Source organism: Arenicella sp. 4NH20-0111 (assembly GCF_040366405.1).
GTDB lineage: Bacteria > Pseudomonadota > Gammaproteobacteria > Arenicellales > Arenicellaceae > Arenicella.
The window spans coordinates 57,672-115,342 of the sequence record NZ_BAABWF010000010.1 but is presented as its reverse complement, the minus strand read 5'-3'; the positions used below and the strand labels follow the sequence as shown (position 1 = coordinate 115,342).

Sequence of the window (57,671 nt, the reverse complement as noted above, 5' to 3'; positions counted from 1 at the left end):
CTACTTAGACCTGCTTAGTAGTGTGGGCGCAAATTCCCTTGTTGCATGCAATTTTCAATTTGCAGCTTAATTTTCATAAACAATACAATTAGATCTGGGTTTTCGGTGATCGATGAGTATTTAAAAACGCGCCTTACTAAGTCGGGGTCCTGCATCTTTAAATCCGCGCCATCCCGTAACCTAGCCAACCGAACAAATTGAGTTAGCAGAATTACGGCTTTAGAATTGAGCTCCATCACTTTTATGTCGCTTAGTTTGACTTTCATTTCCACCCCAACGTAAATCAATAGACTTCAATCTACCAGAATTTGACGCCCCCCTTGGTCTCAAATGCATGCGACCTTAGTCGAAAAATTGACTTATCAGTCCTTCAAGTCAGCTTTTCACTCAAGATTAACGCCCCCCTCACCAACTCCATGACCGAACCGATGAGTGAAAATGGGTGAATTACCTATGTTTTTTTCGAAAAAAAAGCGCTGAAGAGCACAAACATGCTCAAACAGCGCCTTTTCCCCGAATATCAAGCATACGCCTGACCGCCAAGTCCCCTCGGCTTACCTAATGATTGCTATAATTGATGGAAAGCGCTGACCCGCACTATCGGCTCATTGAGCTCAAACACACGTTCTTTCCTTTTCAACCTTTCAGATCTATAGTCATGGTTCAAGAATACTCCTTATATCCCCTTCCTTGTGTAAACAAATGCAAACCCTAAATCGTAGAGGCTTCATGCTGGGCGCTCTCCCTTCAGACTCTGAGAATGACTCAGACAAACTGAAAAACTGGCGACTCGGAAAACCCATCTTATTAAAGCAAGCTTGTTTAAACCTGATGGACGTGCACACCGACAACATACAGGCCACAGAATCATTTGTTCTGGCGGTATTGGAAGGGGAAGAATGTGAAGCACTTCTTGACAACCCTCCCTATTCAGATCGACTTAAAGGCTCATTTGAATCAATGGGCGCGGCGCTTAACGAAGGTGACGATCAAGAAATTGAAGCCGTCATGTTCGACGCAAAGTCTAACGACATGCTGGTGGCAGAAGACTTGTGGATGAAGGTGTCGTGGTTGTCTTTTTTTGATGAGGACGCGTCGATCAGATTTCGCTTTTCATTTGGCGTTGACCTTGAAGAAGATGTGTCAGCAGACCCAATTCGTCAACGGGCCGCCGCTGAGCTCGCGGAGACCATCTTCCCAGAATCCTCACTCATCACCCGAAACGAGGCACTGATCGACAATATCTGCTCGGCCAGTGGCATCGAAAACCCTGAATTCGTAGAGCGAATTCTCTACTTCAACGCGCCCCATGGTGGAGCCTATTTTCATCATGACCTTGAACGCGGCCATGCAGGGGTAGTCTACTGTCAGGTCAGTGGAAGCACATATTGGTTGGCACTCCCGCACGCGGAGCTAGCTCAAGAAATTAGTTTCTTTGTGCTACACAAACCGTTGCCAACCAGCCTGTCGGATGAGCAAAAGGCCGAACTTCAACAACTCGCACAAAGCGAACATTCGATAAGCAAAGCATTAAACACGTTCGCCAATGATGCGTTAATCCACTTAATTAATGAAACCCAGGAATTCCGACAATACTTATCCAACAACGGGCACGGCCGGTTACTAAACAAGGGGGATGCAATATTGCTTCCTCAGGGAGATACAGCCACTTGTTGCTGGCACACGGTATTTTGCGTTGGCGACGAAGTCGGACAAGCCCTGTCTTTCGCAATAACTTAGCTCAATCTCATCCAACTAATCGCCCCACAGCCTCCCCAATTGTTTATCAACTAGCCAGTCGATAAACATACGCACTCTTGCCGCTGGCTGGCGATTATGAGGGTACAAGGCATACACTCCTCTTAAAGGAATGGTTTCTGCCTCAGGTAAGACTCGAATAAGATCACCGTTTCGTAAGTGGTTATGCGCTGCAAAGGCGGGCAGCAATGCCACCCCCACCCCGGCCATGCAGGCCTCTAACTGCATTTCTGCGGTGTTGGCTGAAAGAACACGATTTAGCTTAACGCTGGTTTCTTTATTATTCTGCCGACAATGCCAGGACTCGCTCACCCCATGCTTGGAGTACGTCACAGCAGGATATGACTTTAGCTGTTCGACCGACGTTACTTCTCCCTCTCGCTCTAGACATAGAGGTGCCACACACAACCATATTGGACAGTCAGCTAACTTGCGAGAAATAAGTGTTGAGTCTTCGAGAACACCAATCCTAATAACCACATCAAACCCTTCACCGACGACATCAACCCAACGATCATCAAACTCCACGTCGAGTTGAACTCTAGGGAATTGGGCGGCAAATGAGCCAATTATTTTCGCCAAATACTGGTTTCCAAATGAACTCGGAGCGTTCACCTTAAGCCTGCCTGTTGGAATCTCTCGCATTTCGTGTAGCTGATTTTCCACCTCAGTCAAATCTGCTAAAACACGATCAGCAACTCTGAAGTAGATAACACCCTCTTCGGTTAGCGACACGTGTCGTGTCGTCCGATTCAAAAGCTTCGTGGCTAAATCTGACTCTAAATTTTGTATCTGCTTACTGACAGCAGCTCCCGTCATTCCCAACCTGCGAGCTGCTCCAGCGAAACTGCGTTGCTTTGCAACCTCAGCAAAAATTTGTATCCGCGCTGTCTTATCCATACTACCAACTAAATGGAACTAATGATTAAATTAATATTAGCATTATCAAATTTGAATAAACAAATAAAATGTCGCTTCGATATTCATAAAACATCAGGAACTTAAAAATGAAACATTCAAAATCTGATTTAGCGTCACTTATTATTAGAGCAAGCCTTGGTACAATTCTTCTCTCTCATGGCCTACTTAAATTACTTATCTTTACTCCTGCTGGCACAGTCGCCTTTTTTGAAAGCCTCGGCTTACCATCGATAATTGCGTACCTTACAATTTCGGGGGAGGTCGCATTGGGCGTCGCGCTAATTTTAGGAATATTAACCCGTATAAGCGCGGCACTGAGTCTGCCTATTTTGTTCGGTGCAAGCTGGGTTCACGCCAGCAATGGTTGGCTATTTAGCAATCAGGGCGGAGGCTGGGAATTCCCTGTTCTGTTGATCGTTTTAGCGGTATCGGTGATCGTGCGCGGCAACGACGACTTCAATATAAAAACGGTTCTAAAGAACGGCCTGACATTGTAAAAATAGATAGAAAAATAGGAGACACCGCATGATAAATCCCATCTATTTCACAGAGCTCGGTCATGCCAATTTTGGTTGGTTAAACGCGCGTCATCACTTTAGTTTTGGTAGCTACCAAAATCCGAATAGACGGGGTTTTGGTAAGCTTCGAGTGGTCAATGATGACGTAATTTCAGCCGGAACAGGGTTTGAGATGCACCCTCACGAAAACATGGAAATAATCACATTTGTCCGTGGCGGCGCAATCACACACAAAGATGACCAAGGTAATCAAGGCAAAACAACCGCCGGAAACATTCAAGTCATGACGGCGGGCACTGGAATTCGCCATTCGGAGCACAATCATGGCACTACGAGCACGACTCTATATCAAATTTGGATAGAGCCAAACAAAAAAAATATCACGCCTCACTGGGAAAACCGCGCATTCCCAACGGACGCAAAAACCGATCAGTTAGAACTATTGGTTTCCGGCACAGATTCTTCGGCCATGCACATTCATGCTGACGCCGATATCTACGCAGGAAAGCTGCTTGCAGGCCAAAGTGTCACTCAAAAAGTGGACAAGCTTGGATACCTGCTCGTATCACAAGGCCAATTAAGCATCGCTGGCGTAACACTGAATAAAGGCGACGCAGCGGAGATCACGGATGAGATCGAAGTGACGATTGAAGCCACAACAGATGCTGAAGTACTACTCATTGATGTGGCTCCATAAATGCCGATTAATTGCGTGGTACCGCACAAGAAAAAAAGCGAAACACGCATTGGCAAAGACTCTACAACAGCTTGGAAATGTCTTTGCCGATTGCCTCAGGCTTATCTACAGACCCATAGCGCTTAATTACATTTCCATCCCGATCCACCAAAAATTTTGTGAAATTCCACTTTATCGTTTTCGAACCAAGCGCGCCTTTTGCCTCACTTTTTAGGTAATCGAACAGCGGATGAGCATCGTTTCCATTAACATCAATTTTTGAAAACATGGGAAATGAGACGCCATAATTTAACTGACAAAACTCTTCGATTTTGCCTTCTCCTTCCGGATCTTGTCCACCAAATTGATTACAAGGAAATCCTAGGACGACCAACCCCTTAGACTCCATTTCTTTGTGCAAATTTTCCAAGCCTTCAAACTGCGGGGTGAACCCGCATTTGCTGGCGGTATTGACAACCAACAAAACCTTGCCTTTGTAGTCTGCTAGATTGACGACTTGACCTCGGATGTCAGTCGCGGAAAATTCATATATGGACATAATATTAGTACCTATTAAGTTCAGGGGAAGCAATCCCAGGAGGTTGTGTTTAGGCCGACAACACCGGTAACGACTGGGTTGTTCATAAAGAGCCAGGAGCTAAAATTTCCTCAGCTCTCGAATGCCGTAACTTATGTAATGTTCAATTGCAGCAGATTCTGAATTAATTCCAGCCTCTCTCAAATCAGCATGCAGAGACAGATAACGTTGCCAGTCAAACCCTTCAGGAGCCTCAATCTTAAAGGCTCTAAGATGCTCTTCAAATCGCCCAAATTCCAAGAAGTGACGCACCGCTCCTCGCTCATTGTAAATTTCATCGGCTGGCAAGTCGGGGTTCAAGCGAATGTACATTTTCCAATCGAAATCTTCGGGCACAAGCTCGATTTCCTTCGACTTCGGCTTAACTGGAATGTCTCCCTCGGTGTAAGCAAAATTGAGAAAATCGTGTTGGTAGATTTGATTAACAAGTTGAACCACTTTCTCAGACCGATAGAAGTCTTGGGGCTTAGGAGCAAAAACCAACTCGTCCAGTTCGGACACCGTCAGTTGCGCCGCATCATTGAAGTCCGCGGAGCCATAAAACGAAGAGTTATGCTTTTTTAACTGCTCGAGCGCTGCAAGCGCTTGCTTCAACTTATTCTGATCGCTTTTAAAAATACGACGATAGACTTTAATCATATGTTCGTTAAAGTCACCAATGTCACCAAAAAAATCAATCGCGAAAGCCCCCTCAGGTCTAATTCCAAAATAACGAAACTTCTTATTTTGCTTAGTGATCATATGAGGAGCGAACCCGCAACATGATTGGGATTGAAAGTGCGAGTCACGACATTCATCTGGAATATCCTTAAGAGTATCCAAAAACTCCACAAAATTATTAGGTCTGGCTCCGTTGGCAAACTCGTCAAACATGCGTTCTACAGCCTCACTGCGGGCGTAGACGTATTGATCAAGATACGCACTCACGATTCTTGGGTATGGGTTTCGAGTAATAATGTATGAGAAATAATCACTGTAGTCCCGACCAAATTCAGCTGGCTGAATTTCATTGATATTATGATAGCGGTCAAGCTTTTGCTGTTGCTCAGAGGTCAATTCGTCAAAATGCAGCGCGAGATAGAGCTGCCTCAAAGACGTACACCCAACTTTTGCAGAGTACAAAAACAAGTACTTATATTGGTGGTTTACAACGGGTGTCATGTTAACCTCCGGTCGCGCTCATGTGTCGAGTGATGGTGATGTCGCGCGGATCAAACTCATGCTTTTGAGGCTTACGCTGCATTGAATTAACTATCTCGCTCTTCAAGTCCTCCGGACGGCTTCTGAGCACCTCCCTGAGATCCAAGGAGTGTTCATTTCCCAAACACAGCAGTAAACGGCCTTCGGCTGTGACACGAACTCGGTTACAACTAGCACAAAAGTTATCCGTCATCGGCGAAATGAACCCAACCTTAGTGTTTGCCCCCACAACTTGCATATAGCGTGAAGGCCCCGATGCGAGATCAACAAACGTTGACTGTGTCAGACCAAACTCACGATCCACCAATTCTTTAATCGACAGGTTAGCCATTGCGGTTTCTGTTCGTTCATGGCTGTCTATTTCACCTAAAGGCATTTCCTCAATAAACGATATGTCTAATTCTCGATCAATGGCGAACTGCACAAGGTCTAGAACTTCGTCGTCATTAATGCCTTTTAGAACAACGGCATTTAGTTTAATTTTTTCGAACCCTACTTTTCGAGCAGCGTCGATACCACGTATGACATCATCTACAACCCCAAAACGCGTTAGCTCCTTAAAACGGTCAGCTCGCAAGCTGTCTATGCTAATATTTAACCGCCGCACGCCCGCGTCTCTTAATGGGCGCGCATACTCATCCAACAAGACACCGTTTGTCGTCATAACCAGCTCACGGAGTCCGTCTATTTGCCCTAATCGACACGCCAAGTCGACCACGCCTTTTCTGACCAAGGGCTCACCGCCGGTCAAACGAATTTTCTCCACACCCAAGGCTACGAAGGCCCGCCCTACCGCCTCCATTTCCTCTAGACTAAGCACACGTGATTTAGGCAGAAAAGTCATATCCTCGGCCATGCAGTAGGTACAACGCAAATTGCACCTATCGGTCACAGACAGGCGCAAATAGCGAACTTGCCGGCCAAATTTATCTATTAAAAAGGTATCCTGCGAGTTAGACGTCATAACATTGACCGAGTCATTGGTAGATAGGCCACCTTCATGCCACGCTCTATTTTTTCTCCAATCTCATGTCGAACGAGTCCGTCAGCCCAAGAGAGCGAAGACAGAATCCCACTGCTTAGATTTTTAAAGCGATCCGCGACCAATTCACCATCAGCGCGTCGAACTAATTTAACTCGTATGTACTCTTCTCGACTCGTGACTTTTTTATCGAATCCCGCTTCGACCATGTAGGTCAATGGTTGTGATTGGTTCTGTTTCTGCAAGGTTTGCATTAACGGTACACCTAAGAGTTGAAAAACAACAAATGATGAAACCGGATTTCCTGGAAGACCCAAAAAGCGTGTCCCTTCAATAGAACCATAGGCAACGGGTTTTCCGGGCTTCATCTGCACCCGCCACATATCCAATGAGCCTAATTCCTCTATAGCTGGCTTAATATAGTCTTCTTCGCCTACCGATACGCCTCCACTACTGAGTATTAGGTGCGCGCACTTAGCTGCGTTCGATAGCGCTGACTTCGTCTCTTCAAGCGTATCCTTAACTATACCGCAGTCAATAACTTCATAACCAAGCTCACGACACAATCCGGTAAGTAGAGCGCGATTGGAATTGTAGATCTGCCCTTCTTGTAAAGGCTCTCCTGGCTCGACCAGTTCATCACCCGTCGAAAAAATAGCAACTTTTAGACGCTCATAGACCGGCACTTCAGCAACACCGATTGAGGCCAAAAGGCTGAGATCCACAGAATTAAGGCGCTGGCCTTTGTTAATAACCACCGCCCCAATTTGAATATCCTGACCGAGGGGGCGAACATTACTGCCTGGCTCCGCCGAACGATTAATTTTCACCGTATTTTCAGTGTAATCACAATGTTCTTGTATCACCACAGCATCAGCGCCGTCAGGCATGTTCGCTCCGGTAAAGATGCGAGCCACCGTTCCTTCTTCCAAGGGTGTGGGCGCCTGACCGGCCGCAATACGTTGGGAAATTGAATACTCACTTCCTTCGCGCATCTCTGCTGCGTTGACGGCGAATCCATCCATCGCAGAATTATCGGCAGGAGGAATTGCAATCAACGATTTTATATCGCAGGCAGCTACTCGCCCCAAAGCTGCCAGAAGCCCCACATCTTCTATCTCCAAGTCAGATGGTCGAGCTTGCCTTAAACGTTTCTGAGCGTCATGAAGAATCATTGTTCAATCTGCCTCAACAGCATCAGTGTGAGACACAAAATTACAAGGACGATAACGACTGTCGAGTTGCTCCTTCAGAATACCGTTCCAACCAGTTTTACAAGCGCCAGTTGATCCAGGGAGACAAAACACCACGGTTTTATTTGCCATTCCACCAACAGCCCGAGATTGGACGGTGGAAGTACCAATATCCTGCAGAGAGATATGACGAAACAGCTCTCCGAACCCATCTATTTCTTTATCAAAAAGAGGAATCAACGCTTCGGGGGTACTGTCTCTTCCTGTAAACCCAGTGCCACCTGTTGTTATCACGGCATGTATAGAGCTGTCTGCAATCCAGGTTGAGACTTGAGCGCGCAATAGGTAAACGTCATCGATCACGATCTCCCTTGCACAGACAGTATGCCCTGCGATCTGAAGTTGGTCCGCCAAATATTGGCCTGACGTGTCGGTATCCATGGTTCTGCTATCAGAGACCGTCAGAACCGCGACATTTAAGGGGATAAATTTTCTCTCTTTACTCATTGTTTATACGTCTTCCAAATATGAATGTCACAATGTCAATCCCATCGCTTTACGGCGATTTCGTCTTTGTCTTTAACACCTAGCCATTGAGCGCCGAGAGTACCGACTTCCTTTTTCCAAAAGGTGGCTCTGGTTTTTAAGTGGTCCATAACAAATTGTGCCGCCAAAAATGCTCCTTCACGATGCTGACTGGCAACCGCCACCATCACGATTTGTTCGCTCGAATAAAGCTTGCCGACACGATGTATTAGCCTCACGTGCTCGAAACTATAACGTTGATGCGCATCATGTACGATTTCTTCGCACAAAGACTCCGTCATTACCGGGTAGTGTTGCAACTCCAGATACTCTACTGAATCCTGGTTGTCTCGACCTGAATACATATCTCGCACCAATCCAACGAAAAACACGACAGCACCCGAGTGAGGTGCCGCCTCACATGCGGCTTTATATTGCTCGGCGATGTCGAAATCAGATTCACAAATATAAATGTGGCTTGTATAAGGTTGGTTCATTGTTCAAAGCACCTGTTATCCACCGGACACAGGAGGCAAGAGCCCAACCTCATCACCATCATTGAGCGTGGCATCCCAGCCGGCGTACTTTTGATTAACAGAAACCATCACCGTTTCGCCTTCGAGCGCATCACCTAATGCCGACGGCAATTCATCAAGCATCTTTTTGACGAGGTCTCTGACATCAGCGATACCGTCTGCACAAGTCGTAAAATCATCGGTTCCTGCAGCGTCGCGAAGGCTTGCAAAAAACAGTACTTTAATCATGTTCTCTAACCCACGAGCCGGATTTCCCGCCTTGCTTTTCCATTAACCTGATCTTACTAATTACGATTGCTTTATCAACCGCTTTACACATGTCGTAGATCGTCAATGCCGCGATCGAAGCGGCCGTGAGCGCTTCCATTTCAACCCCTGTCTTGCCTGTCGTTTTACACAGAGCCTGAACACGTAGGCCCACTTCATCGCCATCGTGATACTCATCAATTTCGATGGTCACTTTCGAAAGCGGTAACGGGTGGCAGAGCGGTATAAGGTCAGCGCATTTTTTCGCTGCCTGTATCCCCGCAATTCGGGCTGTCGCTAGCAAATCGCCTTTAGCGATGGTGTGTTCACGAATTTTTTGCAAGATATCGCTACTAAGGGATAGTTCCGCCTGAGCAACTGCCGTGCGTTGAGTGCTTTCTTTATCAGAAACATCAACCATATTGGCTTCGCCTGACGCGTTCAAATGGGAAAATTCAGTCATACTCAGATGCTACTTAATTCAAGGTACTCACACAACCTTAGCATTAGCTCTAATCACCGCCCTTAGTGAATTATCCGCCATTACTCATTAACAACTGATTGATTTCGAACGCTTTTGCTGTGGCGAGGACAGCTTATAAATATTCTTATATAAGATATAGCAAAGTGTTCTAAGAATATCGCAGGATAATGTGGACAAAGCCACACCAACGCTATAATCTTTCGCCCAGTTTAATCGGCAAGTTGCGAACCTAATTTTCGGCAACTGCCTATTTGGATTTGCAACGGCAAGAGAAGTTATCATGGCATCAAAATTTCGTGAAGTAGAAGTCTTAACTGTCCATCATTGGAACGAGACACTATTCAGTTTCACCACAACTCGCGACCCCGGCTTTCGCTTCCAAAACGGTCAGTTCATCATGATTGGCCTGATGGTTGACGACAAACCTCTGATGAGAGCCTACAGCATCGCCAGCGCAAACTATGAAGAACACATGGAGTTTTTTAGCATCAAAGTGCAAGACGGGCCATTGACATCGCGCTTACAAAAAATAAAACCTGGCGACACTCTGTTAACCAGTACTAAACCAACTGGCACTTTACTTGCCGATGCGCTTAAGCCCGCGAAGCACTTATACCTACTTTCCACGGGCACAGGCTTGGCTCCGTTTATGAGCGTCATAAAGGACCCTGAAGTCTACGAACGATTTGATAAGGTCATATTAACGCACGGAGTTCGTGAAGTATCAGAACTCGCCTATCAGGATGTTATCAATGAATTGCCTGAGAATGAGTATTTTGGCGAAATGGTGAAAGGCAATCTGCTTTACTACCCTACCGTGACACGAGAAGACTTTCATACTCAAGGACGCCTGACCGATGCTCTCACGTCAGGAGACATGCAGAAAAAATTAGGACTCCCACCCATTAACGTAGAGGACGATCGCTTCATGATTTGTGGTTCGCCTTCGATGCTCAAAGATTTTTGTGAAATTCTTGATGAGCGCGGATTTCAGGAGACCATTCGAGGCAAAGTTGCTGAGTACGTAATAGAAAGAGCGTTTGTGGAAAGTTAGCCCCTCATCTCGTTCATAGGAAGCCATGTGTCTCACCCAGGCTTCCTATGGGTGTATTTTCGGTCGCCTCTATTCACCTAAAGCGGCGACATGAGTTCGTTTTAGCGAAAGCTCAAGTTCAACTAACTCCAGCCTGCGCTGCTCAATCGAAATTCGCTGCTCCTCGATTAACATTTGTTCGGCCAGCAATTCTCGCTTTCTGATATTTGTTTTTAGAACCGCTCTTTGATCATTGAGCGATACTGCCCTCTCATCTGACTGATTTTCTTCTGCCGCCAGAGAACCGAGTTCACCACCAGAACTGGCACATAATTCGCGCGCCAGAGCATACTTACTTTTATCGCAGCTTCCAGCTTCATCGATAGAGCACCATTTTGCGCCATGCTTGGTGCTTTTGCGAATTCGAGTTACTTCGTTACCATCAGAGCAAGTAACCGTCACCTCTAGATACCTCTGCACACCGGCGACTTTCTCTCGTTCTAATGACAGGCCGCCGACCTCCGCCGACGCAACGCCAAGAAACATTAACCCCACAAACACGATCACTCCAATGAATGTAATTCTACCTTTCATACTTAGACCCCAAAAATGTAATAAAATTACAATATATCTTATGAAAAAGAAGAATGAGTAGCACTATTGCAATGAATAGGTATGCAAACCCCAAAATCAGCATTACGACCGTTAAGGCCTATTAAGAAACTTAATACGCGAACACCTACGCGGTATCTTCAAGGAATCAACCCGCGCACTCACGCCTACCATGAATGAAGCGATTAGAGCAATAAACCAAATAGAACGCTCGCTAAGAGGTTTTACTAAAAGCCGAGTTGATCCGTCAACTGACCTGCCGGCTATCAAGCGAATGCCAAAACGGGAGAAGGCTAAGGGCCAGCAAGGGGCGTCGGAGTAACTTACATGCTTATATGGGCGCCTGAGTTATGGCCAAGCAAAGTAATCGTACAAGCACTGTAAAAAACACTTCGTCGAATCCAATCTATTCATCGACGGTGTGGGTGAATATGGCCGAACTTATAATGCGAGAGAATATTCATGGGGCGATGTCGGTTCAGGCCCGTTTATTGCAGAAAAAGGGGGTGCAGCAAGTGCTTTTGGACTGGCTGCGACGCGAGCGAATGGCCGACTGGGATCTGCTTACACTCTAACCGCACAAGCAAATTTTGCAGCGTGGCCAATGGCAAACAATAGGCTACTCGTTCCGTCGCTACACTCAGATCTTTCTGATGCGCCGTAACTAGGAGAGACCGCGTTGATCTTTACTTTGACGAAGCCCATAAAGACAAACCATAGTGACAAGCAAGAACCAGAATGGCAATAAGACGCTCAAAATAGCCGTAAAATAAGTTTCACACCAAAAAACGAACGATCTCATATTGCGAAAACCCTCATTAGCAACCCACCGCGACAAGCTGTCCGCGACGGGCTGTCCGCAACTAATTAGAGGAGCTTTGTTGCTGCAGTAATCGCTTTTGATTTTCTATTTCAGCGAGCTTAACTTGTATCTCTTCTCGCCTAGAGTCGATTTCAGCCAACTCCTTGTTATAAGCATTTCTTCGTTCTAGCTCTAAAGCGGCAACACGCTCTGCCTCTGCCGCTTTCGCCTCAGCTTCTTTTGCTATTTGTTCCGCTTTTTTGGTATCTGGAGCATCAGCCAAAATCTTAGATGAACATGCGCTACGGGCGGCCAGCCGAACATCACTAAAACACGGTGATGAAACGTTAACTCCACACCACGCCGTCTCACTTTCAGTCTTACGCAATACGCGTCTGGATTTACCGCCACAATTCACGGATCTAGTAGTAACTTGCTCACCATTCTCGGTAACTCGAACCGGCTTACCTATTGCCGCAACCTTACCGGCAAACGCGGCATCAACAGCCAAGACACTGATCGCGACAGTGGTGATTACCCCTGCTAATTTTCTTTTATCTAACATAATAATATTTTATCGAAATCACCTTCCCCCAATGGTCGGCTATTCGATTTTAAAGATATCTAGAGAATAAGGGTAGCAGATAGGTCGCCAAATCATTGTCGATTATTCCTTTTAAAGCCCGCAGAATATGCTGAGCAGCGAAAAATCCGACCTGACACGCCCAATAAAGGCCACGCAAAAAAAGCCCGCAACGTGTGCGGGCTTTCTTGCTTGATGATTTAAACCAAAGGTTTAAACAAAAACGAAATGCTCTTCGTCTAAGGCCATCATTGAATCCATGCCATTTTTAATGGCCGCTTCATGAGCCAAAACTCTTGGCATGATGCGCTGGAAATAAAAATCAGCGGTGGCAATCTTAGCTTTATAAAACTCAGGCTCTGCAGCTCCTTCGCTGATTGCTTGCTCAGCAGCAACAGCCGCTTTTGCCCAGAAATAAGCAACGGTCACGTAGCCAGCCATCATTAAATAATCAACCGCCGCCGCGTTGACTTCGTCTGTATTGCGCATCGCAGACATTCCAATCGAACGCGTCAAACTTTCCCACGTTCCCATAAATGGTTTTAACTGTTTAGCAAACTTATTGCGACGATTCTCTTTGATGAACGCTTCAACTTCTTTGACAAGTGGTTTTAGTACTTTACCACGTGAGCCAAGTATCTTACGGCCCAGCAGGTCTAGGCCTTGAATCCCTGTCGTACCTTCATAAAGCTGAGAAATACGAGCGTCTCTTACCTCTTGCTCCATTCCCCACTCTTTAACGAAACCATGACCACCTAACACTTGGATGCCGTAGTTAGTTGCTTCCAATGAGCTTTCAGATAAAAACCCTTTTGCTATCGGCGTCAAAACGGCCAGCAACGTTTCGGCACGCTCGTGCTCAGCTTCAGAAAAGTCAGGCGACTGTTCAATATCAACTAACTGCCCGCAGAACATATTCAACATACGTCCACCCTCTGCGAAGGCTTTTTGGGTCAAGAGCATTCGGCGAACATCTGGATGACCAATAATAGGATCAGCCGGTTTGCTCTCATCTTTTCGCGGCTTCGTTCTGAATTGAACTCGATCCTTAGCGTACGCCAATGCCTTCTGGAAAGACACTTCAGAGTGCGCCTGGCCGTGCATCGCTACGCCTAAGCGTGATTCATTAATGAACGTGAACATCGCACGCATACCCTTGTGAGGCTCACTGATCAAATAACCTTTCGCGCCGTCAAAGTTCATGACACACGTCGAATTACCATGAATCCCCATTTTCTCTTCAATAGAGCCACACGTTACTGCGTTTCGATCGCCCAAAGAACCATCGTCGTTAACATTGAACTTAGGGACCAAAAATAGCGATATCCCTTTAATCCCTTCCGGAGCACCCGGAAGCCGCGCAAGCACGATGTGGATGATGTTGTCCGCCATATCGTGTTCACCAGAAGAAATAAAGATCTTGCTTCCAGTGATGTTGTAAACACCATCGCCGTCAGCGTCTTCGGCAAATGTCTTTAATAAGCCAAGATCTGAACCACAATGCGGCTCCGTCAAGCACATTGTGCCCGTCCATTTACCGGCGACCATCGGTGGCATGAAACGATCTTTTAAATCCTTTGAAGCATGTGTATAAACCGTTTTAATCGCACCTGAGCTCAAGCCTGGATACATCGACCAACTGTGGTTCGTGGCGATCATCATTTCCATCATCACTAACCCTACTGACTCCGGCATACCTTGGCCTTCGTATTCAACCGGCCCCGTCAACCCTGGCCAGCCGTTTTCGACAAAACTGTCATAGGCCGCTTTAAATCCAGTGGGTGTAGTCACCTCACCGTTATCAAACTTACAACCCTCTTCATCACCGACTTTATTCAAGGGTGCGATTTCGTTTTCACAAAACTTAGCCGCTTCTTGAAATATAGCTTCCAGTGTTTCAGGGTCCGTATTTTGGCCTTTCGTAAATTTAGTATAGTGAGTCGGCATGTCTAACACGCGCTCTGCTACGAATTTAATGTCTTTCAATGGGACTTTATAATTCATCTTTCTGTCTCGTATGGATAAATCAAATTGGGTTGGCGGATTACCCGAAGGTTCAACCCTTCGCCAACAGCTTTCTCACCAGTTCAATAATAGACTGGTTGTAATTATTAATTTTGCTTTCAACTTCATTCAGTTGCAGCTCATATCGACCCTCGTCGTTTATCTCAAGGGACTTTGTTTTCCAAGGCTTGAGGTACCAGTCCTCCAGCAATACCACGATAGTATTCGCCACCATCCTCGGATCGTTAGTGTGGAATTCGCCCGCATCTACGCCAGCCAGAATCAAGCGTTCAAAACTGTCGATCGCGTCCCATTCCATTTGTTTGGACTCTTCCTGCTGCATCTGGGACAAACTGCGTGTCTCAAAATACAGGAAAAAGTACCATGGCTGAAGCAACGTACTCGCATACAAGTGATAACGAATACTCTGCTCAAAGGACTCCCATATGGAGCTTGCTCGCATCGCGTGTTGCTGAGTTAATTCGCTGCTCAAGCGCACGATGTCGGCGACCATCAGTGCGATATCTTCTTTCTTGCTGATGCAAGAATATATCGCTCCCATGCTCATTCCGGTCTGCCGTGACAGATCTCGTAATGACATTCTGTCAAATCCAGAGACAGCAGAAACCTCGAACGTCGCCGTCAAAATTTTCTCTAAATTTGCCACTGCAAATCTGGCTTTCTGAGTTTGAATCATTTCCGCATGCCGGTCGAAAACCGTTCGATACAATTGCTCACCCTGAAGCGGAAAGCTTTCAAGAAACGAAGCAAAAGAATTCAATTGAACCGGCCCAGACGCAAACGCAGTTTTAGAATCTAATTTGTCTTGAGATAGGTCGATCGCGGAAGTCATGGCGAGAGACTAGCACAATAAATGGAGCGAGCGTTCGTTTTATTTGAATTTAACGCATATTTTTACATTCTATTACTTAAATCCACGCGCTTTTGATCGTCCAATAATGGCTTACGAGACATTTGTTTGGTTTCATTGACCTTCTTGTTAAATACCCCAGCACGCACCTCGAGAAACAGTGAAGAGTTGAAATCAACGCTGGTTCTTATCTCTACAACCTTTTAGACTTTGCAGCAGACGGTGGCCTGCATTATCGATCAGCTCCCCTAGGGTATGTATTGTCCCACCGAAAATTGAACAATTGAGCGAAGAGCACCATGAGTTTTTTAAACCGTTTCGTATCTGTTAAGCCGAATGAAGCAAAAGCGCTAATAGCATCATGCGCGTATTTCTTTCTGATACTCTGCGCCTATTACATCATTCGCCCCATCCGTGACGAAATGGCCATAGCCAACGGAGTCGCTAATATCCAGTGGATATTATTGGCAACGGTCATCACTTTATTGGCACTCACTCCAGTCTTTGGTTGGGTGACAACGCGCTTTAGAACCAAGCAATTCCTATCCTACTGCACGTTCTTCTTTTCTAGCCATTTAGTCGTGTTCTTTTTTCTTTTCAATGTGGAAGAACGCCCGGCAATCGTAACTCAGGCGTTTTATGTCTGGGTAAACGTATTTAATATGTTCATCGTTTCTCTCTTTTGGAGCTTCATGAATGATGTCTTTGGCAGAGAGCAAGCTAAACGCCTATTTGCATTTATTGCCGCAGGTGGCACGGCTGGAGCAATATGTGGGCCAGTTATTACCAGATCATTAGTGCAGTCAGTAGGCTTAGCTCCTCTACTGTTAATTTCCGCCGCCGTTTTAGCCTTGTCATTAGTATTTATATCCTGGCTGATCAACTGGAAAAACGACGATTATGATCAAAGTAATACCGCACACCGCGTCGCCGATAAAAAATTGGGCGGCTCCGTACTCGGCGGCCTAACACTGATTAGACACTCGCCTTATTTAACCGGCATTTGTGTATTTATTCTTTTATACGCAGTCAGCATAACGTTTGTGCAAATCCGACAAGCCGAGTTAATCGAAGCCGCCTACTCTGTTCCCGAAAAACGCACTCAGTTGTTTGCCACCATTGACCTAACGGTGAACGTACTTGTTTTAGCGTTTCAGCTGTTTATCACAAGCAGACTGATATCTTGGCTCGGTTTTCGATTCATATTACTACTGGTTCCACTGGGTATCACGATCGGTTTCGGCCTTATGGCTCTAGTACCTCTGCTTCCCATCATGATCGCTATTGAAGTCTTTAGACGTGTGGGAGATTACGCCATCATGAAACCTGCGCGCGAAATGCTTTTTAGCGTAGTCAGCCGAGAAGAAAAGTACAAAGCCAAGAATTTTATTGACACAACCGTCCTCAGATCAGGAGGGGCTTCGAGCGCATGGATATACAAAGCCGTCACGGCGACGGCGGCTGGTGCTGCTAGCGTTGCGGGAATCAGCATAGTGCTTGGTGTAGCGTGGTGTTCAATATCCGTTTGGCTTGGCGGTCGCTTCAACCATAGACAAGAACGCGCTAGACACCTAGAGTATCGTCCAGAACTGAAAAATTAGTCTTTTATATAAACCGCATCCCTTTTACGTAATCGCCATTAAGCGAGCACACTGAATTTGAGTAGCCTAATAAGCGTACTCTCTGATTATTATGAGAACCTTTATCGTCTTCATCGGCAGCGTTATCGTTTTAGTATTTGCGCTTGTACTATTAGTCAGCGATCGAGACCGCTCAATGTGGGTACTAAATACCGCCGTTAAAATGGCTAATCCTCACCCCGTTATACACGACATACAATACGGGGCAGAGCCATGGCAAAAATTAGACATCTATCCGGCGCAAGCCAGTAACGACGCTCCCGTCATCATTTTTGTTTATGGCGGCAGCTGGCGTCATGGCCGAAAGGATCAATATCGTTTCGCCGCAGATGCTTTCATTCGCAAAGGCTATACCGTCGTCATACCTGACTACATCAAATACCCTGATAGCAATGCTCGATTTCCGTCGTTCGCGCGTGACGTCGCAAGTGCGGTGGCTTGGGTTAAAGACAACATTACAAACCATAATGGCGACAGCAACAATCTATTCCTAGCGGGCCACTCTGCTGGAGCGCATACGGTGGCTATTCTTACCGCCGACCAACAATACCTCACTTCTGTGGGATTGACTGAGTCGGATATAAGAGGCGTCGCAGGCATCGCTGGGCCGTACAGCTTTACTCCTGATTGGGAAGTCACTAAAGCGGTATTTGGCCCGGAGTCTAGGTACCCTTTGATGGACGTTTTTAACTACATCGATGGCAGCGAACCATCGACGATCTTGCTTCACTCCGAGTCTGACACCCAAGTCGGACGGTACAATACCGATGGGTTGCACGAGCGAATGATCGCCAAAGGGGTCGATGTGAAGAAAGTGATTTACAAACAGCCGTCGCATATTGATATGGTCACGATGTTGCACCCATGGTTTACAAAGGCCGACGACGTCGCGCAGGATATCGACACGTTTTTTCGCGAGAGAATTCGCTGATCAAATGGCGTACCTTGCCAACGGTAAGTGCTCCGCTCATTGCTGTTTGCATTGACTCAGCGTTAGAATTAGGCGCCTTTAAACACCAACAACATCCTTACGTTAATTACCAACTCATTATTGCGCTCGCATGCATAGAAACACAGTCGACCTATTAAAGCCAAGTATTCAGTTAATCCTGAGCGCATCTGTCGCTGTCGTTGTTTATTGTTTTATACACAGTACGCTCCAATTCACAGCTCAACGAGTTGAACTTCTGGGATATTTTCCCAACCAAACGACGGTAAAAATTAGCAACATTCTGGTAAATGGCAAAAAAGAGCATCTCGACACATTCGAGGTCAGCGGCAAAGCCGACCTGCAAAGGGTCGGGACTGGTTATATTAACAAGCACGTAAATCGACTGGAAATAGAGTTTAACCACAATGGGGTTGGGTTAATTACGCTCTCCAGAATTCGTGTTTTCTTCCCTTATTTAGAAACATACTACTTCACGCAAGACAATATAAGTGGCCTCTTCAGCTCCGATCAAAGCGCCTCAGATAACCCTCGCCAATACGTTGGAAAACACATCTCGGTTGTGTCAAACCAGGTGCTAGCACGCCCAACAAGCATTGCGCCTCTATTGCTCTCAGCGCTGTTCTTTATCGGTACTTGGCTTCTAATTAAAAACTCCAACGTAAGGCTACTTCCGGCCTTCAAGGACATGAGCCTTGGACAAAACATTTCAAGTTCAGGCGAGTTTGATGCCATTAACGGGGTTCGAGGACTTGCTGCAATTCTAGTTCTATTTAGCCACACCGCACCTGGATTTGAGGCGGTTCAACTCGGATTATCTCTTCTGTTTGTGATAAGTGGGTTCTTACTCACTAAACCGTTTGTATCAGACGGACGCAAAATATTTCGAGTGAAAGATCTTGAACACTATCTAACCAAACGTTTACGTCGAATTCTTCCAATGTATTACCTCTATGTTTTTGCGGTATTCGGCGTGACACTAGAATTTGAAACACTGGCTCGGCACCTCCTGTTCCTCGAGGGTGATGGACACCTCTGGCCCATGACTCAAATCTTCGCTTTTTACATGCTACTCCCTATTGTTCTTATCCTTACATCAGCCGTACAATGTCTCCATCGACTCGCACCAATCATCGTGTTATCCATACTCGGAATTCTGGCGTATCGCTATCTACAGGAATGGAAGCCGTTCTATAATGGGAGGTTCAGCAAAGAATTCTTCCTCTACGCATTCCTTTTGGGTGTCGCATTCTCGTATCTATATTACGACTACTGCAAAGAAATTAAGCAATGGATCAATGAACGTCAGCATTGGATGAACCTAGTCGGCACCCTTGCGTTGGTGATCACGATTTTATCAATCATCTGGTCTGCGCCCATTAAGCCCATTGCGGAGATTTGGTATTGGATGAGCAAATTTTGGGTCAAGTGCGCGCTGTCAGGAGCCATCATTGTTTTAGCCCTATTAAGTGAAAAATCCTTTTTTAGGCTAATCATTGGAAACTGGTTATTTCGTTCTGTTGGGGTTATTGGGTTTAGCTTCTATTTATTACACGGCCTGGGAATGGAGTTGTTCTCAGAAGTCCAAAGGCTTTTCATTGGAACCGACCCCCCGGGGGAACGAAGCTGGTCTTTTGTGATCGGCTCATTTCTGTTCACGTACCCAATGGCATTGCTTACCTACTCTTACGTTGAACGACCATTTTTTGGTTACCATCAAAAGCCCACACCTTAGAACATTGCCTGCTAAGAAAGAAGAGCTCCGCCTTCTTCCTCAGCAGGTCTTAGCTTATTCTGCTTCAGTTTCTGCTTCAGTTTCTGCTTCAGTCAAAATCAAATCTAGTATTGGGATAATTGGTACTTTTTTACCACAAATTGAACGTGGCGTAGTGGTCGTCCGTTGATCTAAATAGCTAGGTGTGGTTTGCGATTGGGCAGTGAATGTGGCCGTGAAGTTGGCGTTGTTTCCGGCACAAGAATCTTCTCCAGAAGCAGACCCACTAGCACTTGAACCGCTGATTACCCCAGTAACATCAATATTTACGACGCAAATACCCAAACCGCCAATATCAAACGTAAACTGCCCCGAAAAAGAACCATCTTGAGCAACCTGAGCCGTAAACGTCTCATCTGAAACAGTGAACGACAATGAACGGTCATCACTTACGTTAATCTCAACGCTGTCATTAAACGGCGAGGTGGAATTATTTTCACCGGTGACTGTTAGCGTTCCAGATGCTGTCCCGGCAAATACATGAGAGTTCACTTGCTCGGCCACAGGTTCAGGTTCAGTACACTCAGGTTCGGGCTCAGGTTCTGCCTCCGGTTCCGGCTCTTCTTCACCGACGCCACCACTTGCATTTCTAGGCACTTCTTCGAAATCAATATTGTCTGTTGGGCCAACACCCCACTTGTAAAGCGCCACATTGCTGCGCTCACGGACATTCACGTTATTTAGATTGAACCTTGCCATTCCGCTGGTCATGAAACCATAAACCTCGCCATCAGCTGGCTCCCAGTCAAACCCGGACCTAAAAAATGGTGAGCGTTTGATTTGTCGGCCACTCACGGCTTCACGTTGTTTATTGACTTGGCCAAAGCGCATATATTCGAACGTAGTGGCATACCATTGACCTTGATACTTTGCAAATATCCAAAGAGAACGATTACAGCAATCGTTTCTCAAATCAGAATGGAAGCGCCGCGGCCATACATCCTTTTTGCTGCCATTGACTTGCAACGTTGATCCACTGACATTTACCGTGATGCTAGACGTTTGCGCCCAAGAAGAAATATCAGGATCTATCCACTGAACGTCTGAGAAGTCATCAGGGAAGCCAGCCTTAGCTTGGCTACACACTAGACCGGCAAGTAAAATGATGGCGAAAAAGAACGAGTTATATTTCATTTTTATCTATAGCGTTATCAACTTAATAGCCGTTATAGCATGCCAGACTTAATTTCGTGTGGAAACAAAATTTGTCAAACAAGACAATTGTCTCTCTCAACATAAAAAAGCCCCGACTGACAAAGCCAATCGGGGCATTAATACTTCACCAATGAAACATTAAGCTTCGATTACAACCTCATTGGCAATATCTTGGTACTTCGGTAATTCATTGAAATTTAAATATTTATAAATGTCATCGGCCACAGTATCAATGTTCTTGGCAATGTCTAAGTACTCAGAAACGGTCGGTAAGCGCCCTTTGACTGCCGCCACAGCTGCCAGCTCCGCTGAGGCTAGATAGACATTTGCGCCATCACCCAAGCGATTTGGAAAATTACGTGTTGAAGTCGAGACAACCGTTGAATTTGCGGCTACCCGAGCTTGATTACCCATGCACAAAGAGCACCCTGGCATTTCCGTTCGCGCTCCAGCTCGTCCGAAAGTAGCGTAGTGCCCTTCTGCGGTTAACTGAGCTTCGTCCATCTTAGTCGGTGGTACGATCCAAGTACGAGTCGGGGTTGGCTCGCCCATTTCGTCGAACAGCTTAGCAGCAGCTCTAAAATGACCAATATTAGTCATGCAAGATCCGATGAACACTTCATCGATACTCACTTCTTTACCACCCAGAACTTCCGACAATGTTTTGGCATCATCTGGATCATTGGGGCAACACAAGATTGGCTCTTTAATGTCGCTCATGTTAATTTCAATGGTTTCAAAATACTCGGCATCACTATCAGCTTCCATCAATTCAGGGTTAGCCAACCATTTTTCCATTTCAATAATGCGACGAGAGATAGTTCGTTTGTCGCCATAACCTTCGGCAATCATCCATTTCAACATAGTGATATTGGATGTAATGTATTCAGCAATCGAGTCTTCATTTAACTTGATCGTACAACCGCCAGCAGACCGCTCAGCTGACGCATCAGCCAACTCAAATGCTTGCTCGACTTTTAAATCTGGCAAGCCTTCAATTTCTAAAATTCGTCCTGAGAAAACATTCTTCTTACCTTCTTTCTCTACCGTAAGCAAACCACCTTGAATGGCGTAATAAGGAATTGCATGCACTAAGTCACGCAATGTGATGCCAGGTTGCATCTCACCGGTAAACTTAACTAACACAGACTCAGGCATATCTAACGGCATCACGCCTGTTGCAGCAGCAAAGGCCACTAACCCCGAACCTGCCGGAAAAGATATCCCGAGAGGAAAGCGCGTGTGTGAATCGCCACCGGTACCCACGGTATCTGGCAATAACATGCGATTTAACCATGAGTGAATAATGCCGTCACCGGGTTTTAAGGAAACGCCGCCTCGATTCATGATGAAGTCAGGTAAGTTCGCGTGTGTTGTTACGTCTACCGGCTTCGGATAAGCCGCTGTGTGGCAAAACGACTGCATGACCAAATCGGCAGAAAAACCAAGACAGGCCAAATCTTTTAACTCGTCACGAGTCATCGGGCCGGTGGTGTCTTGAGAGCCTACCGTCGTCATCTTCGGCTCACAGTATTGTCCAGCGCGCACACCATCAAGACCGCATGCCTTACCAACCATTTTTTGAGCTAGCGTGTAGCCTTTGTCAGAATCACTTACAGGCTCTGGCTTGCGGAACAAATCAGACGCATCAAGCCCTAATGATTCACGGGCTCTGGCGGTCAAAGCTCTGCCGATAATCAAAGGTATACGCCCACCTGCCTGCACTTCGTCCAAAAGAACATCAGTCTTGAGGCCAAACTCAGAGATGATCTCATCAGTACCATGACGTTTGACAATGCCCTCATAAGGATAGACATCAATGACGTCACCCATTTCCATCTTCGAAACATCCATTTCAATTGGAAGAGCTCCAGAGTCTTCCATGGTGTTATAGAAAATTGGGGCAATCTTGTTACCAAAACAATACCCACCATCACGCTTATTTGGAATGTGAGGAATATCGTCGCCCATGGTCCACAAAACAGAATTAGTGGCTGACTTTCGAGAAGAACCAGTACCGACAACATCGCCCACATAGGCCACCGGATGTCCTTTTTGCTTCAGCTCTTCAATTTTGCCAAGAGGGTCGCCGTTAACATCAAAACCGTCTCGCGGCATCTTCAGCATGGCCAATGCATGCAAAGGAATATCCGGGCGTGACCAGGCGTCTGGCGCAGGAGATAAATCATCCGTATTCGTTTCACCTGGTACCATGTAAACCGTGACTGTGATTTTCTCAGCAACGGCATCTTTGGACGTAAACCATTCGGCGTCTGCCCAAGATTGAATCACTTTCTTGGCGTGCGCATTGCCCGCATCGGCTTTGTCCTTTACATCATAGAACGCGTCGAACATCAATAATGTGTGAGATAAAGACGCACACGCCTCGTCAGCCAATCGAGGATTATCCAATGCATTAATCAAGGCTTGGATATTATACCCGCCCAGCATAGTGCCCAGGATTTCAGTGGCTCGCTCATCCGAAATTAATGGTGATGTTGCTTCGCCAGTGGTCACAGCAGCAAGAAAGCTTGCTTTAACATACGCGGCTTGGTCTACGCCGGCAGGCACTCTGTTGGTGAACAAATCCATCAAGAACTCTTCTTCGCCAGCCGGTGGGTTCTTCAATAACTCGATAAGCTCAGCAACTTGAGTTGCATCCAATGGCTTGGGAACAATTCCCATTTCTGCACGTTCAGCGACGTGGGCGCGATAGGCTTCTAACACAATAAATCCTCGGCATTTGTTGTTAAAATCGTTGGAACTTCGACGGTGGGGCTTGCAGCGCGTCCGTAAAAACCATGACGGTCATCGTTAATTTTTCCGTGTTTTGTGAAAAAACACATTGTCTATGTCAAATTAGACCGTTAATCCGGTGCGTACAATACTGACATCGCCTCAAATCAGGTGGCGAATTTTACTATACACAAGGCCAAACTTGAAGTGATACAATGCCTACAGCTCGGATCATCGAGTAAATTTTGACTATCATGGGTGTGAATACACATTGAACGAAGTTCCAACAGGGATCCTTTTCCTTTCTTTAGCACTGCTCATACTGTTATCGGCCTTTTTCTCTTCCTCCGAAACAGCCATGATGGCCGTCAACCGTTACCGCATCAAAACCAGAGCGGATAGAGGCAATAGAAGCGCCAAATTGGTGCTCAGGCTCCTTACCGAGCCCGACAGACTATTAGGCACAATTTTGTTCGGCAATAATGTAGCCAATATTGCTGCCTCAACTTTAGCAACGGTGATCGGCCTAAGACTCTTTGGCGACGTGGGTCTGGCTTACGCTCCGCTGGTTTTAGTGTTTGTTGTCTTGATCTTTGCTGAAGTAGCTCCCAAGACTCTGGCCGCCTTGTACCCAGAGGCTATTGCATTCCCTGCTTCCTGGATCCTGCTTGGATTGCAGCATGTACTATCTCCAGCCGTTTGGTTGGTAAAGTTTTTTTCAAATGGATTGTTGCGACTGCTGAGAATCAAAGTATCACAACAAAACGACGCACTAAGTAATGAGGAATTAAGGGCGGCCGTCGCCGAATCTGGGGGCCTTCTCGACACCTCTCATCAAACGATGCTGATGCGTATTTTGGACATGGAAAAAGTGACCGTTGAAGACGTCATGGTTCCGAGAGCGGAAATGGAAGCAATAGACCTTGAAGATGAGTGGGAAGAAGTCGTTGAGCAACTCGCCACCTCTCACCACACCAGAGTGCCCGTTTTTTCGGGCAGTCTCGACAATATCATAGGCATCGCCCACATCCGCAAAATGTTTTACCTTTCTCAAATGGGCGAATTTAATAAGCAGACCATGCTCGGCATGATCCGGGAGCCCTATTTCATTCCTGAAAACACGTCGATCACCCATGCGTTAACCAATTTGCAAGATCGTCGAAGGCGTTTTGGTATTGTCGTAGATGAGTATGGTGATATTAAAGGGCTCGTCACACTTGAACTAATTCTGGAGGAAGTCGTTGGTGAATTTACCAGTATCGCCCCGGCACTTGACGATGATATTGATCTAGAGCCGGACGGCTCATACCTAGTTAGAGGCAGCACCAACCTTCGAGATCTCAACCGTAAGCTCAATTGGTCTCTGCCTTCTGGTAACGCCAAGACCATCAATGGATTAATTACAGAGCAGTTAGAAGCGATACCCGAAGCCGCAACCTGCTTTAAGCTCGACAACTACGTGATCGAAATAGTTCAAACACGAGATACTTCCGTTCGCGTGGCACGCATCACAAAACTGTCATAAACACTCGCATTATTAAAGTTTAAAGACTGCAATCACTTTTAATGGACACTTCAGGACGGATGTAAAATAATCATAAAAGCGAACCAATGCCATTCTTGGGCTTGCTAGCAGGTAAGTTTTTGAGATATATTCGCTGAAATAACAAATACATATAACCCAAACCGAAAGCATATTATGAATAAATTAGCGATCGCCCTTCTGATACCAGCATTCGCTACGGCTCTTGTGGGCTGCAGTAGCGGCTCAAGCGAAGCTCCCATTCCGGCAAGCGTTACAAATCGCTACCAAGGCACCTTCCAAAATACGCCAGGCACCCAAAGCGGTTCAGTCTCTCTCAATTTGTCTGAAGACACAGCTCGAGCTGTGACTGGTAACATCATTTTCACCTCTGATGGATCAAACTGCCTACGTAACGCCACGGTCACTGGCACAACAACTGGCTTTAATTTTGATCTTACGGCATCACAGGCTGGCGAGCTTTTCACCACGACAACAACGATTACCAGAACAGAACTAGATGATGCTGGGGCTGAAGTTGTTACAACAGAATCAATTACCGTCCGTGAGTCAACTACTGGCACCGTTGGTACGGTAAACCGAGATTTGGGCGGCGGGCGAAACTCAAGCGCTGTTACAACGTCAGCCGGAGTAACTGGCAACCTTAATATGCAATTTAACATCGGAAACAACGGCGCAACGTTACAAGGCACGTACGTCACTGATGGCGATATTTGCAGCAACAATACAGGCAGCGGTGTTATGTCTTTAAACCGAATCTAGTTAGAAATTAATTTTAGTTAGTTCGAATGATGCACGTCGTCGCTTCATCATGTCACAAAGCCATCAGGATTTTGATGGCTTTGTTCGTTGTGATGGTGCTTGGTCTGAGCGTTAGCTCAGGCGCGCACTCGGAGAATAATTTCGAGAGCAAACTACCTAAGTCTGCTTCTCTTCGGTTCACCTTATCTGATGAGCTCGGCTTTCCGCAGGATCAGAGTAAAGACAGCTTTGATTGCCTTGATAAAATTTACGCAGTGACAGACGTAAAAGGCTTCAAGAAAGGCAAGCACATTATTGAATTCAGGTGGGTTGACCCGAGCGGAGACACACGCGAGCGAACGGTTTACGACTTTTTTGTAAGAGATAAGCCTTCAACGAAACTATGGGCATGGCTAGAGCTCTCCAGAGGCCAAGGTGCTGGTGTTGTTCAATGGCTAAACCCGGCGGCTGGCCTGGAAGAATTTATCGGTAAATGGGAGTTAAAACTTTTGATCGATGACAAGGAATTTAAGTCAGATGAATTTGACGTAAACTGTTGATTTTATTCTCGCTGTCCGTCCTGCTTAGAAGCTAATTTTTTAAACTCTTCTCCCGGGTAGCGGCTTACTGGACTTTTTAGCAACGTCATTTCGAACATAAACTGGCTTAAAATCCATCGCTGACACCAAATTTTGTTGATCATATTTAGCCCGCGCCAACTGCAACAAAACACTTGCATTAGGATACGTGATTTCATTTTTATGATGAGCAATGTTTAGTACAGCAGCGGGAAGCTGGTCCCAGTACTCGCTCCAGGCGTTCCCAACCAATACACAGCTGCTACCAGCTACTGATATACGTTCAGGGCCAGACACTGTAATGTCACCAACATTCAACAGCTCATGATCTTTAAGGCGATATTCAGCCCAATAGATCTCACCCATACGTGCATCAATACCCGCAATAATGCTCTGAGCCCCAAAGCCTATCGCCTCATGCGCCAACGCTTCTAAAGAAGAAATGCCGATCATCGGCGCCCCTATTCCATAGGCAATACCTTGCGCCGCTCCTACTCCAATTCGCAACCCTGTAAATGAGCCCGGTCCTTGCCCCACGGCAACGGCGTCTATGTCTTGGACACTTAGCTGAGCCTCAGAAATTACGTTTTGAACCATTTCAAGCAGCACCGCCGAATGAATATTACTCCCTATTTGCACTTCACTGTGCGTCGCACCATCGTGAGATATAGCAACAGAACACGCTGCGGTGGCCGTATCAACAGCCAAAATAATTGGATCCAAGTTCATACCATCACCCCTGCTCGGTCGTCGCAGACAAACGTTCTAAAAATGCACAAATTTTCTGTCTATCAGACGTTCGACGCATCTTAGGTAAACTATTCAAAAACACACGACCATAATGAGTGGTTCGCAAGCGTCCATCACAGATCATGAGCACCCCTTTGTCGTGGGTACTCCGAATCAAACGCCCAGCGCCCTGGCGTAGCGTAATAACGGCTCTTGGCACTTGGTAATTCATAAAAGGGTTGTCACCCGATTCTTGCATTGAGTTCAACCGAGCTTTAATGACAGGATCAAACGGAGATTCAAACGGCAGTTTGTCGATGATTACGCAGCGTAAAGCATCGCCTGGCACATCGACGCCCTCCCAAAAACTCATAGTACCCAATAAAACCGACTTGTCTTTTTCTACAAACTCACGCAATAATTCACGCTTATTAGTGTCGCCTTGAGTGAGTATTTCAAATTTCTCACCTCCTTGCTCTGCTTGCTCAATTAGGCGCTCTTCGAAGCGCTGCATCACTCTAAAACTGGTGAACAAGACAAAGACACCACCGGCGCTTGCCGTAATCACTGGCAATACTTCATTGAACAACGCGTCAGAAAAACCCTCATCTTTCGGTACCGGCATACCTTCCGGAACATATAATACCGCTTGATTGAAGTAATCGAATGGGCTATCCCAAGTTTCTTCACGAAATCCCTTTTTTAATCCTATTAGGTGCTGGAAATGGTTGAAATCTCCATCAACCGATAAAGTGGCCGAAGTGAAAATACGCGCCTGTTGATCGTTTCCAAAATATTGCGACAGCTCACTCCCGATATTCAACGGTGTCTCATGGATACGAAACGTTCGTCTCGAGACTTCGACCCATCGCACCACGTCGTCGTTCTGATCGCTCGCTGCTAATCTCTCACATTCCTGTGCGAGTTCGACACACCGCTCATGACAACGCCCTAGAGCTTCTCCGGCAACCGCAGCCTCTTCAAGTAAGTCCGAAAAATCAGTCAACTTTGCGGCTAATAAAGTTAGCTTCTTAAGCAAATTAGGGATTTCATCGATCAAATCATCCCAAGAAACTCGCCGCTCATTCAGCCCTAAGCTAAGCCTGTAATCCGCAGTTAGTTTATCTAATGCATCGGCATCTGGAATGAGGTTTCTAATCAAACTCTTTTCTTTGAGCTCGGCCGCTCGAGTATCGGCCACCAGCTCCATGACTTGCCAGGAACTGAAGCTGTTACCTAAAAAGTTAGACGCTATATCAGGTATTTGATGAGCCTCGTCAAATATCACCGTGTTCACTTCCGGCAGCAGAGCGCCAAACCCGTCTTCTTTAAGGGATTTATCGGCAAAAAATAGATGATGATTGACCACCACCACATCGCTTTCTAATGCTGCTTTACGCGCCTTATTAACATAGCAGTCTTCAAAATAGCTGCATTCACTGCCAATGCAATTATCGACCGTCGACGTAACCGCTGGCCACAGTCGTGAGTCTTCAGGAACTTCATTCAAATCACCGATATCGCCGGACTTAGTCCGAGGAAGCCAGTTGGCCAAAGCTTCGAGCTCATGTAATTGATTCTTATCCATCCTTCGAGCATCGCTTCGTGCCGCCGACATACGATGCAGACAAACGTAATTACTTCGCCCTTTCAAGAGAGACACTTTAGCACTCAGTCCCAAATGCTTAACCACAGAGGGTATATCCCGATGAAATAACTGTTCTTGTAAATGCTTGGTGCCGGTTGAAACTAAAGTGGTTTTTCCGGAACGCAGTGCTGGCACCAAATATGCAAAGGTCTTCCCCGTGCCAGTTCCTGATTCGGCCAGCAACGTCTCCTTATTTTCGATCGCCTGCTCGATTGCCGCCGCCATCTGCACCTGCGCATCGCGAACAGAAAAGTTGGCGATCGCAGAAGCGAACGGTCCGCGTTCGCTTAATATATCGGCTGCGGTATCTTCATCATAAAGGTCATTCATGAGCATTGAGCAATCATGTGAAACAACGCCGTCACGACTACCCCCCAGTACTTAAGCATTTCCTTCTTTGTCTGCGGCGCATTGACTGAGTGCAGTACCCCAGTGGGGCAATGAAACCTCAAAAGTCTGGAGCAATTTTTGCGTACTCAATACAGAAAATGCTGGTCGCTTAGCTCGCGTCGGATATTCGGATGATGCAATGCCGGTAACCACGACACTGGTGATTTCATTTTCAACGAAAATCGCCTTGGCGAAATCAGCCCAAGAAGTCTGGCCTTGACAGGAAAAGTGGTACACGCCAGCCTGTTCTCTGGAAATACCGCCCTGCTCTATGATTATATCGACCAGCTGCTTAGTTGCGGAAGCAATACTGCCTGCATACGTAGGTGCACCCACTTGGTCATTAACCACAGACAGTTGCTCACGCTGCTCAGCGAGAGCCAACATTGTTTTATAGAAGTTTTTCCCATGGTTTGAATACACCCAGGAAGTTCTCAACACCAGCGCCGGGGCTTCGCTCTTGATCACGGCCTGCTCACCCTCAAGTTTACTTTGCCCATAAACCCCTGTAGGTGCGACAACGTCTGACTCTAGATACGCAGATGCAGCGCATCCATCAAAAACGTAATCCGTTGAAAAATGGATCAAGGGCGTCGCCGTCTCCTTGGAGTATTGCGCAATTTCAGCCACCGCATCACGGTTAATAGCAAACGCAAGCTCCGCATCATCCTCAGCCGCATCGACAGCCGTATACGCCGCAGGATTAATAATAATCTCCGGTGCAATTTCGACAAGCTTTGCGTGAACTGACTCGACTTCACTTAAATCTAATTGATCGCGACCCGCTACGATAACATCATAACCATCGGCCAATTGCCGTTGTAAATACGTACTAACTTGGCCATTCCGGCCAATAATGAGAATTTTCGCCATGTAAACTAAACCGACAGAGTCGGTAAATCCTGTAGTCGTTGACCGATCTGATCTTTTGCTGATAATAGCGGCGCATCCGTGGGCCACACAATGCCAATGTCAGGATCATTCCATAGAACGCTCCCTTCTTGCGAAGGTTCATACAATGATGTGCACTTGTAAACTACCTCGGCGGTGTCACTCGTAACAACAAATCCGTGTGCAAAGCCCTCTGGAACGTACAACTGTTGTTTATTTTCATCATTCAGATAGAAACCAACCCAGTCGCCAAAGGTTGAAGAACCTGCTCGGATATCGACGGCGACATCAAAAATTTCACCTTGAACGGTTCGTACCAACTTACCTTGCCATTGTGGGCTTTGATAATGCAGCCCACGCAGTACGCCTTTACTTGATTTCGAGTGATTATCCTGTACAAAGTTAGCAGGCAAACCAAGTTCTTCGGCTTTTTGCTGGTTATAGGTTTCCATAAAAAAGCCACGGTCATCACCAAACACCTGTGGTGTCACTAAAAGAACGCCATCGAGCTTTGTAGTTTCTACTTTCATCACACTGTTAAATCAAAAAATATTTAGGGTCGAATTGTAGCCCGCTAAGCAGGTTCAAGGAAGGACTTTCCCGCGATCTGCATTTGATTGTACGAACCCAGGGTGATCATTTCTTTAATCTAATTCTAACCTCAGCTGGGCTTAAGAGCTCATCGCGAAACATCACACTTTCAGCGTTATGATTGAAAACAAACTCGTGACTTTGCGTTTCTCGCTTACGAACACCCTCAGGCAGAACTTCCGTCGAAAGCTGTGCTTTTTCCGCCAACCTTAACAATATCGATTGCATTGCCAGCTCGTCTGGCCAAGCGCCGAGGTAAAAATTCTTCCCATTTCCCACTAATACAGGCGAGCCATCATCTAGGAACTCAAAGACAGACTCCGAGGTTTGCAACGACTCAAACCAAGTGTGAATACTCCCATTCGATTGCAGCTTTCTCGCAGACTCCTTGGGAAAAGTTTCAACATACTCAACGGTACAATCAAATCCATCTAATGCTGGAGGAAGTGGGGTGGGAATTCTAAAATTTTGGTCGCGAGATCCCGTACGAGGCCCAAGCATACTTACACCGTCGAAACGGTCAATTTGCTCAAGCAATCGATCATGCAAGTTGAACAAGCCTGGAGCCAACAATAATTTGTACCCATCAAGCGTCTCGACATCCGGACGAACGATATCTACCGTAAGACCAAGCCTACGTAAACCTCTGTAAAACTCAAACACAACCCCAAACGCGTCAAAGCCCTGCCCCTGGGGTTGCGCCTCCCAAGCCCAACATGATTCGTAATCAAACACTAATGCCACATCAGCCTGACAGCAGGCAATATCACCAAGTTCTGAAATTTCTTTTATGACCGCTTCAATTTCTGGGTAGCTAGCGGATTCTTTAGAATCTGGCCTCAGTAACCCAGCATGCATTTGTTCTTGAGCAAAAGGCGCTTGCCGCCATCGAAAATAGCACACAGCCTCCGCTTCATGAGCTATAGCCTCCAAGGTCCACAGCCTTACCATTCCAGGCAGTGGAGCTGGATTGAAAGGGGCCCAATTAACGGGGCCCGGCTGCTGCTCCATGACCCACCAACGACCGCGCCCTACCGTACGATAAAGGTCATGATGAAGCGCTTGCAGATCAGGATCTCCTTGACGCTCAAAACGCCGCTGCCACTCTTTACTCGCACCACATCGATCAACTAAGAACCCCAAGGGATAACTGTCCCAACTGGCTATATCGAGGTCATCGCCAACTTTATAATGATCAAACTCGGTAATGCGTCCCATATAATTGTGAATCAACGGCTTATCACAAAACCGCCTAACGGCCGTAACGAGTGCCTTATTAAAGACAACAACTTGATCGCTTGAAAAACGCCTAAAATCCATCACGTGCGAGGGGTTAGGCTCAGTTACGGTGAGGTTGGGAAGATCCACATCCTCAAATTCTGAGTATGCCATTGACCAAAAAATGTTACCCCAAGCTTCGTTTAACACCGCTATGTCTGAATACTTTGCCTTAAGCCAACGCCTAAATTCTTTTCGTGCTGCATCGCTATACGACAAAATTGTGTCATGACAACCATATTCATTATCCAATTGCCAAGAATGCACGTGCCGATTGCCCCCATAACGCTCAGCCATTAGCTCTGCTATCTTTGCGGCTTCCTCACGATAAGGTGCATGACTAAAACAATAATGACGTCTGGATCCAAATTTTCGATGCTGGCCGTCCTCATCGACCGCCAACATATCAGGGTAACGATCCAGCATCCAACGAGGTGGCGTTGCCGAGGGAGTACCCATAACAACCTTTAACCCCTGATCACCTAAGACTTCAATTGCGCGATCAAGCCACGCCCAATCGTATTCTCCCGGTTTGGGTTCAATGCGCGACCAAGAGAATTCACCTATACGCACTAATTTGAGCCCCAATTGAGACATTTTTAATGCATCTTCCGGCCATAACGCTTCGTCCCAATGCTCCGGGTAATAACAAGTTCCTAAAATAGGTTTCATGGTGTTGCTCTCTATGTCTGTTATTAGTTCTGTTGAGTTTACATCGAATAATACAATATAATCATATTTATACTATAATTATAGGACGCCAGTTCAAACCAATTGATCCCCCCAATTGCGATAAGATTAACAGAAGGGCGACCTTCATAACCATCACAGGCAATAGCTAATGACTTCTCAACCACGATTTATCGCAGGCGACTGGGGAACCAGCAATTTAAGGCTCTATTTATGCGAACTTTCGGAATCAGGATCTAAAATTCTAGATACTCGTTTCGGCCCAGGTGTAAGCCAAATTAATGGCGATTTTGAAGAGCGATTTTTCAATCTTGCTCAAGAATGGATTGATCAACACTCAGAGATACCCGTCATACTCTCTGGAATGGTTGGGTCGACCATCGGCTGGAAAGAAGCCCCTTACTTAAACAGCCCAGTCTCCGTCGCTGAGATTGCCCGAGGTCGTATTCAATTTAGGGCAAGAGGCACGGACTTTTCAATCTTAGCCGGCCTTCGCACCAGCAACCCACTGAACCATCCAGACGTGATGCGTGGAGAAGAACTTCAACTACTAGGATGGATGCAGTCTAAAAACGCACGATCTGGACGCAGGCTATTTGCTCTTCCCGGCACTCACAACAAGTGGGCTCTCTCGGAAAATGGCATGATCACACGCTTTTTGACGGCATTCACAGGCGAACTTTTTGCTTTATTGCGTAACCACAGTATTCTCATATCATCTCAAAGCTCATTCAGCTTTAATAAACGTGTCTTCTTAGATGGTGTGGATGCCATTGAGAACATGGGTGAGGCCCAGCTGGTTCACGCCCTCTTTAGCACGCGCGCCAAGCAAGTCTTGGGAGAATTAGGTGAGGAGGACGCGTTATCCTATCTATCCGGTTTGATCATCGGCGCCGACACCATCGGGGCCAATAGCCTATTTGGCGAGTGCGACGGCATCACAATCATTGGCGAACCGACGCTTACATCTCACTACAAGTTAACACTGGATCATCTCGGTCTGGCATCAGAACAGTGCGATCCTGACGAAATAGCAATATCAGGCTTTGACAGTATCTTTCGCGAAATCAACCAAGAATCTATAAATTAGGAAATCGAGGAGCATTAAATGAGTACATTGTTAGAATCATGGTTTGAAAAAATCCCCGTAGTTGCGATTATTCGTGGCGTCACGCCTGATCAAGTTGAGGAAATCGGCACGGCTATCGTAGAGGCAGGCGTGGGCATAATCGAAGTGCCGCTAAATTCGCCAGAACCATTCAAAAGCATCGAAAAATTAAGTTCTGCACTCGGAGAGCGATGCATCACCGGATGCGGCACGCTGCTAACCACTGAGGACGCACAGCGAGTGGCTGATGCTGGAGGCAAAATCGCCGTAACGCCCAATACGGACACCGCAGTCATCAAACGCTGCATTGAACTCAATATGATTCCTATGCCTGGATGGTCCACCCCCACTGAAGCTTTTTCGGCCTATCATGCCGGCGCTCGATATTTAAAACTGTTTCCCGCAGGCAGCTACGGAGCCGGACACATCAAGGCTGTGCGAGCAGTTCTACCAACCGACACGAACATTCTTGCTGTCGGCGGAGTCGGCGCGCACAATGCGAGCGAATGGCTCGATGCCGGCGTGAGCGGGTTTGGCATCGGAAGTGAAATTTATAAAGCCGGACGAACTGCCACAGAAGTCTATCAACGAACCAGTGAAATCGTTGAGTCGATCACCGGCGCCTTGGGAGGCGCAAAGACATGAATTTGGAACTGATTGATACGATACACGTTAGCAATGAGCTCGGCGAAGGGATAATTTGGGATACTCACCGGCAAAGAGTATGGTGGACCGATATATTGCAACGTAAGCTATATCGCTATGACCCTGTATCAAAGAACTTGGAAAATTGGAGCACTCCGGAAAGACTGTGCTGTTTCGCTCCAGTAGAGGGTCAAAACAAGCTAATTTGCGCGTTTGAATCTGGGTTTGCTTTCTATTGGCCTGAAAATGATGAACTCAAATGGATAACGCGGCTAGAAGAAGACAATCCAGGCACCCGCTTCAATGATGGAAGGACCGATCGTCAAGGCCGTTTATGGGCAGGAACCATGGTCGAGAATGAGAAAGCCGCCACGTACAAAGGCAGCTTGTATTGCTTAGACAGCGATTTGCACGTGACTAAAACGCTGAGCGGCCTCTCTATTACAAACAGCTTGTGCTGGAGTCCAGACGGTAACATCTTGTATCACACCGACACCGTCACCCAAACAATTAATCGCTACCCATTTGATACCAATAAAGCGTCTCTTGGGGAAGCCCAGACATTGGTGAGCACGGAGAAAAACTGCTACCCCGACGGGTCAATCGTCGATGCAGAAGGTTACCTCTGGAATGCACAATGGGGCGGAAGTCAAATTGTTCGTTACTCCCCTCAAGGAGCTCAAGACTTAAAGCTCACGTTGCCAACCAGCCAGCCTACTTGCCTAGCCTTTGGTGGACGTGATTTGGATTTGCTTTTCGTCACCACAGCTTGGTCCGAGATGTCTCCTAGAGAGGAATTAGCGGGCAGTCTGTTTATCTATAAGACAAACTTTAAGGGCTTAGAGGAAGCTCAGTTCAAACTGAGCCTCTAGGGCACCCACTTTCAATGGCCATCCAGACGACTCGATTTTCAGGTTATTAGATCGAGTCTCTATATTCTTGCAGCTTTTCCTGCCATTGATCGCCAAAGAATATCTTACACGCCTCCTTCAACCCCGGGGCATCAACGATATCTTCATTACGCACAACCTGAGTAATCTTAGAACGTCTACGCAAAAAGTCTTCAAGTTTGGTTACCATTTCAAATCTGGCGGTGTGCTCAATCTCGCATCGAAGATACTCAGCATCCTTCATTAGCCTTTCGGCTTGACGAGGGTCTTGTCGAATATCTTCCAGCAATTCAATCGCATTCCCACCATATCGGCGCCACAAACGCTGAGTCAGCGGCTCCGACGAGCCCTCCACCGTGTAGTCATCAAGGTTCATGAGCTTTGCTTGATGGTAGAATTTGTCCTTAACCGTATCCGCATCTTCCCCATACCACTTATAGTTTTCGTATGGTAGCGCCACTCCCATCTCCTTAACGAGTTCGGCAATCTCATCACCGACATTAATACAATCGGTAGTTTTTCCGCCAAAAATACTCAGATGCCGATCGTCTCTATTAACATCCACAGCGTGTTTTCTAGACAATTTCACCCAATCGGCTACTCCGTCTCCACCCTTCTGCGCCAAAGGTCGGACTCCACACCGCTCTGCTATGATGTCACTTTCGGTAATCGGGCTCTCCAAGTCCAACAACTGATTAATATTATCCAATACGAATTTACGATCCTCCCCTGTGACCTCTACCTGCGGGCTGTCAACTTGAGTGTCTGTCGTACCGACGGACGTTTTATTTCCCATGGGTATGACAAAAAACAATCGACCATCACTTGCGAAAAACGCCAAAATTCGATTCCCCTTTGTCACTCGATCAATGATCAAGTGAATACCTTTAGAAAACAAATGTCGATGTTCTGTCTTTTGCTCGGCCAATTCATTGTGCTTATCAACATACGGCCCACAAGCGTTGATGAGGACTTTTGCCTTAACTTCAAATGTTTCTCCAGAAATGCAATCACGAGCCTGCACACTCCATAAGTCATCTCTTTTCACAGCATCGGTAGACTCCACGTAATTCACTGCATCACAGCCGTGATTCATCGCTGATCGAACAAAATTGAATACAAACCTGGCGTCATTGTCGTACAGGTAGGCATCCGAATATTCGAAGCCACCGGCCGCATTTTTAGTGTTAATGGCAGGCTCGCGCTCTTTAATGGTTTTCACACTCATATAATCAGGCGCTTCCGTGAAAAAGCGACCGATCAACCAATAAAATAATGTGCCTAAATAAACAAACCAAGATGGAAATCGAAATCCCTTCGCGATAGTGGTTAAAAATCGAATTTCTTTCACCGTAGACGGGTAGCTACGCATCAAATGGTTACGGCTTTTACATAGATTGTTCACTAAAAAGTATTCGTGCGACTCCAAATACTTAATGCCTCCCCACGCCAAATTCGAAGAATTCGAACTGGTCATTCCTGCGAAATCGCCTCTATCTATCAAAGCGACATTAGCCCCCTTAGCGGACAGAGACGCCGCAGAGACTGCCCCATTAATACCGCCACCGATTACCAAGGCATCGTAGACATGATTCGGCCGCTTGAGGCGTTCAATATTACTATTACGTAGATTCATTAGTTTTAGCTGGGCGAAAAAAAATAGGCGGCACACACTCTATAGTTCACACAATGCATGCCGCGCAAATTCTAAGTGTAAGACCACACGTTAGAAGAGGAGAATGACTTTGACGGGTAAACCATCAAACGTCTGGTCTTATTATATTATAAATAATACTATTTTTAAAGTCGCTGAATTTATGGTTTGTTTGGTGGGTAGTTTAGCGTGCTGAAATGGCTATCCGCAATGCCTTCCAACCAGTCTTTTATAAGACCTCGATCACACCTTTCTGATCACAGCACCCAAAGTGCCACAAGTAGGTATAAAATTGCTGAAGCCGCTGCCGCGGTAAGGGCGAATGGCAACTGCGTGCGCACGTGATCCATCACATCGGCGCCACAGGCAAGAGAAGAGAGTATGGTTGTGTCGGAAATTGGCGAGCATTGATCTCCAAACACCGAGCCACCAACAATAGCGCCAAAACATAACAAGATGAAGGTAGGGTCGTCAGAAAGCACGATGGCAAGCGGCAATGCAATCGGGAATACCACGGCATAGGTGCCCCAAGAGGAACCAATTGAAAAAGCCACCAACATACACACCACCAAGATAAGACTCGGAAACACATACGGAAAATGAACCAAAAAGCCTGCCGTCGAATCGATTACGAAGTTTGCAGTACCGAGGTATTCCGAAACCTTAGCTAGCGTAACTGCCAAACCTAGCACTAAAGCCCCTATTGTTACTCCCTTGATACCCGAAATCATCGCGTCAAATGCCTCATTAAGCGGCATACCTCTTATTAAGGTTAGGGAGAATGCCACCACAACGGCCATGCCAAACCCCTCAAAGACCATAGGACTGTTTCCCAAAGAGAGCGGCACCACACAAAAACCCAGCAGCGTGATTATAGGCAAAAGGAAATCCAGTATGCTCGGCGCGTACCCATCTAGCGTTTTTATCTCGGTCAGCTCGGCAGCCGCCATGGGTTGTGCACCAGGACGATCCAACTCACCAGTTTCGGCAACCCTCTTTACAACCCGAGCCATAGAGCTATCAAACAAAGGCAGCTTACCTAACGCGAAAAGCAAAGTCATACTGACAGCAATCCAAGCGTAAAAATTGAATGGAATGGCCATGAAATATAGCTTAACGGCGGCAGCCTGATTCGGCACCAACTGAGAGAGCGGGTCAATGGCTATTATTCCAGCGATATAAACCGGCCAAACATTAAACGGTAAAATTGTTGCCACCGGAGACGCTGTGGAATCGACGATATACGACAATTCTTCGTGTGCAACTTTATGACGATCAGACATGGGCTTTACCGTCGTGCCAGTCAACACCGTGCTAATTGTGCCTCCTTGATGAAATATAACGCCCAGCACCCAGGTGAACACTTTCGCTGAGGTGCGGGAGCTCACAAACCGCTTAGCGAGTGATTCGGCGAAATAGCGAGCGCCGCCGTTTCGATTCCACAATCCCAACAAACTGCCGAGCGCCCAAAGATACACCAACAACATTTGGGCGTAGCTTTCACTTCCCAAGCTAGGAATTAAAAACACCTTCACTAAATTAAGCTGACCGGAAACCAAGCCTCCGACAACCACACCCAAAAATAGGGCTAAAACCACATTCCTGACAACAAAGCAGAATACGATGGTAACGAAGGCAGGAAGTAACGACCAAACGCCATAATGATTCGCGTACTCGCTGGGCCTGAAAAACCAGATCAGAGCCGCAAAAGTACACACTGCCACCGTAGTGGATAACGTTTTGTTGTTCATGTCTTTCTATCCAAAGTTAGGTTCACACATGATAATCGCAAACGTTAGCATACCCTAAGCACTCCCCCTTACTCACATTGATCAACAAATGGGCCACCCTTGGACAACATAGCTGGGGAGCTACTACTTTCCTTGTGATCGAGAGTTTTATCCGTAATTAAGCTTATGAAGACAACGTGGCCAATCGAACTTGCATGACATTCTGAACAACCATTAAAAAAGCCCTAACACGCAAACGTGCTAAGGCTTTTTTAATGGCGTCCCCAAGGGGATTCGAACCCCTGTTACCGCCGTGAAAGGGCGGTGTCCTAGGCCTCTAGACGATGGGGACGTCTGCGGCGCATTATATTGAGTTGAAAATAAAAAACAACTCTTTTTAATGTCCAATTTTCCTTCACTTTCACCAGTGGTCTTACCGAAGTTTTCACTCACAATTATGAGCTTTGAGCCGTCAGCGCGGGAAGCTTTGCTTCCGTTCGCACAGCGAACTTAGCGAAAACTTGGTGGAGCTAGGCGGGATCGAACCGCCGACCTCTACACTGCCAGTGTAGCGCTCTCCCAGCTGAGCTATAGCCCCAGACCTCGAAGGAGCGCGCATAATATGCTCAGCATTACATTTGGTCAAGCGCTAATTTATTTTTTTTACAAAAAAAAATAAATTAGCGCTATCGATCCGATTGCTCGACTAATTCACGTATTTGAGTGACAGAAAAAACCCTATAAATTCCTGAGCCTCATTCCGACCTATCGTCATTAAAGACATCCCATTCAACTACGTTAGGAATTACAATGAGCTAATACAGAGTCAAGAAATATGATTGTTCTCCCATTGGCGTATTGATATTATCATCCGTGAGGATAGAGGACAGTGACCACTAAATTCACAATACATATATAAGCTCACAAATTGAGCATCTCTCTTCACGAATACGCTCTACGATATTGCATCGTTGTGCATACGTATAATTTTGTTCAACAACCAAAGGTTTTCAAATCTAGACATGTCTCAGATGACTTTTAACTCATTTCGCTCAAACTTCTTAGGAAATTCGGCGGACTGGTATAAAAACACGATATTGGTGTTTTTAATCATTAACCCCATTTTATGGTTTTCTGGATTCCACTTTGCGACCGGGTGGTTATTGATAGCCGAGTTTATTTTTACGCTCGCGATGGCCCTAAAGTGTTACCCCTTACAACCTGGCGGTCTATTGGCCTTACAGGCGGTCGCATTAGGGATGACATCCCCCGAGATGGTCTACCATGAAATCGAAGCAAACCTAAAAGTATTATTATTGCTGGTGTTCATGGTTGCGGGCATCCATTTCATGCGTGATCTCTTGTTATATACCTTCACGAAGTTACTAATTAAGATACGCAACAAGGTCTTACTCTCGCTACTGTTTTCTTTCGCTGGTGCATTTTTGTCAGCGTTTCTTGATGCTCTAACGGTAACCGCCGTGCTAATCAGTGTTGGTGTTGGCTTTTATGGCGTCTACCATAAAGTAGCGTCTGGCAAGAAGTTCTCTGATGATCATGATCATTCTGGCGACGATGGTGTACACGAATACAGCCGACAGGATTTAGAAGACTTCAGAGCATTCCTTCGAAGCTTAATCATGCACGGCGCTGTTGGCACCGCACTAGGTGGCGTTTGCACCTTAGTTGGGGAACCGCAAAACCTTCTGATTGCTGAAAAAGCAGGTTGGGAATTCATGGAATTTTTCTGGCGAATGGCGCCAGTCACCATGCCAGTATTGGTGGCGGGCTTAGCGACCTGCCTTCTATTGGAAATGACCGGTTGGTTTAGCTACGGCAGTAAGTTACCCAGTGAGGTTCGATCAGTGCTTTCTGAATTTGACGCTGAGCAAGAAGCTCGTCGGACAGGCCATGACAAAGCCAAGCTGGTCATTCAATCGATTATAGGCATTGTTCTCGTGGGTAGCCTCGCATTCCATATCGCTGAAGTCGGACTGATCGGTTTAATGATCATCGTACTTCTTACCGCGTTTAATGGAATTACTGAAGAGCATCAAATTGGGCATGCGTTTGAAGAGGCCTTGCCGTTCACGGCACTGCTCGTGGTATTTTTCGCGGTTGTGGCGGTTATACACGAACAGCATTTATTTCAGCCTGTCACCGATTTGGTTTTAAGCATGAATACGGACACACAACCGATTGTGATGTTCATCGCCAACGGCGTATTGTCCATGATCTCAGACAATGTATTTGTTGCCACGGTGTATATCAATGAAATGGCAGCGGCACTTAAAAACGGCGTGATCACTCGTGAACACTTCGAACTTATGGCCATTGCCATCAACACAGGCACCAATCTTCCCAGCGTTGCTACTCCAAACGGTCAGGCGGCATTCCTGTTTCTTTTAACCTCGGCGCTCGCCCCCTTGATAAGATTGTCTTATATGAAGATGGTTTACATGGCATTTCCATATACGATCGTATTAAGCATCGTGGGTGGTGCGGCAATTTTGATCCAGTTTTAAGAAAAATACTCCTCGGCCAAGCACGAGGAGCAATAACAGCGTTTTGCCAAAATCGGCCGGAGAATCAAATATTCTTCGGCCGATTTTTTTTGATTTTAGATTTCAGAAATGAACGAAAGGTTTTCACTTTCATATACCAGACCGCAATCCAATACCCGATGGAACTTTGATTTACCGTTGCTATGTCGCCAATATCAAAGTTAGATAACTTATTTGCGTGTTTGAGTAACAAAAAATCGGTTGTGGCATCAAACTCGCCTCGACAAGGTCTGGCCTTTGTATCAATCGTGAAGAGTTCAGTTTCGTCCTCAATTAAAAAATTATTCCAGGACGGATCACCATGACGAAACCCAGCCCGGTGCATTCTCTGTAGCATATCAATGACGACGGCACGCCCCTCTGGACCGCAAGGCACTCCTTCACGATATTGATAGCACATCCAAGAATCCACCACCATCCCAAATCGGCGGCGCTCTAAGGCAAACAGCGGCCTAACGCTTGGTATTCCAGCGCTCTCTAGCTTAGTCAGATTGGCTATTGTTGCAACCGCTTCACTTTCTACAAGTAAGCTCGATAAGCGCGCCCAAATACGGCGATTCTTATCGATCGGTCTTTTGACGACGACATCAAAGCCGAATAGAACACCACGCCTTACCACACTCCGATGATTATCCTTCAAGGTTTCTGGAAAAGCTTCGAACTGCTCTATCATAGTAGGGATGCTGGAAACATCACTCCACATTGCAGCCTGATCCAAATCAGACAGCAGCAACCAATCACCCTGCTTTAACACTGTTTTCAACATATTTGTGTAAGACTCTCGCCCGAGGCTCGCACGTAAGCTAACCAAACAATCGAGAAAAGAATCCTCGTTTTTTAAGTTCAGTTTCAATTGTTTTCGCGTGTGCTGCGCTGACATTCCTGCGTTTAAACACTCCATTATCCCACTGCGTAAGAGCGGAAAACTTCAAATCGTTAAATTCAGCCAGAGCAAAGTCTTTGTTTAGGCCCGTCGCATTAAGATTTGCCGCTTTGATATTCGCATCATTAAAATTTGCGCCCGACAATCGTGCCGCCCACAAATTGCTCTCTTCCATTGAAGCCCCTGTTAAATCCGCCCGGCTCAATCTAGCATTGGCCAGATTAGCGCCGTTAATCATTGCACTCTGCATGTCAGCACCCGCTAGAGATGCCTGCCTTAAGTTCGCGGTTTCAAAATTCGTACTGAGCAACAGAGATTGGCTCATGTCAGCGCCGGAGAGTGATGCATTAAGCAGATCAGCTCCCTCGAGTCGTGCAAAGCGCATATGCGCCGCATTTAAATCTGCGTTTCTGAGTGAGGCCCCCGTAAGATTGGCATCTTGAAGGTGAGCCCCGAAAAGCTTAGCACCATCTAGCTTTGCGTCGGTTAGATTTGCTCGCACGAAGATTCCGCCACTTAGCTTGGCATTCAAAAAACTAGACGACGACAAATCACAATCAGTGAAATTTGCAGCCGACAATTGAGCTCGATCAAAAACGGCACTGGGCAGTTTGGCAGAGCTTAGATGAGCACCAGCCAAATTAGCCTCGGTGAAATCCGCTGCCGTGCAATCGCAATGAGTGAGCGTTGCCCCATTTAAACGAGCACCACTAAGCTTAGCTCGATAAAGGTCTGCTCCAGATAAGTCGGCTCCGGTGAGGTCCGCTTCTGATAAATCGGCACCTGATAAATCAGCGCCAGACAAATTAGCGCCACGGAGCTTAGCTTGAGATAATTTAGCTTTCGCTAAATCTCCGCCGATGAGCGTATAGCCTGATAAATTAAGACCGGAAAGGTCTTTTTTGTCGCTGATGACAGACATATTGATCAACAAGACCTCAGTGAGCTATGTCTTCTGGCACAGCTGAGTCGGGAGTCTGAACATTAGATTTCTGACCAATCTTTTCCCAAACGCAATTTCCTTCAACTTTTTGGTTCAAGCGTTCAATCCATTCTTGATGCTCACTTCCTTCATCATCCAGCACTTTAACGCTCTGCAAGTTCAAACTCGCAAAATCGATATTTTGGTATTTGCCTCCACCCTCTAGCGCACTTGTGCTCGCCTCTAACGTCAATGCGGTCTGCCCACCCGTCATGGCCAAATAAACATCGGCCAAGATTTCGGCATCCAGCAAAGCCCCATGAAGCTCTCGATGACTATTGTTTATCTCATAGCGCCTACACAAAGAATCTAAGTCGTTCCTCTGCCCTGGATACATCTTTCGCGCTTGAATAAGCGTGTCATGAACACCGCAAACATCATTAATCCTCGTCGAGTAATCCGGTATTCGATTCAGCTCGGCGTCTAAGAACCCAACATCAAACGCCGCATTGTGAATAATCAGCTCTGAGTCACTCAAGTACTCCATCATTTTTTGGTAGATATCGGCGAATTTAGCTTTGTCAGCCAAAAATTCGTTAGTAATACCATGAACCTCGATCGCCCCCTGGTCGATCTCTCGATCTGGATTTAGGTACACATGAAAATTATTACCTGTTAAACGCCGATTAACGAGTTCCACGCAACCAATTTCAATAATCCGGTGCCCTTGGCGATGCTCTAAACCCGTTGTTTCTGTATCAAGTACAATCTGACGATCATAATCACTCATAATATAACCTCAAAGCTCATCAATACCTCGGTTAGCCAGTTCATCGGCCTTTTCATTGCCTGGGTTGCCAGCGTGGCCTTTAACCCATACCCAATTTACTTGGTGGCGACTGACTTGCTCATCAAGTGATCGCCACAAATCATCGTTCTTCACCGGCTTCTTTGCCGCCGTTTTCCAACCCCGAGCTTTCCAGCCTTGAATCCACTCCAACATGCCTTTTCTGACGTACTGAGAATCAGTATACAGGGTCAACTCACAAGAACGCGTCAGCAACTTTAGCGCTTCTATCGCGGCGGTAAGTTCCATTCGATTATTGGTGGTGTTTGCCTCACCACCAAATATTTCTTTTTCGGCTTCGCCGTAGATCAGTAACGCACCCCACCCTCCAGGGCCTGGATTACCACGGCACGCGCCATCTGTATATATTTGAACAGGGGTTTTAACTGACATATTAAAAACGAGTATTAGATTAAACTTACTTTTCAGAATTGCGCTGATTGGTACTTTTGGCCGTCGCAGGCGCCACCAATTTAGGTCTTGGTTTGCGAAACCTCACTTTGCCGATCATTGTTCCAGCAGACTCTTTCTTCTTCGCCGTGATCATATATCCCCCCCCGAACATGGGCAACCAACGATCTCCAACAGATTCGAAAAAACTCACCAATTTCCTGACTTTCGGCCTACTTGTAAGAGGTGCATACTGAAAATTTGAACTGGCAACCACGTCAAACCCCAAGACGTGCAACCAGTCAATTACTCTGCCAGGCGTATAATAACGACCTGCAGACGCCGATTTAGGTCGCAGCCAACGCTGTAATCCGAGCAAACTACTTGGGTTGAATCCGGTGATAACCACATAGCCCTCGGCCTGCAATACTCGATGAACTTCCCGTAGCACTTGGTGTGGTAACGAATGGGCCTCTAAAACATGAGGCAAAAGAACCGTACTAAAGCTGCTTGGAACAAACGGAAGAAAGGCAGGATCAGCGGCCAAGTTCGCCTCAGCAATCGAGTGGGCTGACGGTAGCGGACCCATTTGCACTTTCAGTACGTACGGCAAATCCAAATCGGATACTACCGTCTCGTCTAACATGCTCCCCAACTGCAGCGTAGACGGTCCAATGGCTTGCCTCATACCCGATTCCAGCCGTGATCTCTCGAGTTCAAAGAAAGACCGCCCGTAGTGAGTAGATGCCCAAGTGCCGCTACTGCTAAGTTGTTTTGAATTAATACCGCTCAAAATAATACGATTTACAGTGATTCCATTGGTTAATGGTACATGAATTTCAGGCCCCAATCATTGACTGAATTATGCTCTATCATTACTATTCGCCGATGAATTTTAAAGCCTTATTAATCCTCGCTCTCATTTTATGCACGAGCGCCTGCGGCCATCTAAAGAACCAATCAACGAGTTCTGATGATTTGGCAACCGACCAGCTCCCTAAATCCGGCGCTTCAGCCACTGAGGATATCGCCGGAACGGCGCCTGATGCGCCACTGATACCAACGCTGAAGCCGGATGTGGAGAGCGATATAAAGGTTGATGATATCAACATTCCAGCCACCCCTGTTGAACCGGCCGATCTAGACGTCATCAGTCGAATTCGCAATGGATTTAGTTTTCCTGAACTAAATACAACGGACGTAAACAAGCATGAAAAATGGGCTTCTTCTCATCACACTTATTTAAAGAACCTATTTGCAAAAGCCGAGCCATTCTTGTTTTTCATCGTGGAGGAAATCGAACGACGAAAGCTACCCATGGAGCTGGCACTCTTGCCAGCGGTTGAAAGCGCTTTTGATCCAGGCGCAGTATCGAGGTCACGAGCCGCCGGTTTATGGCAATTCGTTCCCAATACAGGGCGAGGCTTTGGTTTGCGCCAAGACTGGTGGTATGACGGCCGTCATGACCCATACAGCTCGACGTTTGCGGCTCTTGACTACCTAGAACAGTTACACAAAATGTTTGATGGCGATTGGTTTATTGCCCTTGCTGCCTACAATGCCGGGCCAGGAACCTTACGGCGCGAGATCAGAAAAGCCAAACGCAAAGGATTGAAAACGGATTACGTTAGCTTAAAGCTCCGAACAGAGACTCGACGCTATATTCCCAAATTAGTGGCACTCAAACACATCATCCAGTACCCAGAAAAATACAACGTTACATTACCCAAGATAGCAAACAAGCCATACTTTGAGGTGATCGAGCTGCCAGGACAAATTGACCTCGTAGAATTTGCCAAGCAAAGTAACGTCGACCGCCAACTACTAAGGCACTTAAATCGAGGCTTCAAACGATGGGCTACGGCCCCCGAAGGCCCGCACCGCCTGCTCATACCGTTGAATGCCGATCGAAGCGTAGATTACGCAAGACTGGCGGTAAAAAACACGCGGCAGGTAAACTACCGAAACCACAAAATCAAGAATGGTGACACCTTAAGTGGGATCGCTCGAATTTACGGCGTTTCGGTTGCAGGGCTCAGGTCTGCAAATCAATTATCAAACAATAGAATTCGAGCTGGACGCAACCTAATGATACCCATTCGAGGTTCTTCAGCCCCTTCGACACACTTAGCCAAAAACTCGAAGGTCACACACAGAGTATCAGCAGGAGACACACTCTGGTCTATTTCTCGTCAATACAAAGTAAAACTCGATCAGTTGATGAACTGGAACGGGCTTAGGTCTGGCGACGTATTAAGCTTGAATCAAATGTTAACTGTGTTTCTTAAATAGGCGTTAGTATAATCAAAGATGCCTTAAGTACACCCAGGCATCTTCTCTTTTACCAGCCTCTTGACTGGCCCTGTAATATTGCTTTCTTATCGAAATTTTTTCGAAGCCCCATTTATGATAAAGGCTTTGAGCAATAGCATTGCTGGCTCTGACCTCGAGAAATACCTTACTCAATTCCCGCGCTTGCGCTATCTCAATAATGTCTTGCATTAAACGGTGTCCCAGGCCGAAACCCTGAACCCTAGGCGCACAAGCAATATTGAGAACGTGCAACTCGTCCATAATCTGGCTAATGACGTGATACGCACAAATTCCCTTTGTAGACACTATCACTCGGCAAATATTTCCTTTCGTAAGCGATTCCTCAAAGGAAAGTCGAGCCCAAGGCGAAATATGGGCGGTTTGTTCTACCTGCAATACATCCTGAAGGTCGGCACTGACCATGTCCCTCACTAAAAATTCCTGTAATTCATTGCTCATTGTCATTTTTCCATGAGCTAGTCATTGACGACAAAAATTTGCACTAAGTTCGTCTGAGTGGCTAAGCGGATTGTGACAATACGCTTTGAAGTTGCTTCCAAAGAACGCCTTTCAAAACCGGTTCGGCCAGGAGTTGCTGCAAGGAATGGCTTGGGATAACACGACAGTCACTGGCGTGATATCGATGCTCTCGAGACTGCAGTGTTTCCAGAGTTTCATTGGCTCGTAACACAGACTGCGCTGAAAGCTCACCCAGTGTCACGATCACCTTAGGTTGCACTAATTCTATTTGACGGTGTATCAACTTATTGCATTGAGGGCTTACCGATAAATCGTCAGGTGGCGCACACTTAAATACCGTTGTTGTGTAAACCTGCTCTCGACTCAAGCCAGTAGCGTGTAAAATCGCTTCATAAAGTTGGCCTGCCCTCTTTAGAAAAAGCTGATTTGCTTGAATTTCAGACGAAGTTGGAGCATCAGAAATAAACACCCAATCAGCCAACACATCTCCGCCCCCTAATATAGAGTGACCTTGACCGCATGATGGACAAGCTTGTCGATTACTAATACGGAGTTGTAATGTACGCCAATCTAACTCCGCCAACTCCGTAACGGCGGGGTCAGCTTCTTTGTACGCAATTTCGGGCACCGACGCCTCCACCGGCAACACTATGCCGACATCAACGTATTCGTCACTATCCTCTGGCTCCGGAATAAATGCATCAGAATAATCAGGCGCGCCATCTGAGGCCTCCGCAGCTAATGCATTTACTTCTTCAGAATCGTTCCTCTGTTCTTGAGCCGGCGCCTCTTTATCAAACGTTAGGTCCACGGCAGGCGTGCTATCGAGTGGAACCGGAGCCGGCCGTAAAACCGGCATCCTTATTTCATTTACATCGTCGTTGGACTTACCGGTTTGATTGGCAACCGATTTAGCCTTCTCAAGGCCGACACTACTCAATGGCGACTCTGGCTCACTGATTTCAGCACTCTTCGCTGATGGGCCTTGTTCCTGCCCAGCATCACCGGCACTTCTGACCACAAGATCTGATGAAGACCCTAATTGACCAGAGTGGTCATCCGAACTACCTTCCAGCGCACTCATTAAGCTCATACTATCTGCTCGCCCTTGCGTGCTCTCACCTGCCCGTTGGGAATTAGAGATCTCGTCACCCTGCCCGATTAAACTGGATTCTAAAGGCTCATCATCTACGGCCAATGCTTGGTCCGAAGAGACAGCGGTGCGCCCTCTTAAACGCCAACTCTGAACACCTATTTCATGGAGAATATTCATGAGCAAAATCTAAATCACCATTACGACTAGCGCCATTAGCATTAAGCCCATTAAGGCAAACACCGCTAACACAGAAAAGACAACAAACACAGGATTTATTAGCAGAGTAATACCACTAACGGTTTCCATAACTTCCTCTAAGCCATCTTGCTGCGCCAGCGTTTTCAATGTTCTATAAGCGCCCTTAGTGCTTTTTGCCTCATCAAAGTTCATGCCAGAAAAATGCTGAAACACACGATCTTTATCTTCAATGACCGTCTTAACAGTTTCAGGCGAATCGCCTAGTTGCCCAAGCACATGCCAGACTATCAGTAATATTATCGCAGGTAGACAGATCGCAATGCATTTGATCATGTTCCACCAAAGGGCAGAATCTACCGAATAAGCTTGAAAGGCTAAAAAGACTGAAGCCGAAACCGAGAACAACAAAAAGTAGCTCAACCACCGCTGAAGCCCGCTGGCTACCGATGCAACACCTTCAAAAGCAGAAACTATGTTGTCTACGACTGACATTACCCTAGAAATGAATCCCAATCCGATTCTTTAAACCCAACAATGCCCTTACCGTCCTTTAACAAAAAAGGCCTTTTCACTAACATGCCGTTGCTCGCTAACAAGTCCAAAGCCTGATCAACCTCCATGCTTGGCAGCCGATCTTTCATGTTCAATTCTCGGTACTGCATGCCTGATGTATTAAATAACTTACGAATATTTCCATCGTAACTTGCCAGCATGAGTTCTAACTCGCTTTTGCTGGGAGCTTGCTCCACAATGTTAATGGAATCAACCGAAATCCGATTCAATTCCAGATACTTTCGTGCTTTTACGCAGGTTGAACACTTAGGGTATTGATAAAACTTCATGGGTAAAATCTTATTGAATGTAATTAACCAATTATAGCCTCACTTGACAGAAGAATGTACGAAGCTTACTGAATCCACTCAAGACGCTTTGAACGAATTCAAAACTTGGACGCACGCGCGCGGTAGAGCGCTACTAATTAAGCTTACTGATGGCTTGATAGGCTGCCGCTTTAAGATCGTATCTCAGAGGCCACGGAGCCTGGTAAAGCTGCACTAAGGCTATCGCGATCAATTGCTCCTTAGGGTCAATCCAAAACTTTGTTCCAGCCGCTCCGGCCCAAGAAATCTCTCCTTTGCTGGAAATTGCAGGCATCCACGCTGGATGGGTTACCACACCAAAACCCAGTGCCATACTCTGCCCGTTATGTAAAGACAACCCCGGATAAGCGTTAGCTCCTTCAGCCCGTACAGCCGGCGTCAAATGGTTAAGACTGAGATATTCAACTGTTTTAGGGCTCAAAATTTGCACGCCGTTAAAGGTTCCGCCATTGAGTACCATCTGAGCAAATTTCATGTAATCACTGGCAGTAGAAACAAGTCCGCCACCCCCACTGTACATACCATTATCTTTATAATTGCGCTGGGAACTCGGTGGCACAGTCATAATTTTTTTACTGTCCTTGTCCCAATACTGATCACTGGCAAGCCGTGACATTTTTTCGGCAGGCACATTAAAAAACGTATCCTGCATACCTAAGGGTTCAAACACTCGTTTCCTGAAAAATTCATCCAGTGTTACACCGCTCATTCGCTCAACCGCAGCACCCAACACATCGACTGACACACTGTAGTGATAGCGAGTTCCCGGTTGAAACCGAAGAGGTAACTTTGCAACTTTATCGACAAACTCGGCAAGATCCTTAGAGTCCAGAACTTTCTGTTCATTGTAGGCAATGTCAACAGGGTTATCAGGAGTGAACCCGTACGTCAGACCTGCGGTATGAGTAAACAGTTGCCGCATGGTCATGGGCGACTTTGCAGCAACTTCCTTTCCATCAACCCAGACTTTTTGGTCTTTGAATTCTGGCAAATAAAGGTGAACTGGGTCATCAAGGCGAAACTTTCCCTGCTCATAAAGCATCATAGCGGCCACAGCTGTGACTGGCTTCGTCATTGAGTAAATCCTGAATAAGGTATCAGTTTGCATAGGCTTAGGATCATCAACCCCAAAACTTCCAGCCGCATTAAGATGCACAACCTTTCCTTTCCTTGCGATCATGGTGACCACACCGGAATAATTTCCTTGCGCCACATACCGCTCAGCAAGCTTAGCCACTCTCTCCAAACGCTCTACAGACATTCCGACTTCCTGAGGGTTTGCGTGCTTGAGGCCCTTCTGTGCAAAGCAAGAAAACGTGACGAATGTGATGGGGAGACTCAATAAAACAATGCGCAACAGATTTGCCATGAACTTTCTCTAAAATTGAAAAATAATATACGTGAGTACTTTCTGGTATTGTGAGCAACATGTCAATAAACCCTCAGTGAATTAACTGACTAAGATAAGTGAATAATAAATGAATCAATCCAGCTCTGCCGGTAAGCAAGCGAAGCTCTCTATGAAGGAGCGTTATCTAAAACTCGCAGTACTGGTTGTCGTGGCTGGTAACATATATCCACTGATTTACCTTCGACAGAATTTCGAAGTTAGCTTATTAGACGCATTCGGAATTACGTCAGCACAGCTCGGACAAAATTACGCCATGCTCGGTGTGATCTATACCATAACCTACATACCCAGTGGTTGGCTCGCAGACAGAGTCTCACCTAGAGTCCTGATGTCCTTATCATTGCTCATGGCTGGATTACTGGGCGCGTGGTTTTCCACATTTCCATCATTCGCGGCAACGCAAGTCATTTTTGCTGGTTGGGGCATCGCAGCGGGACTCACATTCTGGTCCGCCCTGATTAAGGCCACGGCAGTATTGGCAGAACACAATGAACAAGGGCGATTCTTTGGCATTTTGGAGGGTGGTCGAGGGTTGATTGAGGCAATATTGGCAACGATCGCCGTCGCAATTTTCGCCTATGCAACAACCTCTGTTGGACAAGATACGGCACAAGGCCTGCAAAAAGTTATCTGGATGTACGTCAGCTTTATGCTGATCTTAGCCCCGGTTAGCTATTTTGTTTTGACTGATCATGCCCCATCGTCGGCAACGTCACACGACGCTACCAAACAAGGCACCGCACAAGAGCTCAAAACATTGCTTTCAACGCCAGGCGTTTGGCTTTGCGCCGTATGCATTCTCACAGGCTATCAATTGTATTGGGCGACCTATTCGTTTTCAGCGTATCTCCAAAATAATTTTGGCATGACGGCTGTTGCCGTTGGCGCCATCACTGCCGCAAACCTGTGGATGCGCCCGATAGGCGCGGCCATTGCCGGTTTTACAGGAGACCTCTTAAACCTAGAAAAAACCTTAGCCTATTTGATGATAGCCTGCTCCACTGCCCTACTTTGCCTTGGTCTTTTGCCCGTTGCTACCGGAAAGCTAATCGTATTAGCGGTGGTTCTAACCATGGGATTGTTTTCATTTGGAATTCGAGGTCTTTACTGGGCAACAATTGAACACTCTGGGGTCTCAACTAAGACAATGGGGCTCGCCATCGGGTTTATTTCATTGATAGGATACGCGCCGCACATCTACCTACCCATTTTAAACTCATATTTAGTCACGGAATTCCCTGAAAAACTGGGGTACGCACTTTATTTCGGAAGTATTTCAGCGATGGGCCTAATTGGTGCTTTCGCTGCGTTTTTACTAGCCAGAAAACATTAATCGACCCTGCTTACTACCGAAATATCTTCATTAAACATGCGAAAAACATGCGAATGACCATCACACATTGAGTACTAATAACGCGTTCGAATAGCTCACTAGACTTAGTGTTTATGAAGTTGGCAAACGATCAGGGCAGACGAACGTCAATCAATCGGGAACGGGATCACAAAAAGCACATCCAGTGATTCTCGGTTTCGACCATACCAGCAAAATCGGACTCAGTATAAGCCTCACCTATACATTCCTTTCTCGCCACAACTACGCTTAATCTGTGCACCAAAGGTTCAACATACCCTTAATATGCACCGCGGCAAATGCGAGGCAAATTAGAGAGCTCAAAACCCAAAATACGGTGCTATTTTGTTGTAATTGCGGATGATCAATAAAAGGAGCCATCAACCCAGCGATACCACGCAAAAAGTAGACTGCGGTAATTACGATTAAGACGATATTTACAAACGGGAATGCCGGAAACCGGCCTGCAGCAGACCAAGCATAGGCCCCCCATACAAATAAAATTAGGGCTATCGTGAATGTGATGAGCTTCGGCTTTAAGAGCCCCTGTTCAGCCATCCGAGCCATTTCCTCACCGGCACCAAAGAAGCGGTACCACTCGGGACCACCCACAATAATCGCAAGATGCATTATCGATGCTGAAAAACTCAGTAATCCCGCTACAACTAAAAAATCTATTTTCATTTTACGCCCCGATAGAGCCACATTTTTGCTGACCATCAATAGATGCCTGCGTTTAGCGCCGACCCAATAAAAACTCTCCAGCAATGGGAACAAAACATCCAGCGGCCTGCCTTAGCGATTGTGCAGTGCATTGCTCAACGCCGTAGACCTTAGTAGTGGCATCAAAGTCACGCTCTATTTTCTCCAATAGAAGTGCAAAATCTCCGTCACCCGATGCAAGAATAACCGTATCTACGTTAGGCGCATATTCAATTGCATCAATTGTAATTCCAACATCCCAGTCCCCTTTTGATGAACCATCTGCCCTCGTAATATAAGGTTTAAGCTTTACCTCGAACCCAATGGCTCGAAGAATATTTTGAAACTGCCTTTGTTTCTCATCTTGGCGGTCAGTGGTATATGCGATTGCTTTGAATACCGTGTGCTCACGACAAATATGCTGCCAAAAATAGTTGTAATCAAAGTTACATTGATGAGCTTGTTTGGTTGTGTAATAGATATTCTGGACGTCAACCAATACCACTGCATTATTCATAGTCTTTCCGAGCACGGTAGTGTTTAAGAGGCGAGATACAAAAATGACGTTAAATCAGGTGCTTTCATCTACTCTCCAATACCTCTGCATTTCAACGTATAGAAAAGATGCCGTCCACGTAATCAACACCAGTCCAGTTAGCGATTCAATGCCGGTAAGGTATCTTAAATCACCTATGGGTTGTATATCACCAAACCCAAGAGTCGTGTAGACGGTAAACGAAAAATACGCGCAATCCATCACACTGCCGTCGAAGCTACCCTCTAACGCTCCCCAACCACCGGACCGAATCATGAAAAAATACGCTAACGCAAAAATCCATATTTCAAGCGCATGCGCTACTAATGCACCGAATACCCCGACCACAATTCGGTATCGGTGATTGATATTCATACTCGGGATGATGAGCGTAATACGATGTAAAAATTCATAATGAAGAAGCACTGAAGCTGCCACAACAAAAGTATTTAGTAGTAAAACGTAAATCATGAGCTTCAACCGATAAGTGAACGTAAACAACAATCTATGCTAATACTCAACATAGTAAGCGTGTTTGACCAAACTTGCCCAGATAAAACCTCCTACGCACTTCCTTGAATCTTCTCATGCAGTGAAATCACGGTCTTACTTTTAACAGACGCATCAAAATGAGCCTCCTTAACGGCCAAGTACGCGGGATCACAGAAAAACTCATCCATCGATTTTTGATCAGGAAACTCTATCGTGAATACTCGATTGATCTTCTCATTCACTTTGGAAAGCAGCACCTCAGACACTCTGAAGTCATAGCCGAAAGCACCGCCATAGCGATTTAAAATCGGCATCATCCCGGCACGATATTGCTGGTACCTCTCATCATTGCTCACCCATAAACCCATAATTCGTTCAAACGCCATTAATCAACACCTCATTAAATAGACCGTCACACGCCAAATCATTCTGATGACATTAAACACCGCGAAAGAATCATCCCGACAAACGCGCCAATCAACAACCCCATTCCGTTTGCTGTCAAGTCTGCCCATTCGCCAAAGCGGTTCACGTAGGGTTGCACTAACTCAATTGCCCCACTCCAAAGAAAAAATACAAACATCAACTGAACCCTTTTTGCATACCCAACCAAAAACGCAGGGACCATCAGAAGACCGTAAGATATCAAATGATGAGCTTTATCATTTCCGGGCACATCGGGTAACTCAGGGATCGGGGTGAGTGATAAAAAGGTAATGGCCGCCAATATCAAAAGGGTAACTGGCAGCCACAAGCGGCGAACAAATACTTGGCTATTGACCAAAGCCGCTTTCATCTCGATCTCTCGAAGCCTTATAGTTTAGGTTCGATTAAGTCTTCTAATTTTCCTTGATCAACCGCAAATGCACGAATACCTTGCGCAAGTTTTTCAGTGGCCATTGCGTCTTCATTTTGCATCCAACGGAAGCTTTGTTCATTAAGGCTTAGTTTTTCCTGTGCTTCACCTGAATCGTCTGCCGACAGTCGACGTTCTAATTGGCCGTCGTCATTTCTCAATTGCTCCAAATAGTTTGGCCCAATGGTCAAATAATCACATCCTGCAAGCGCTTCAATTTCGCCTGTATTACGAAAACTCGCTCCCATCACAATGGTCTTATAGCCGTGTTGCTTATAGTAATTGTAGATGCGCGTTACTGACACCACACCAGGATCTTCCATCGCTGGATAGCTTTCTTTACCCGTACTGGCTTTATACCAATCAAGAATTCTTCCGACAAAAGGAGAGATCAAAAACACACCCGCTTCCGCACAAGCCACCGCTTGAGCAAAACTAAACAGCAATGTCAAATTGCAATTAATGCCTTCTTTTTCCAATTGTTCCGCCGCTTTAATTCCTTCCCACGTGGAGGCTATTTTTATCAAGATGCGTTCCTTCTCTACCCCTCTATCTTTATACAGCGCGATCAGCTTTCTGGCCTTTTCGAGAGTGGCTTGAGTATCAAACGATAATCGAGCATCAACCTCAGTGGAAACTCGTCCTGGAATGATTTTTAATATTTCACACCCGATATCCACACCAAAATTGTCAACAGCGTCGGTTAAATCGCCATTGGCACTGGCCACCGCTCGATCGATTATTTCCGCATAGTTAGGGTCCTGGGCCACCTTCAACAATAAACTTGGATTCGTGGTTGCGTCTTGAGGTTTGTATTCAGCAATTGCTGGTAGTTCGCCTGTATCTGCGACCACAACAGTCATATCTCGGAGTTGTTGTAACTTGTTCATGAGGATTGTTTAGTAATGAATGGGTTTACTCTGAGCCGACTCTATATGACATTTTGGACATAAAAATATAGCGTCTACATTCAAATATGTTCAAAAAAGTGGCACGGAAAAATGCGTGTATCGAAACACCGACTCTCGACATGTCATCGAGCGAATTAAGCGTGATTTTAACGCACAATTCGCTAGAATGATGCCTGTCGATGTTAATTGAATTGGTTATTTACTAGCTCGGCGTTACTTATCGATCAAAATATCATCTTGAGTAGCTGACGCTTTCTCGGTGGTGATTGCTTTTACAGCCTGAAACCCCTTAGGCAGTTTCCGTCCTCGCTTACCACGTTCTCCCATATAGCCGTCTAAATCTTGTCCTTTTAAACGCAGATATCTCTTTCCGGCGTGCACCAACACATGCTGACCTTTTTTGAAAATTGTAGCTCCAAGAACATACTCCTCACGTTCTTTAAGTAACTTAGCTGGGATATTAATCAATTTCACGCCCTTGCCCTTTGCCAACTCGGGAAGCTCGGTGACTGGATAAATGGTTAAGTAGCCCGCGGTGGTAACAACGGCGACAAAGTCGGTTTCCATACTATTCAAGGGCATAGGCGGTAATGCCTGAGCGCCTTTGGGAACGCTCAACGTGGCTTTGCCCTTTTTATTTTTAGTAATCATGTCCTCGATGGTACAGATAAAACCGTAGCCAGCATCACTGGCCATGACAAACTGATCGCTATTTTTACCCATAACCACCGACGTAAAGGATGCTCCCATCGGGGGTGTCAGATTACTGGTCAATGGTTCTCCCTGCCCCCTTGCAGATGGCAACTTATGCGCAGGCAGAGCGTAGGTTCGGCCAGTAGAATCCATTGGAATAAGAGGTTGGTTCGACTTCCCTCTGGCGGATGAAGCAAACCCATCACCAGACTTATAGTTAAGTTCTCTAGGGTTAATTTCATGACCCTTTGCAGCACGAATCCAACCCTGCTGCGACATGACCGCGGTAATAGCTTCACTTGGCACCAAATCACTGGCGTCAATTGCTTTTGCCACTTCACGCTCAACTAATGGGGAACGACGGGCATCGCCAAATTCTTCAGCGTCTTCTTTAAGTTCTTTCTTAACCAATGTTTTCAATCGGGCATCCGAGCTCAGAAGCAACTGCAGGCGGTCACGCTCTTTTTCCAGCTCTTCTTGCTCGCCACGAATCTTCATTTCCTCAAGCTTAGCTAAATGCCGCAACTTGAGCTCCAAAATAGCCTCAGCTTGGGTGTCAGATAAGTCAAAACGCGCCATTAACACAGGTTTTGGCTTATCGTTATTTCGAATGATCTCAATCACTTCATCAATATTTAGAAACGCCGCTAAATAGCCCTCCAAAATATGCAATCGAGCAACCACTTTGTCATAATGATACTGAAGGCGACGACGCACAGTCTGGATCCTAAAGGTAAGCCACTCCTTTAGCACCTCTCGTAAGTTGTAAACGTGAGGGCGACCATCTAGGCCGATCATATTCATATTTACGCGGTAATTTTTTTCCAGATCGGTCGTGGCAAACAAATGCCCCATAACGGAATCAACGTCAACTCTGTTTGAACGCGGCACGATCACCAATCGGATCGGGTTTTCCTGATCCGACTCATCTCTCAAATCGCTTACCATAGGCAATTTTTTGGCCTGCATTTGGGCCGCAATTTGCTCTAAAACTTTCGACCCAGAAGCTTGATACGGAAGCGCGTGAACTATGATATTTCCATCTTCTTTCGTAAACACAGCCCGCTGTTTAATAGACCCGTTTCCAGTATGGTACATATCCAAGATCTGAGCCCGTGGAGTCACAATCTCAGCCTCAGTTGCAAAGTCTGGCGCTTTAACCAACTCACATAAATCTTCTACGGTTGCTTTAGGGTTTTCTAGCAAATGAATACATGCATCCACTACCTCACGAACATTATGCG

57 protein-coding genes and 2 tRNA genes (1 of these 59 only partly in view) are annotated in these 57,671 nt (G+C 46.2%); 17 read left to right on the top strand and 42 right to left on the bottom strand.

The annotated features are described in order from the left end of the window. Positions 1-14 precede the first annotated feature (14 nt). Positions 15-266 carry a hypothetical protein gene (locus ABWW54_RS17455; protein ID WP_353414124.1) on the bottom strand — a complete coding sequence of 84 codons (252 nt, stop codon included), beginning with the start codon at positions 264-266 and terminating at the stop codon, positions 15-17. A gap of 436 nt (positions 267-702) precedes the next feature. On the opposite strand from ABWW54_RS17455, the gene ABWW54_RS17450 reads away from it, so the two are divergent. Then, a complete protein-coding gene (locus tag ABWW54_RS17450; protein ID WP_353414122.1) occupies positions 703-1,740 on the top strand; it encodes a hypothetical protein in 1,038 nt (345 codons plus the stop codon). Between the two features lie 15 nt (positions 1,741-1,755). Here ABWW54_RS17450 and ABWW54_RS17445 read toward each other — a convergent pair whose 3' ends face one another. Further along, the gene (locus ABWW54_RS17445; protein WP_353414120.1) at positions 1,756-2,658 is read right to left on the bottom strand and encodes a LysR family transcriptional regulator; all 903 of its coding nucleotides are present in this window, start codon (positions 2,656-2,658) and stop codon (positions 1,756-1,758) included. A 107-nt stretch (positions 2,659-2,765) separates the two neighbouring features. On the opposite strand from ABWW54_RS17445, the gene ABWW54_RS17440 reads away from it, so the two are divergent. Next, entirely contained in the window at positions 2,766-3,176 is a 411-nt protein-coding gene (locus ABWW54_RS17440) for a DoxX family protein (protein WP_353414118.1), read from the top strand. Between the two features lie 28 nt (positions 3,177-3,204). Further along, the gene (locus ABWW54_RS17435; RefSeq protein WP_353414116.1) at positions 3,205-3,894 is read left to right on the top strand and encodes a pirin family protein; all 690 of its coding nucleotides are present in this window, start codon (positions 3,205-3,207) and stop codon (positions 3,892-3,894) included. A 61-nt stretch (positions 3,895-3,955) separates the two neighbouring features. On the opposite strand, the gene ABWW54_RS17430 is transcribed toward ABWW54_RS17435, so the two are convergent. From ABWW54_RS17430 to moaC, 8 genes are all read right to left on the bottom strand, one after another. Then, positions 3,956-4,435 (bottom strand): glutathione peroxidase, encoded by a 480-nt coding sequence (locus ABWW54_RS17430; protein WP_353414153.1) that lies wholly within the window; start codon positions 4,433-4,435, stop codon positions 3,956-3,958. A gap of 96 nt (positions 4,436-4,531) precedes the next feature. Continuing rightward, entirely contained in the window at positions 4,532-5,632 is a 1,101-nt protein-coding gene (locus ABWW54_RS17425) for a sulfotransferase family 2 domain-containing protein (protein ID WP_353414115.1), read from the bottom strand. A 1-nt stretch (position 5,633) separates the two neighbouring features. Then, entirely contained in the window at positions 5,634-6,635 is a 1,002-nt protein-coding gene (moaA, locus tag ABWW54_RS17420) for a GTP 3',8-cyclase MoaA (protein ID WP_353414114.1), read from the bottom strand. After that, complete coding sequence (locus ABWW54_RS17415; protein WP_353414113.1) at positions 6,632-7,828, bottom strand: molybdopterin molybdotransferase MoeA; 1,197 nt, start codon at positions 7,826-7,828, stop codon at positions 6,632-6,634. The genes moaA and ABWW54_RS17415 overlap by 4 nt, the downstream gene beginning before the upstream one ends. A gap of 3 nt (positions 7,829-7,831) precedes the next feature. Next, complete coding sequence (gene moaB, locus ABWW54_RS17410; RefSeq protein ID WP_353414112.1) at positions 7,832-8,353, bottom strand: molybdenum cofactor biosynthesis protein B; 522 nt, start codon at positions 8,351-8,353, stop codon at positions 7,832-7,834. Positions 8,354-8,388: 35 nt separating this feature from the next. After that, entirely contained in the window at positions 8,389-8,868 is a 480-nt protein-coding gene (locus tag ABWW54_RS17405) for a molybdenum cofactor biosynthesis protein MoaE (RefSeq protein WP_353414111.1), read from the bottom strand. A 15-nt stretch (positions 8,869-8,883) separates the two neighbouring features. Further along, on the bottom strand, positions 8,884-9,135 hold the full coding sequence (locus tag ABWW54_RS17400) for a MoaD/ThiS family protein (protein WP_353414110.1): 252 nt from the start codon (positions 9,133-9,135) through the stop codon (positions 8,884-8,886). Then, positions 9,128-9,616 (bottom strand): cyclic pyranopterin monophosphate synthase MoaC, encoded by a 489-nt coding sequence (moaC, locus tag ABWW54_RS17395; protein WP_353414108.1) that lies wholly within the window; start codon positions 9,614-9,616, stop codon positions 9,128-9,130. Before moaC ends, ABWW54_RS17400 begins: the two co-directional genes overlap by 8 nt. Before the next feature lie 301 nt (positions 9,617-9,917). On the opposite strand from moaC, the gene ABWW54_RS17390 reads away from it, so the two are divergent. Next, positions 9,918-10,691 carry a ferredoxin--NADP reductase gene (locus tag ABWW54_RS17390; RefSeq protein WP_353414106.1) on the top strand — a complete coding sequence of 258 codons (774 nt, stop codon included), beginning with the start codon at positions 9,918-9,920 and terminating at the stop codon, positions 10,689-10,691. A 69-nt stretch (positions 10,692-10,760) separates the two neighbouring features. Here the strand turns inward: ABWW54_RS17390 and ABWW54_RS17385 are convergent, their stop codons facing one another. Then, on the bottom strand, positions 10,761-11,264 hold the full coding sequence (locus tag ABWW54_RS17385) for a hypothetical protein (protein ID WP_353414104.1): 504 nt from the start codon (positions 11,262-11,264) through the stop codon (positions 10,761-10,763). 368 nt (positions 11,265-11,632) lie between these two features. Between ABWW54_RS17385 and ABWW54_RS17380 the strand changes: the two genes are divergently transcribed. Next, positions 11,633-11,857 carry a hypothetical protein gene (locus ABWW54_RS17380; RefSeq protein ID WP_353414103.1) on the top strand — a complete coding sequence of 75 codons (225 nt, stop codon included), beginning with the start codon at positions 11,633-11,635 and terminating at the stop codon, positions 11,855-11,857. Between the two features lie 288 nt (positions 11,858-12,145). Here the strand turns inward: ABWW54_RS17380 and ABWW54_RS17375 are convergent, their stop codons facing one another. The 3 genes from ABWW54_RS17375 to ABWW54_RS17365 form a co-directional block, all read right to left on the bottom strand. Then, positions 12,146-12,649: a hypothetical protein gene (locus tag ABWW54_RS17375; protein WP_353414101.1), complete on the bottom strand. Its 504-nt coding sequence runs from the start codon at positions 12,647-12,649 to the stop codon at positions 12,146-12,148. A 231-nt stretch (positions 12,650-12,880) separates the two neighbouring features. Then, positions 12,881-14,671, bottom strand: a complete 1,791-nt coding sequence (locus ABWW54_RS17370) for an acyl-CoA dehydrogenase C-terminal domain-containing protein (protein ID WP_353414100.1) — start codon at positions 14,669-14,671, stop codon at positions 12,881-12,883. A gap of 52 nt (positions 14,672-14,723) precedes the next feature. After that, positions 14,724-15,524 (bottom strand): TetR/AcrR family transcriptional regulator, encoded by an 801-nt coding sequence (locus ABWW54_RS17365; protein WP_353414098.1) that lies wholly within the window; start codon positions 15,522-15,524, stop codon positions 14,724-14,726. A gap of 317 nt (positions 15,525-15,841) precedes the next feature. Between ABWW54_RS17365 and ABWW54_RS17360 the strand changes: the two genes are divergently transcribed. From ABWW54_RS17360 to ABWW54_RS17350, 3 genes are all read left to right on the top strand, one after another. After that, complete coding sequence (locus ABWW54_RS17360; RefSeq protein ID WP_353414097.1) at positions 15,842-17,143, top strand: NTP/NDP exchange transporter; 1,302 nt, start codon at positions 15,842-15,844, stop codon at positions 17,141-17,143. 91 nt (positions 17,144-17,234) lie between these two features. Beyond that, positions 17,235-18,113: an alpha/beta hydrolase gene (locus ABWW54_RS17355; RefSeq protein WP_353414095.1), complete on the top strand. Its 879-nt coding sequence runs from the start codon at positions 17,235-17,237 to the stop codon at positions 18,111-18,113. A 130-nt stretch (positions 18,114-18,243) separates the two neighbouring features. Further along, entirely contained in the window at positions 18,244-19,866 is a 1,623-nt protein-coding gene (locus ABWW54_RS17350; protein WP_353414093.1) for an acyltransferase family protein, read from the top strand. A 54-nt stretch (positions 19,867-19,920) separates the two neighbouring features. On the opposite strand, the gene ABWW54_RS17345 is transcribed toward ABWW54_RS17350, so the two are convergent. Together ABWW54_RS17345 and acnB are read right to left on the bottom strand one after the other, a co-directional pair. Then, complete coding sequence (locus ABWW54_RS17345; RefSeq protein ID WP_353414092.1) at positions 19,921-21,039, bottom strand: hypothetical protein; 1,119 nt, start codon at positions 21,037-21,039, stop codon at positions 19,921-19,923. A 159-nt stretch (positions 21,040-21,198) separates the two neighbouring features. After that, the gene (acnB, locus tag ABWW54_RS17340) at positions 21,199-23,787 is read right to left on the bottom strand and encodes a bifunctional aconitate hydratase 2/2-methylisocitrate dehydratase (RefSeq protein ID WP_353414090.1); all 2,589 of its coding nucleotides are present in this window, start codon (positions 23,785-23,787) and stop codon (positions 21,199-21,201) included. 280 nt (positions 23,788-24,067) lie between these two features. On the opposite strand from acnB, the gene ABWW54_RS17335 reads away from it, so the two are divergent. The 3 genes from ABWW54_RS17335 to ABWW54_RS17325 all read left to right on the top strand — a co-directional run bounded on the left by ABWW54_RS17335 (position 24,068) and on the right by ABWW54_RS17325 (position 26,640). Next, positions 24,068-25,321 (top strand): HlyC/CorC family transporter, encoded by a 1,254-nt coding sequence (locus ABWW54_RS17335; RefSeq protein WP_353414088.1) that lies wholly within the window; start codon positions 24,068-24,070, stop codon positions 25,319-25,321. A 174-nt stretch (positions 25,322-25,495) separates the two neighbouring features. Then, the gene (locus ABWW54_RS17330) at positions 25,496-26,101 is read left to right on the top strand and encodes a hypothetical protein (RefSeq protein ID WP_353414086.1); all 606 of its coding nucleotides are present in this window, start codon (positions 25,496-25,498) and stop codon (positions 26,099-26,101) included. A 26-nt stretch (positions 26,102-26,127) separates the two neighbouring features. After that, positions 26,128-26,640: a hypothetical protein gene (locus tag ABWW54_RS17325; RefSeq protein ID WP_353414084.1), complete on the top strand. Its 513-nt coding sequence runs from the start codon at positions 26,128-26,130 to the stop codon at positions 26,638-26,640. 39 nt (positions 26,641-26,679) lie between these two features. Here ABWW54_RS17325 and tsaB read toward each other — a convergent pair whose 3' ends face one another. The 5 genes from tsaB to ABWW54_RS17300 form a co-directional block, all read right to left on the bottom strand. Further along, positions 26,680-27,387, bottom strand: a complete 708-nt coding sequence (gene tsaB, locus ABWW54_RS17320; protein WP_353414083.1) for a tRNA (adenosine(37)-N6)-threonylcarbamoyltransferase complex dimerization subunit type 1 TsaB — start codon at positions 27,385-27,387, stop codon at positions 26,680-26,682. A gap of 4 nt (positions 27,388-27,391) precedes the next feature. After that, on the bottom strand, positions 27,392-29,365 hold the full coding sequence (yoaA, locus tag ABWW54_RS17315; RefSeq protein ID WP_353414081.1) for a DNA repair helicase YoaA: 1,974 nt from the start codon (positions 29,363-29,365) through the stop codon (positions 27,392-27,394). A gap of 51 nt (positions 29,366-29,416) precedes the next feature. Continuing rightward, complete coding sequence (gene rfbD / locus ABWW54_RS17310) at positions 29,417-30,298, bottom strand: dTDP-4-dehydrorhamnose reductase (RefSeq protein ID WP_353414080.1); 882 nt, start codon at positions 30,296-30,298, stop codon at positions 29,417-29,419. A 5-nt stretch (positions 30,299-30,303) separates the two neighbouring features. Next, a complete protein-coding gene (gene rfbC, locus ABWW54_RS17305) occupies positions 30,304-30,846 on the bottom strand; it encodes a dTDP-4-dehydrorhamnose 3,5-epimerase (RefSeq protein ID WP_353414078.1) in 543 nt (180 codons plus the stop codon). A 106-nt stretch (positions 30,847-30,952) separates the two neighbouring features. Continuing rightward, the gene (locus ABWW54_RS17300) at positions 30,953-32,857 is read right to left on the bottom strand and encodes a beta-galactosidase (protein WP_353414076.1); all 1,905 of its coding nucleotides are present in this window, start codon (positions 32,855-32,857) and stop codon (positions 30,953-30,955) included. 169 nt (positions 32,858-33,026) lie between these two features. Between ABWW54_RS17300 and ABWW54_RS17295 the strand changes: the two genes are divergently transcribed. The 3 genes from ABWW54_RS17295 to ABWW54_RS17285 are packed head-to-tail and all read left to right on the top strand — an operon-like array spanning position 33,027 to position 35,500. Further along, positions 33,027-33,965, top strand: coding sequence for a 2-dehydro-3-deoxygalactonokinase (locus ABWW54_RS17295; RefSeq protein WP_353414074.1), 939 nt, complete (start codon positions 33,027-33,029; stop codon positions 33,963-33,965). A gap of 18 nt (positions 33,966-33,983) precedes the next feature. After that, complete coding sequence (locus ABWW54_RS17290) at positions 33,984-34,628, top strand: 2-dehydro-3-deoxy-6-phosphogalactonate aldolase (protein WP_353414073.1); 645 nt, start codon at positions 33,984-33,986, stop codon at positions 34,626-34,628. Continuing rightward, entirely contained in the window at positions 34,625-35,500 is an 876-nt protein-coding gene (locus ABWW54_RS17285; protein ID WP_353414071.1) for an SMP-30/gluconolactonase/LRE family protein, read from the top strand. Before ABWW54_RS17290 ends, ABWW54_RS17285 begins: the two co-directional genes overlap by 4 nt. A 46-nt stretch (positions 35,501-35,546) precedes the next feature. Here ABWW54_RS17285 and ABWW54_RS17280 read toward each other — a convergent pair whose 3' ends face one another. The 4 genes from ABWW54_RS17280 to ABWW54_RS17265 all read right to left on the bottom strand — a co-directional run bounded on the left by ABWW54_RS17280 (position 35,547) and on the right by ABWW54_RS17265 (position 39,500). Further along, the gene (locus ABWW54_RS17280; RefSeq protein WP_353414069.1) at positions 35,547-37,154 is read right to left on the bottom strand and encodes a glycerol-3-phosphate dehydrogenase/oxidase; all 1,608 of its coding nucleotides are present in this window, start codon (positions 37,152-37,154) and stop codon (positions 35,547-35,549) included. Between the two features lie 275 nt (positions 37,155-37,429). Then, the gene (locus tag ABWW54_RS17275; RefSeq protein ID WP_353414067.1) at positions 37,430-38,923 is read right to left on the bottom strand and encodes a Na+/H+ antiporter NhaC family protein; all 1,494 of its coding nucleotides are present in this window, start codon (positions 38,921-38,923) and stop codon (positions 37,430-37,432) included. A 255-nt stretch (positions 38,924-39,178) separates the two neighbouring features. After that, positions 39,179-39,254 (bottom strand) — tRNA-Glu (locus ABWW54_RS17270). Positions 39,255-39,424: 170 nt separating this feature from the next. After that, positions 39,425-39,500, bottom strand: a tRNA-Ala gene (locus ABWW54_RS17265). Positions 39,501-39,924: 424 nt separating this feature from the next. Here ABWW54_RS17265 and nhaB point away from each other — a divergent pair. Further along, positions 39,925-41,427: a sodium/proton antiporter NhaB gene (gene nhaB / locus ABWW54_RS17260; protein ID WP_353414065.1), complete on the top strand. Its 1,503-nt coding sequence runs from the start codon at positions 39,925-39,927 to the stop codon at positions 41,425-41,427. 64 nt (positions 41,428-41,491) lie between these two features. Here the strand turns inward: nhaB and ABWW54_RS17255 are convergent, their stop codons facing one another. From ABWW54_RS17255 to ABWW54_RS17235, 5 genes are read right to left on the bottom strand one after another with little or no spacing between them, the layout of a single operon-like run. Beyond that, entirely contained in the window at positions 41,492-42,232 is a 741-nt protein-coding gene (locus ABWW54_RS17255) for a hypothetical protein (protein WP_353414063.1), read from the bottom strand. 37 nt (positions 42,233-42,269) lie between these two features. Then, positions 42,270-43,271, bottom strand: coding sequence for a pentapeptide repeat-containing protein (locus tag ABWW54_RS17250; protein WP_353414061.1), 1,002 nt, complete (start codon positions 43,269-43,271; stop codon positions 42,270-42,272). 16 nt (positions 43,272-43,287) lie between these two features. Then, a complete protein-coding gene (dnaQ, locus tag ABWW54_RS17245; RefSeq protein WP_353414060.1) occupies positions 43,288-44,061 on the bottom strand; it encodes a DNA polymerase III subunit epsilon in 774 nt (257 codons plus the stop codon). 9 nt (positions 44,062-44,070) lie between these two features. Next, on the bottom strand, positions 44,071-44,511 hold the full coding sequence (rnhA, locus tag ABWW54_RS17240; RefSeq protein WP_353414058.1) for a ribonuclease HI: 441 nt from the start codon (positions 44,509-44,511) through the stop codon (positions 44,071-44,073). Between the two features lie 25 nt (positions 44,512-44,536). Then, a complete protein-coding gene (locus tag ABWW54_RS17235) occupies positions 44,537-45,196 on the bottom strand; it encodes a class I SAM-dependent methyltransferase (RefSeq protein ID WP_353414056.1) in 660 nt (219 codons plus the stop codon). Positions 45,197-45,396: 200 nt separating this feature from the next. Between ABWW54_RS17235 and ABWW54_RS17230 the strand changes: the two genes are divergently transcribed. After that, on the top strand, positions 45,397-46,800 hold the full coding sequence (locus tag ABWW54_RS17230) for a transglycosylase SLT domain-containing protein (RefSeq protein ID WP_353414054.1): 1,404 nt from the start codon (positions 45,397-45,399) through the stop codon (positions 46,798-46,800). Positions 46,801-46,812: 12 nt separating this feature from the next. Here the strand turns inward: ABWW54_RS17230 and rimI are convergent, their stop codons facing one another. The 5 genes from rimI to ABWW54_RS17205 form a co-directional block, all read right to left on the bottom strand. Further along, entirely contained in the window at positions 46,813-47,280 is a 468-nt protein-coding gene (rimI, locus tag ABWW54_RS17225) for a ribosomal protein S18-alanine N-acetyltransferase (protein WP_353414052.1), read from the bottom strand. A 61-nt stretch (positions 47,281-47,341) separates the two neighbouring features. Then, positions 47,342-48,574, bottom strand: coding sequence for a uracil-DNA glycosylase (locus ABWW54_RS17220; RefSeq protein WP_353414050.1), 1,233 nt, complete (start codon positions 48,572-48,574; stop codon positions 47,342-47,344). 9 nt (positions 48,575-48,583) lie between these two features. Continuing rightward, complete coding sequence (locus ABWW54_RS17215) at positions 48,584-49,087, bottom strand: hypothetical protein (protein ID WP_353414049.1); 504 nt, start codon at positions 49,085-49,087, stop codon at positions 48,584-48,586. Continuing rightward, positions 49,087-49,437, bottom strand: coding sequence for an arsenate reductase family protein (locus ABWW54_RS17210; protein WP_353414047.1), 351 nt, complete (start codon positions 49,435-49,437; stop codon positions 49,087-49,089). Before ABWW54_RS17210 ends, ABWW54_RS17215 begins: the two co-directional genes overlap by 1 nt. Before the next feature lie 133 nt (positions 49,438-49,570). Beyond that, positions 49,571-50,845 carry a serine hydrolase domain-containing protein gene (locus ABWW54_RS17205; RefSeq protein ID WP_353414045.1) on the bottom strand — a complete coding sequence of 425 codons (1,275 nt, stop codon included), beginning with the start codon at positions 50,843-50,845 and terminating at the stop codon, positions 49,571-49,573. 109 nt (positions 50,846-50,954) lie between these two features. Between ABWW54_RS17205 and ABWW54_RS17200 the strand changes: the two genes are divergently transcribed. After that, complete coding sequence (locus ABWW54_RS17200) at positions 50,955-52,220, top strand: MFS transporter (protein WP_353414043.1); 1,266 nt, start codon at positions 50,955-50,957, stop codon at positions 52,218-52,220. A 267-nt stretch (positions 52,221-52,487) separates the two neighbouring features. Here ABWW54_RS17200 and ABWW54_RS17195 read toward each other — a convergent pair whose 3' ends face one another. The 7 genes from ABWW54_RS17195 to parC form a co-directional block, all read right to left on the bottom strand. Then, positions 52,488-52,922, bottom strand: coding sequence for a hypothetical protein (locus ABWW54_RS17195; protein ID WP_353414041.1), 435 nt, complete (start codon positions 52,920-52,922; stop codon positions 52,488-52,490). A 52-nt stretch (positions 52,923-52,974) separates the two neighbouring features. After that, positions 52,975-53,457 carry a LabA-like NYN domain-containing protein gene (locus tag ABWW54_RS17190; protein WP_353414040.1) on the bottom strand — a complete coding sequence of 161 codons (483 nt, stop codon included), beginning with the start codon at positions 53,455-53,457 and terminating at the stop codon, positions 52,975-52,977. Positions 53,458-53,511: 54 nt separating this feature from the next. Further along, complete coding sequence (locus ABWW54_RS17185) at positions 53,512-53,946, bottom strand: ion channel (protein ID WP_353414039.1); 435 nt, start codon at positions 53,944-53,946, stop codon at positions 53,512-53,514. Positions 53,947-54,038: 92 nt separating this feature from the next. Then, entirely contained in the window at positions 54,039-54,353 is a 315-nt protein-coding gene (locus ABWW54_RS17180) for a DUF1330 domain-containing protein (RefSeq protein ID WP_353414038.1), read from the bottom strand. Between the two features lie 38 nt (positions 54,354-54,391). Beyond that, positions 54,392-54,763 carry a VanZ family protein gene (locus tag ABWW54_RS17175; RefSeq protein ID WP_353414037.1) on the bottom strand — a complete coding sequence of 124 codons (372 nt, stop codon included), beginning with the start codon at positions 54,761-54,763 and terminating at the stop codon, positions 54,392-54,394. A 17-nt stretch (positions 54,764-54,780) separates the two neighbouring features. Then, entirely contained in the window at positions 54,781-55,713 is a 933-nt protein-coding gene (tal, locus tag ABWW54_RS17170) for a transaldolase (protein ID WP_353414036.1), read from the bottom strand. Positions 55,714-55,947: 234 nt separating this feature from the next. Further along, on the bottom strand, positions 55,948-57,671 hold the 3' portion of the coding sequence (parC, locus tag ABWW54_RS17165) for a DNA topoisomerase IV subunit A (RefSeq protein ID WP_353414035.1). It continues 544 nt past the right edge of the window; 1,724 of the gene's 2,268 nt are visible here — the last part of the coding sequence; the start codon falls outside the window, past its right edge; it ends in the stop codon at positions 55,948-55,950.

Bases quoted from the DNA above. Each gene is read 5' to 3' on its own strand.
- ABWW54_RS17455 (WP_353414124.1), bottom strand. From the start codon at position 266: ATGAAAGTCAAACTAAGCGACATAAAAGTGATGGAGCTCAATTCTAAA.
- ABWW54_RS17450 (WP_353414122.1), top strand. From the start codon at position 703: ATGCAAACCCTAAATCGTAGAGGCTTCATGCTGGGCGCTCTCCCTTCA.
- ABWW54_RS17445 (WP_353414120.1), bottom strand. From the start codon at position 2,658: ATGGATAAGACAGCGCGGATACAAATTTTTGCTGAGGTTGCAAAGCAA.
- ABWW54_RS17440 (WP_353414118.1), top strand. From the start codon at position 2,766: ATGAAACATTCAAAATCTGATTTAGCGTCACTTATTATTAGAGCAAGC.
- ABWW54_RS17435 (WP_353414116.1), top strand. From the start codon at position 3,205: ATGATAAATCCCATCTATTTCACAGAGCTCGGTCATGCCAATTTTGGT.
- ABWW54_RS17425 (WP_353414115.1), bottom strand. From the start codon at position 5,632: ATGACACCCGTTGTAAACCACCAATATAAGTACTTGTTTTTGTACTCT.
- moaA (WP_353414114.1), bottom strand. From the start codon at position 6,635: ATGACGTCTAACTCGCAGGATACCTTTTTAATAGATAAATTTGGCCGG.
- ABWW54_RS17415 (WP_353414113.1), bottom strand. From the start codon at position 7,828: ATGATTCTTCATGACGCTCAGAAACGTTTAAGGCAAGCTCGACCATCT.
- moaB (WP_353414112.1), bottom strand. From the start codon at position 8,353: ATGAGTAAAGAGAGAAAATTTATCCCCTTAAATGTCGCGGTTCTGACG.
- ABWW54_RS17405 (WP_353414111.1), bottom strand. From the start codon at position 8,868: ATGAACCAACCTTATACAAGCCACATTTATATTTGTGAATCTGATTTC.
- ABWW54_RS17400 (WP_353414110.1), bottom strand. From the start codon at position 9,135: ATGATTAAAGTACTGTTTTTTGCAAGCCTTCGCGACGCTGCAGGAACC.
- moaC (WP_353414108.1), bottom strand. From the start codon at position 9,616: ATGACTGAATTTTCCCATTTGAACGCGTCAGGCGAAGCCAATATGGTT.
- ABWW54_RS17390 (WP_353414106.1), top strand. From the start codon at position 9,918: ATGGCATCAAAATTTCGTGAAGTAGAAGTCTTAACTGTCCATCATTGG.
- ABWW54_RS17385 (WP_353414104.1), bottom strand. From the start codon at position 11,264: ATGAAAGGTAGAATTACATTCATTGGAGTGATCGTGTTTGTGGGGTTA.
- ABWW54_RS17380 (WP_353414103.1), top strand. From the start codon at position 11,633: ATGGCCAAGCAAAGTAATCGTACAAGCACTGTAAAAAACACTTCGTCG.
- ABWW54_RS17375 (WP_353414101.1), bottom strand. From the start codon at position 12,649: ATGTTAGATAAAAGAAAATTAGCAGGGGTAATCACCACTGTCGCGATC.
- ABWW54_RS17370 (WP_353414100.1), bottom strand. From the start codon at position 14,671: ATGAATTATAAAGTCCCATTGAAAGACATTAAATTCGTAGCAGAGCGC.
- ABWW54_RS17365 (WP_353414098.1), bottom strand. From the start codon at position 15,524: ATGACTTCCGCGATCGACCTATCTCAAGACAAATTAGATTCTAAAACT.
- ABWW54_RS17360 (WP_353414097.1), top strand. From the start codon at position 15,842: ATGAGTTTTTTAAACCGTTTCGTATCTGTTAAGCCGAATGAAGCAAAA.
- ABWW54_RS17355 (WP_353414095.1), top strand. From the start codon at position 17,235: ATGAGAACCTTTATCGTCTTCATCGGCAGCGTTATCGTTTTAGTATTT.
- ABWW54_RS17350 (WP_353414093.1), top strand. From the start codon at position 18,244: ATGCATAGAAACACAGTCGACCTATTAAAGCCAAGTATTCAGTTAATC.
- ABWW54_RS17345 (WP_353414092.1), bottom strand. From the start codon at position 21,039: ATGAAATATAACTCGTTCTTTTTCGCCATCATTTTACTTGCCGGTCTA.
- ABWW54_RS17330 (WP_353414086.1), top strand. From the start codon at position 25,496: ATGAATAAATTAGCGATCGCCCTTCTGATACCAGCATTCGCTACGGCT.
- ABWW54_RS17325 (WP_353414084.1), top strand. From the start codon at position 26,128: ATGATGCACGTCGTCGCTTCATCATGTCACAAAGCCATCAGGATTTTG.
- tsaB (WP_353414083.1), bottom strand. From the start codon at position 27,387: ATGAACTTGGATCCAATTATTTTGGCTGTTGATACGGCCACCGCAGCG.
- yoaA (WP_353414081.1), bottom strand. From the start codon at position 29,365: ATGAATGACCTTTATGATGAAGATACCGCAGCCGATATATTAAGCGAA.
- rfbD (WP_353414080.1), bottom strand. From the start codon at position 30,298: ATGGCGAAAATTCTCATTATTGGCCGGAATGGCCAAGTTAGTACGTAT.
- rfbC (WP_353414078.1), bottom strand. From the start codon at position 30,846: ATGAAAGTAGAAACTACAAAGCTCGATGGCGTTCTTTTAGTGACACCA.
- ABWW54_RS17300 (WP_353414076.1), bottom strand. From the start codon at position 32,857: ATGAAACCTATTTTAGGAACTTGTTATTACCCGGAGCATTGGGACGAA.
- ABWW54_RS17295 (WP_353414074.1), top strand. From the start codon at position 33,027: ATGACTTCTCAACCACGATTTATCGCAGGCGACTGGGGAACCAGCAAT.
- ABWW54_RS17290 (WP_353414073.1), top strand. From the start codon at position 33,984: ATGAGTACATTGTTAGAATCATGGTTTGAAAAAATCCCCGTAGTTGCG.
- ABWW54_RS17285 (WP_353414071.1), top strand. From the start codon at position 34,625: ATGAATTTGGAACTGATTGATACGATACACGTTAGCAATGAGCTCGGC.
- ABWW54_RS17280 (WP_353414069.1), bottom strand. From the start codon at position 37,154: ATGAATCTACGTAATAGTAATATTGAACGCCTCAAGCGGCCGAATCAT.
- ABWW54_RS17275 (WP_353414067.1), bottom strand. From the start codon at position 38,923: ATGAACAACAAAACGTTATCCACTACGGTGGCAGTGTGTACTTTTGCG.
- nhaB (WP_353414065.1), top strand. From the start codon at position 39,925: ATGTCTCAGATGACTTTTAACTCATTTCGCTCAAACTTCTTAGGAAAT.
- ABWW54_RS17255 (WP_353414063.1), bottom strand. From the start codon at position 42,232: ATGTTGAAAACAGTGTTAAAGCAGGGTGATTGGTTGCTGCTGTCTGAT.
- ABWW54_RS17250 (WP_353414061.1), bottom strand. From the start codon at position 43,271: ATGTCTGTCATCAGCGACAAAAAAGACCTTTCCGGTCTTAATTTATCA.
- dnaQ (WP_353414060.1), bottom strand. From the start codon at position 44,061: ATGAGTGATTATGATCGTCAGATTGTACTTGATACAGAAACAACGGGT.
- rnhA (WP_353414058.1), bottom strand. From the start codon at position 44,511: ATGTCAGTTAAAACCCCTGTTCAAATATATACAGATGGCGCGTGCCGT.
- ABWW54_RS17235 (WP_353414056.1), bottom strand. From the start codon at position 45,196: ATGAGGCAAGCCATTGGACCGTCTACGCTGCAGTTGGGGAGCATGTTA.
- ABWW54_RS17230 (WP_353414054.1), top strand. From the start codon at position 45,397: ATGAATTTTAAAGCCTTATTAATCCTCGCTCTCATTTTATGCACGAGC.
- rimI (WP_353414052.1), bottom strand. From the start codon at position 47,280: ATGAGCAATGAATTACAGGAATTTTTAGTGAGGGACATGGTCAGTGCC.
- ABWW54_RS17220 (WP_353414050.1), bottom strand. From the start codon at position 48,574: ATGAATATTCTCCATGAAATAGGTGTTCAGAGTTGGCGTTTAAGAGGG.
- ABWW54_RS17215 (WP_353414049.1), bottom strand. From the start codon at position 49,087: ATGTCAGTCGTAGACAACATAGTTTCTGCTTTTGAAGGTGTTGCATCG.
- ABWW54_RS17210 (WP_353414047.1), bottom strand. From the start codon at position 49,437: ATGAAGTTTTATCAATACCCTAAGTGTTCAACCTGCGTAAAAGCACGA.
- ABWW54_RS17205 (WP_353414045.1), bottom strand. From the start codon at position 50,845: ATGGCAAATCTGTTGCGCATTGTTTTATTGAGTCTCCCCATCACATTC.
- ABWW54_RS17200 (WP_353414043.1), top strand. From the start codon at position 50,955: ATGAATCAATCCAGCTCTGCCGGTAAGCAAGCGAAGCTCTCTATGAAG.
- ABWW54_RS17195 (WP_353414041.1), bottom strand. From the start codon at position 52,922: ATGAAAATAGATTTTTTAGTTGTAGCGGGATTACTGAGTTTTTCAGCA.
- ABWW54_RS17190 (WP_353414040.1), bottom strand. From the start codon at position 53,457: ATGAATAATGCAGTGGTATTGGTTGACGTCCAGAATATCTATTACACA.
- ABWW54_RS17185 (WP_353414039.1), bottom strand. From the start codon at position 53,946: ATGATTTACGTTTTACTACTAAATACTTTTGTTGTGGCAGCTTCAGTG.
- ABWW54_RS17180 (WP_353414038.1), bottom strand. From the start codon at position 54,353: ATGGCGTTTGAACGAATTATGGGTTTATGGGTGAGCAATGATGAGAGG.
- ABWW54_RS17175 (WP_353414037.1), bottom strand. From the start codon at position 54,763: ATGAAAGCGGCTTTGGTCAATAGCCAAGTATTTGTTCGCCGCTTGTGG.
- tal (WP_353414036.1), bottom strand. From the start codon at position 55,713: ATGAACAAGTTACAACAACTCCGAGATATGACTGTTGTGGTCGCAGAT.